The sequence below is a fragment of the Glycomyces tarimensis genome, from assembly GCF_054776215.1.
In genome coordinates this window covers 1-41,570 of sequence record NZ_BAAHCB010000029.1, presented here as the reverse complement: position 1 = coordinate 41,570, position 41,570 = coordinate 1, and the positions used below count along the sequence as shown (strand labels likewise).

At 69.9% G+C, this 41,570-nt stretch carries 34 protein-coding genes and 1 pseudogene; 21 read left to right on the top strand and 14 right to left on the bottom strand.

The genetic code is table 11. From position 1 onward, the window contains the following. Together ACYVK3_RS20120 and ACYVK3_RS20115 are read left to right on the top strand one after the other, a co-directional pair. Positions 1 to 1,084 (top strand): HNH endonuclease signature motif containing protein (locus ACYVK3_RS20120; RefSeq protein ID WP_460499132.1); only part of this gene is annotated, 1,084 nt, incomplete at its 5' end. Between the two features lie 17 nt (positions 1,085 to 1,101). Continuing rightward, positions 1,102 to 1,626, top strand: coding sequence for a VOC family protein (locus tag ACYVK3_RS20115; protein ID WP_460499131.1), 525 nt, complete (start codon positions 1,102 to 1,104; stop codon positions 1,624 to 1,626). Positions 1,627 to 1,640: 14 nt separating this feature from the next. On the opposite strand, the gene ACYVK3_RS20110 is transcribed toward ACYVK3_RS20115, so the two are convergent. Next, positions 1,641 to 2,048 carry a hypothetical protein gene (locus ACYVK3_RS20110; protein ID WP_460499130.1) on the bottom strand — a complete coding sequence of 136 codons (408 nt, stop codon included), beginning with the start codon at positions 2,046 to 2,048 and terminating at the stop codon, positions 1,641 to 1,643. Positions 2,049 to 2,308: 260 nt separating this feature from the next. Here ACYVK3_RS20110 and ACYVK3_RS20105 point away from each other — a divergent pair, with 260 nt between their 5' ends. Further along, positions 2,309 to 2,713 (top strand): hypothetical protein, encoded by a 405-nt coding sequence (locus tag ACYVK3_RS20105; RefSeq protein WP_460499129.1) that lies wholly within the window; start codon positions 2,309 to 2,311, stop codon positions 2,711 to 2,713. A 12-nt stretch (positions 2,714 to 2,725) separates the two neighbouring features. Here the strand turns inward: ACYVK3_RS20105 and ACYVK3_RS20100 are convergent, their stop codons facing one another. Genes ACYVK3_RS20100 through ACYVK3_RS20080 form a run of 5 tightly spaced genes read right to left on the bottom strand, consistent with a single transcriptional unit; the run spans position 2,726 to position 6,401 of the window. Then, positions 2,726 to 4,294: a polyamine aminopropyltransferase gene (locus ACYVK3_RS20100; RefSeq protein WP_460499128.1), complete on the bottom strand. Its 1,569-nt coding sequence runs from the start codon at positions 4,292 to 4,294 to the stop codon at positions 2,726 to 2,728. Positions 4,295 to 4,335: 41 nt separating this feature from the next. Then, entirely contained in the window at positions 4,336 to 4,761 is a 426-nt protein-coding gene (locus ACYVK3_RS20095) for a DUF350 domain-containing protein (protein ID WP_460499127.1), read from the bottom strand. A 35-nt stretch (positions 4,762 to 4,796) separates the two neighbouring features. Then, entirely contained in the window at positions 4,797 to 5,261 is a 465-nt protein-coding gene (locus tag ACYVK3_RS20090) for a DUF4247 domain-containing protein (RefSeq protein WP_460499126.1), read from the bottom strand. A 28-nt stretch (positions 5,262 to 5,289) separates the two neighbouring features. Further along, positions 5,290 to 5,790 carry a DUF2617 family protein gene (locus tag ACYVK3_RS20085; RefSeq protein WP_460499125.1) on the bottom strand — a complete coding sequence of 167 codons (501 nt, stop codon included), beginning with the start codon at positions 5,788 to 5,790 and terminating at the stop codon, positions 5,290 to 5,292. Next, positions 5,787 to 6,401 carry a DUF4178 domain-containing protein gene (locus tag ACYVK3_RS20080; RefSeq protein WP_460499124.1) on the bottom strand — a complete coding sequence of 205 codons (615 nt, stop codon included), beginning with the start codon at positions 6,399 to 6,401 and terminating at the stop codon, positions 5,787 to 5,789. Before ACYVK3_RS20080 ends, ACYVK3_RS20085 begins: the two co-directional genes overlap by 4 nt. Positions 6,402 to 6,724: 323 nt before the next feature. Between ACYVK3_RS20080 and ACYVK3_RS20075 the strand changes: the two genes are divergently transcribed. Together ACYVK3_RS20075 and ACYVK3_RS20070 are read left to right on the top strand one after the other, a co-directional pair. After that, the gene (locus ACYVK3_RS20075) at positions 6,725 to 11,707 is read left to right on the top strand and encodes an NAD-glutamate dehydrogenase (protein ID WP_460499123.1); all 4,983 of its coding nucleotides are present in this window, start codon (positions 6,725 to 6,727) and stop codon (positions 11,705 to 11,707) included. Positions 11,708 to 11,718: 11 nt separating this feature from the next. Continuing rightward, the gene (locus ACYVK3_RS20070) at positions 11,719 to 12,888 is read left to right on the top strand and encodes an ROK family protein (RefSeq protein WP_460499122.1); all 1,170 of its coding nucleotides are present in this window, start codon (positions 11,719 to 11,721) and stop codon (positions 12,886 to 12,888) included. A 4-nt stretch (positions 12,889 to 12,892) separates the two neighbouring features. On the opposite strand, the gene ACYVK3_RS20065 is transcribed toward ACYVK3_RS20070, so the two are convergent. Further along, the gene (locus ACYVK3_RS20065) at positions 12,893 to 13,885 is read right to left on the bottom strand and encodes an ABC-2 transporter permease (protein WP_460499121.1); all 993 of its coding nucleotides are present in this window, start codon (positions 13,883 to 13,885) and stop codon (positions 12,893 to 12,895) included. After that, a complete protein-coding gene (locus tag ACYVK3_RS20060) occupies positions 13,882 to 14,886 on the bottom strand; it encodes an ABC transporter ATP-binding protein (protein WP_460499120.1) in 1,005 nt (334 codons plus the stop codon). Before ACYVK3_RS20060 ends, ACYVK3_RS20065 begins: the two co-directional genes overlap by 4 nt. 128 nt (positions 14,887 to 15,014) lie before the next feature. Between ACYVK3_RS20060 and ACYVK3_RS20055 the strand changes: the two genes are divergently transcribed. From ACYVK3_RS20055 to ACYVK3_RS20045, 3 genes are all read left to right on the top strand, one after another. Next, entirely contained in the window at positions 15,015 to 15,806 is a 792-nt protein-coding gene (locus tag ACYVK3_RS20055) for an ABC transporter ATP-binding protein (RefSeq protein ID WP_460499119.1), read from the top strand. 60 nt (positions 15,807 to 15,866) lie between these two features. Continuing rightward, positions 15,867 to 17,246, top strand: coding sequence for an alpha/beta hydrolase (locus tag ACYVK3_RS20050; protein WP_460499118.1), 1,380 nt, complete (start codon positions 15,867 to 15,869; stop codon positions 17,244 to 17,246). A gap of 186 nt (positions 17,247 to 17,432) precedes the next feature. Beyond that, positions 17,433 to 18,173 carry a hypothetical protein gene (locus tag ACYVK3_RS20045; RefSeq protein WP_460499117.1) on the top strand — a complete coding sequence of 247 codons (741 nt, stop codon included), beginning with the start codon at positions 17,433 to 17,435 and terminating at the stop codon, positions 18,171 to 18,173. Positions 18,174 to 18,197: 24 nt separating this feature from the next. Here the strand turns inward: ACYVK3_RS20045 and lipB are convergent, their stop codons facing one another. Further along, positions 18,198 to 18,848 (bottom strand): lipoyl(octanoyl) transferase LipB, encoded by a 651-nt coding sequence (gene lipB, locus ACYVK3_RS20040; RefSeq protein ID WP_460499134.1) that lies wholly within the window; start codon positions 18,846 to 18,848, stop codon positions 18,198 to 18,200. Between the two features lie 349 nt (positions 18,849 to 19,197). On the opposite strand from lipB, the gene ACYVK3_RS20035 reads away from it, so the two are divergent. The 4 genes from ACYVK3_RS20035 to ACYVK3_RS20020 all read left to right on the top strand — a co-directional run bounded on the left by ACYVK3_RS20035 (position 19,198) and on the right by ACYVK3_RS20020 (position 24,288). Next, complete coding sequence (locus ACYVK3_RS20035; protein WP_460499116.1) at positions 19,198 to 20,187, top strand: TAXI family TRAP transporter solute-binding subunit; 990 nt, start codon at positions 19,198 to 19,200, stop codon at positions 20,185 to 20,187. Between the two features lie 141 nt (positions 20,188 to 20,328). Further along, positions 20,329 to 22,674: a TRAP transporter permease gene (locus tag ACYVK3_RS20030; protein WP_460499115.1), complete on the top strand. Its 2,346-nt coding sequence runs from the start codon at positions 20,329 to 20,331 to the stop codon at positions 22,672 to 22,674. A 136-nt stretch (positions 22,675 to 22,810) separates the two neighbouring features. Beyond that, positions 22,811 to 23,779 carry an ATP-binding protein gene (locus tag ACYVK3_RS20025; protein WP_460499114.1) on the top strand — a complete coding sequence of 323 codons (969 nt, stop codon included), beginning with the start codon at positions 22,811 to 22,813 and terminating at the stop codon, positions 23,777 to 23,779. Positions 23,780 to 23,877: 98 nt separating this feature from the next. Then, positions 23,878 to 24,288: an SCO5389 family protein gene (locus ACYVK3_RS20020; protein ID WP_460499113.1), complete on the top strand. Its 411-nt coding sequence runs from the start codon at positions 23,878 to 23,880 to the stop codon at positions 24,286 to 24,288. 100 nt (positions 24,289 to 24,388) lie between these two features. Here ACYVK3_RS20020 and ACYVK3_RS20015 read toward each other — a convergent pair whose 3' ends face one another. After that, positions 24,389 to 25,096, bottom strand: coding sequence for a TetR/AcrR family transcriptional regulator (locus ACYVK3_RS20015; RefSeq protein ID WP_460499112.1), 708 nt, complete (start codon positions 25,094 to 25,096; stop codon positions 24,389 to 24,391). Positions 25,097 to 25,220: 124 nt separating this feature from the next. Between ACYVK3_RS20015 and hisF the strand changes: the two genes are divergently transcribed. From hisF to ACYVK3_RS19990, 5 genes are all read left to right on the top strand, one after another. Beyond that, a complete protein-coding gene (gene hisF, locus ACYVK3_RS20010) occupies positions 25,221 to 25,982 on the top strand; it encodes an imidazole glycerol phosphate synthase subunit HisF (protein WP_460499111.1) in 762 nt (253 codons plus the stop codon). Between the two features lie 142 nt (positions 25,983 to 26,124). After that, a complete protein-coding gene (gene lanKC, locus ACYVK3_RS20005) occupies positions 26,125 to 28,719 on the top strand; it encodes a class III lanthionine synthetase LanKC (protein ID WP_460499110.1) in 2,595 nt (864 codons plus the stop codon). 27 nt (positions 28,720 to 28,746) lie between these two features. Continuing rightward, the gene (locus ACYVK3_RS20000; protein WP_460499109.1) at positions 28,747 to 28,893 is read left to right on the top strand and encodes a SapB/AmfS family lanthipeptide; all 147 of its coding nucleotides are present in this window, start codon (positions 28,747 to 28,749) and stop codon (positions 28,891 to 28,893) included. A 116-nt stretch (positions 28,894 to 29,009) separates the two neighbouring features. After that, the gene (locus ACYVK3_RS19995) at positions 29,010 to 30,683 is read left to right on the top strand and encodes an ATP-binding cassette domain-containing protein (protein WP_460499133.1); all 1,674 of its coding nucleotides are present in this window, start codon (positions 29,010 to 29,012) and stop codon (positions 30,681 to 30,683) included. Between the two features lie 51 nt (positions 30,684 to 30,734). Then, complete coding sequence (locus ACYVK3_RS19990; protein WP_460499108.1) at positions 30,735 to 32,468, top strand: ABC transporter ATP-binding protein; 1,734 nt, start codon at positions 30,735 to 30,737, stop codon at positions 32,466 to 32,468. Here ACYVK3_RS19990 and ACYVK3_RS19985 read toward each other — a convergent pair. Further along, positions 32,447 to 33,061: a response regulator transcription factor gene (locus tag ACYVK3_RS19985; protein WP_460499107.1), complete on the bottom strand. Its 615-nt coding sequence runs from the start codon at positions 33,059 to 33,061 to the stop codon at positions 32,447 to 32,449. The genes ACYVK3_RS19990 and ACYVK3_RS19985 overlap by 22 nt on opposite strands. Before the next feature lie 411 nt (positions 33,062 to 33,472). Between ACYVK3_RS19985 and ACYVK3_RS19980 the strand changes: the two genes are divergently transcribed. Both ACYVK3_RS19980 and ACYVK3_RS19975 read left to right on the top strand, forming a co-directional pair. After that, entirely contained in the window at positions 33,473 to 35,290 is a 1,818-nt protein-coding gene (locus ACYVK3_RS19980) for an ABC transporter ATP-binding protein (RefSeq protein ID WP_460499106.1), read from the top strand. Next, positions 35,287 to 37,068 carry an ABC transporter ATP-binding protein gene (locus tag ACYVK3_RS19975; RefSeq protein WP_460499105.1) on the top strand — a complete coding sequence of 594 codons (1,782 nt, stop codon included), beginning with the start codon at positions 35,287 to 35,289 and terminating at the stop codon, positions 37,066 to 37,068. Before ACYVK3_RS19980 ends, ACYVK3_RS19975 begins: the two co-directional genes overlap by 4 nt. Before the next feature lie 36 nt (positions 37,069 to 37,104). Here the strand turns inward: ACYVK3_RS19975 and ACYVK3_RS19970 are convergent, their stop codons facing one another. Beyond that, a complete protein-coding gene (locus ACYVK3_RS19970) occupies positions 37,105 to 38,046 on the bottom strand; it encodes an NADP-dependent oxidoreductase (protein WP_460499104.1) in 942 nt (313 codons plus the stop codon). A 107-nt stretch (positions 38,047 to 38,153) separates the two neighbouring features. On the opposite strand from ACYVK3_RS19970, the gene ACYVK3_RS19965 reads away from it, so the two are divergent. After that, entirely contained in the window at positions 38,154 to 39,137 is a 984-nt protein-coding gene (locus ACYVK3_RS19965) for a GlxA family transcriptional regulator (RefSeq protein ID WP_460499103.1), read from the top strand. Here ACYVK3_RS19965 and ACYVK3_RS19960 read toward each other — a convergent pair. Continuing rightward, positions 39,134 to 39,469, bottom strand: a complete 336-nt coding sequence (locus ACYVK3_RS19960; protein ID WP_460499102.1) for a hypothetical protein — start codon at positions 39,467 to 39,469, stop codon at positions 39,134 to 39,136. The genes ACYVK3_RS19965 and ACYVK3_RS19960 overlap by 4 nt on opposite strands. A gap of 206 nt (positions 39,470 to 39,675) precedes the next feature. On the opposite strand from ACYVK3_RS19960, the gene ACYVK3_RS19955 reads away from it, so the two are divergent. Further along, positions 39,676 to 40,605: an aldo/keto reductase gene (locus tag ACYVK3_RS19955; RefSeq protein ID WP_460499101.1), complete on the top strand. Its 930-nt coding sequence runs from the start codon at positions 39,676 to 39,678 to the stop codon at positions 40,603 to 40,605. A gap of 308 nt (positions 40,606 to 40,913) precedes the next feature. On the opposite strand, the pseudogene ACYVK3_RS19950 reads toward ACYVK3_RS19955, so the two are convergent. Further along, positions 40,914 to 41,570 (bottom strand): annotated as a pseudogene (locus ACYVK3_RS19950) (hypothetical protein); the annotation flags it as partial.

Below are 41,570 nucleotides of genomic sequence, written 5' to 3'. Positions count from 1 at the left end.
CGTCCAGTGGACCGAAGCCCACCACATCCGCCACTGGGCCAACGGCGGACCGACCGTGGCGGAGAACCTGGTCCTGTTGTGCCGGTTCCACCACGGCCGCATCCACACCCCCGGCTGGTCGATCACCAAGACCAGACCGGGTAAGGCGTTGATCGTCCACCATGAGGGGCACGAGGACACCGACCCCGACCTCAAGTGCGGGTGCTCGGACTGGCGCACCGATACCGACCTGGACGCCGACTTCGCCGACGACATCGCGAACGCCTTCCCCACCGGGCTGTATCCCGAGGAATGGTCGGAGACCCTGAAACCGGACCTCGAAGCGGCTGCCGAACAGGCCGACTTGGAGGACGCGCTGGCTGCCGCGAAGGCCGCCCGCGCCAAAGCACGAGCACGCTTCACCACCCCGGCACCCGACCCCGCGACCGAACCCGAACCGGCTTCAGCACCGGCACCCGAACCGGAACCGGAACCGGGATACGAGACTTCCACACCACTGACTGAACCGAGGCGGGCTTGCGACCTCGTCAGCGCCGCACCGGCACCTGACTACGGACCACCGCCGGTCTTAACCCGCCCGCTGCGGTATGCCGTGGCGGGGAAGGCACTTCATAAGCGGCCAGCTCGAAACCGGACACCCGGTTCGAGCCCTTTCCCATGCCCCACACCCCGAACCGCCCCACCAGCAACGCGAATACCCGCCGCGCAGCCAGCCCCAATCCGACCCGGCACGGCCCTACCGACCACCTCCGCGACGACCAGCCGACACCACCCCGCCCGCCACCGCTTTTGTCGCCGCTATAGCGCAGAACGACCATCACTCACGCCCGTTCCCGCCAACGACCCCGCTTCCATTGCCGGACTCAACAGGCACCCACGCAGAGCCACATCGGCGCTCACCCCAGCCAGCGACCCCGACCGTCCCGCCACCTCACCATCGCCGCCTCAGCGCAGAGTGAGCATTCACAAGCTTGTCCCCGCCAGCGCATGGGCGGCCATGGCCGGTCTCACCAGGCGGTGGCCGCCGAGTTTCGCTGCATTGTCGGTGGGTAGCCGTATCATCCGATGTGAAGAACTTCACTGACAGTGAGGAAGCGGCGCATGGAAGAACGGCTCCCCATCATCCCCGACGGCTATACGACGGTGACCCCGTGGATCATCGTCCGCGGCGCCGCCGACTTCCTTGAGTTCGTCAAGGACACCCTCGGCGGCGTCGAGACAGGCAGGGTGCCGAACGAGGACGGGACGATCGGCCACGCCGAGATCAAGATCGGCGACGCGGTCGTGATGGTCTTCGACTCGGCCGAGGGCTGGCCGAACACGCCCGCCTACCTCCGGCTGTACGTTGAGGACGCCCAGGCCACCTACGACCGCATGCTGGAGGCCGACTGCCAACCGGTCACCGAGCCGACGCTGCTGGCATGGGGCGACAAGGTCGGGCGGGTGGCGGACCCGTGGGGCAACATCTGGTGGATCCAGGAGCAGGTCGAGCAGGTGGATGAGGAAGAGACCATCCGCCGCTGGGAAGAAGCCTCGTACCGCGAGGCGATGGCCTACGTGCAGGACTCGCTGAAAGACGAGATGGCCCGGCGAGGCCAGAAGGTCGTGAAGACCGAGGGGACCTGAGAGGACTGCGAGCCTCAGCCTTGATTCGGCGCCGGCGGCTGCTGCGGCGAGGGCAGGTACCGCATCAGACGGCCCACGTCGTCGAGGTTCGCCGAGATCACGCTGAGCTTCTTCTGTCTCCCGTCGGGGAGCAGGCGCACGATGTCCTTGCCGTTGAGAACGATGCGCTCGCCCTTGACGGCGCCGAAAGTGCGGACGGTGTTGCCGAAGGGCCCGCGGACGTACAGCGAAGCTTGGCCGATGTCATAGGTCATGAACGGCTTCGCGAGGGCGGTGATGCCGGTGGCGAGTATGAGCGGTCCGATGATGATCCAGATCGGCAGTCCGCCGCGCAGCAGCACGATCAGGCCGGACGCGGTCATGAGCGAGCCCGCCACGATGTACAGCACGCTCAGATACGTCTTGAACCGGATGTCGATCACGCGGGGCTGAGACGGGGGATAGTCGGGGTGCAATGTTGCTCCAGGGACTTTCAGCGGGCAATGGTGCCAGTCATTTTAGGCGCAGTCGAGGACGACTTGGGGCATGGTGATCGGAGGCTCCATGCCCAGCCGGGACCGGTTCGGATCCTGCACTGTTTCGAGCGGCTCAGGAGCCTTGGACTCGAAGCTGCTGGCCGTAGTATTGAGCGAGAGTCGGAGGTACGCCCCGAAACTGTCGGATCGTTGGGAGCGTCGACACTGTGAAGCACCTTCATGAGAAGGCGGCCCGCCCCGTCGCCGCCGTGGTGGCGGTCTGCGGCGCCATATCTTGCGTGATCCTGTTCGTGAACGGCCGCCCCCAAGTCGAGAACCTCGATCCCGCCACGCTGCTCAACACACTCGTGGCGCTGGTCGCGGTCTTCGGAGTACTGGTTCCCGCCGTGATGGCCCTCGTACCGGCCACCACCCGACCGCGCTGGTGGGTAGCGGCCGGTTTCTTCCTGGCCTTGACCGCCAACGCCGTCACCTTGAGCGGCGTGGTCGCCGTGTTCGGCCAGATCCAGCTGTCCGTCGTCTCGGTGATCCTGTCGCTGGCCATGACCACCGTCGGAGTCGCAGCCCTCGCCGAGCAGCGGGCGGGAGCACCGTCGCGAAGCGCGCCTTAGACGACCGCTCGGTCAGTAGTGGCGCCATTCGGCCTGGACGTGGTCGAGGATGACCGGGTGCATGAGGGTCGACGGTTCCATGTCGATCCGGGCCCGGTCCGGCTCGAACACCTGGGCCGCCTCGAGCAGTTCGGGCGTCAGCGATTCGAAGTCGCCGGCCTCGGTGTCGAGCGAGAGCTCCGGGGCCTCGCCCGACGCCTGGACCGCGTGGAAGCCCCAGTCGCCGAACGAGGGCACCGAGACCTGGTACGGCGTCGTGTCGTACCCGGCCGCTTCGAGCGTCGCGGCGATTGTCCAGTAGGACTTCGGGGCGAAGTACGGCGAGCCGCCCTGCACGACCATGCGGCCCGTGCCGTTCAGGTGCGCGCCCGCGAGCGCGTAGAACTCCACCGAGTAGAGCTTCGCCGTCGCCGTGGCGTCGGGGTCCGGCATGTCCACCACGATCGCGTCGTACGTCGAGCGCTGCTCGCGCAGCCACGTGAAGGCGTCCTCGTGCACCACCGTCACCCTCGGGTCGCTCAGGGCGTCCCCGTTGAGCGCCACCAGCTCGTCGAACTCGCGAGCCAGCTTCGTGACCGCCTCGTCGAGGTCGACCAGCGTCACCGACTCCACGTCGGGGTACTGGAGGATCTCGCGGACCGCGAGCGCGTCCCCGCCTCCCAGGACGAGCACCTCGCCCCTGGGGCCGTTCATGACCGGGTGGACGAGCGCCTCGTGATAGCGATATTCATCCACTGAGGAGAATTGCAGGTCGCCGTTCAAGTACAGCCGCAGGTCCGTCTCGCCGAACGGCGAGAGCGACTCCGTCATGACGATCTGCTGGTACCGCGTGTCCTCGCTGTAGACGATCGGCGCCGCGTACAGCGCCTGCCGCGCGGCCACCTCGAATCTGTCGGTGTAGGCGAACGCGCCCACCAGCAGGAGCGCGATCGCGCCCGCCGCCAGAGCCAGCAGCTGCCGGCTCGCCTTCGAGAGGTCCCCGCGGAACAGCACGAAGATCAGGATCACGCCGGCCACCGCGTTCACCGCGCCGACGAGCAGCGCGCCCCGGATCTGGCCGAACATCGGCAGCAGCAGGAACGGGAACGCCAGGCCGCCGATCAGGCCGCCCAGGTAGTCCGCCGCGTTCAGGTCGGCCACCGCCGAGCCCGCCGCCTGCTTCCTGATGCGCTGCAGCAGCTCCATCAGCAGCGGGATCTCCGCGCCCACCAGCGCTCCGATGAGAAACGCGATCACGACCAGCGGGAGGTTGTACATCGACGTCCACGCGAACGCCCCGTACAGGATCAGGACGCTGAAGCCACCGAGCAGCGCCAGCGCCAGCTCGATCGCCGCGAAGGACAGTGCCGGGCGCCGCTGGAGCGGCTTCGCGCCCAGCGCGCCCAGCCCCATGGCGAACACCATGACGCTCAGCACGATCGAGGCCTGGGTCGCGGTATTGCCGACCAAGTACGCCCCGAGCGTGATGAGCGCCAGTTCGTAGACCAGACCGCACGCCGCCACCACGAACGCCGTCGCGAACAGAGCGGCCCGCGCCACCCGGACGCTTCGCGGTGCCGATGTACGGCTCGCGAGTTTCACCGAGGGTGACAGCGCTCGCTTCGGCGGGACGGCCGGTGGACTCAAGACAGTGCCATCGCGATGACACCGCCCAGCGCCAGGTGCATCGCCGAATTGACCCACACCGCGGGCTGCAGGTCGTCGGAGGCGACGATGTCGCCGAGCTTGCCGGGCGTCAGGGCGTCGAGCACGACGAACGCGGCGGCCATCGCCGCCAGGCCGATCACGCCGAACACCAGCGTCGAGACCACGCCCTCGACCAGGTTGCCCTCCGACGCCCAGATCGCGCCGACGACGATGAGCCCGACACCCAGGGTGTTGGACGACAGCAGCAGCGCCGCGTTCCGGTTGCGGTCGGTCCAGATGAGCGTTCCGAGTTTGCCGGGCGTGAGCCAGTCGACGATGAAGTAGCCGAGCACCATCAGGGCGATGCCGACGGCGCTGTAGGCGAGAGAGCCGGCGACGGCGTTGCCGAAGTCTTCGAACATGGAGGCTGCCTTTCAGTTACAAGTGGGCACGGGAATCATTTGCCGCTGCCGGGGCCGCCGCCCCGGAACGGGGATGGCGGCGATGACGACCATCCCCACAGCAGGAAGACGGACGAGTAGTGCTGGTAGCCGTCGCGGTACTTGAACAGCAGGATCTTCGAGCCGCCCCGGTAGGGCTCGACGGACACGATGTGGTCCTTGTACTGGAGGAAATAGGTGTCGCCGTTCCTGCGCTCGTCGCGCGCCTCGTCGGCGTCGTCGATGTCGTCGGCGACCGTGGAGGGCGGCAGGGACGAGGTGTAGGCCCGGCCGCCCGATTCGTCGAGGTTCGCGGCCCGCGTGTAGTTCCCCTGGATGTGGCCCGTGGGGTTGCTGAAGTCCAGGCTGGCGACGATCGCGCCGCCGCAGCACAGGACGACCACGATGCCGATCGCAAGCCAGTGCTTCCAGTTCAGGGCGCCGAGGGGGCTCGTGGGCGAGGCGTCGCCGTTGGTGCTCATGGGTCGTCCTTCTGGGTGGGGATCGCGTTCAGCCTACGGACGCGACCGTGCCGGTGGTGGTCACGATCTCGCCGTACTGCGGATAGGTGTGGACGGTGCGCCAGGTCAGCGGCGCGGCGCCGGTGACCTCCAGGGCCGTGACCGCGTCGGGACGGCTGCCGAACACCCCGACGAGGAGCTCCGGCTCCGCGCTGCGGGCCTGGAGCTCGCGCACGCGGGCGCGCAGCTCGGGGGTCTTGACGTGCTCGACCTCGCACGTGTAGCGGTGCCGCCAGGCGCCGACGCGCTGGCTGAAGCGGTCGGGCAGGTCGGGGGCGAGTTCGTCACGGTAGGCGAGGGTCTCCGCGATGAGTCCGTCCGGGGTGGCGACGACGGCCTGGTGGCTGGCGCCGAGCAGCCGCAGCGACAGCCGCAGCGGCCCGGCGTCGCGGTCGAGCTGGTCGAGGACGGGCATGGAAGGGGCGTCGGGGCGAAAGGTGAGCGAGCCTGCCGAGACGTCGACGTAGGGGACTTCGAGTTCGGAAATCACGATTCATTCTGGTGGTAGATGGTGATCTGGTTCCGGTCCAGGGTAAGGCCCTTCGCCAACTCCCACCTGGCGCCGTCGCCGAAGGCCTCGAACGACAGCTTCTGGCCGTCGGGGCCGGCGTAGTCGTGGTAGCGGACCGTCCCGGTGGGCGCGAGGCCGGTGGTGGCCTCGCTGACGTAGCGGGCGGTGCCCTTCTCGTCGGAGCGGTAGGAGACGCCCTCGTGGCTCAGCTCCTTGGGGCCGGGCTGGAGGTCGGCGTCGGTGACCTCTTCCCACAGGACCAGCTCGAGGTCGGGGTCGGCCTCGACCGACAGCCAGCGCTTGACGCCGGTGCCGGTGTCCAGGAAATGCTCGGTCCAGGAGTAGTCGCCCTCGCTCAGGCGCAGGCTCCCGCGGACGGCGAGGGTCTTGCCGTAGGCCTCGACGAGGTCGCCGGCCTTGACGCGGCGCGGGTCGCCGCGCAGGACGTCGGTGTCGGCGTCGGCGAACGGGTCGGACGGCGGCGGGGGAGCGGCGGCCTCCTCGTTCCGCTTGGCGTTTCGCCGCCAGAGCCACCAGGCCAGCGCCGCGAGAGCGGCGAGCACGAGGACGAGCACGACGACCGAGTCCATGGGGTCACCTCAAGGTTTGGGGGACTGATTTGGGATCACTCTACATTCGCACCGGTAACTTCGCTGTCAACGAAAGGCGCCCGGCCGGTAACGACGCGGAGCGTACGCTGGGCCCGCTGCCCGACGACCGTCCGCTTCGGAGTGCTGACGGGTCGCTGAGCTGCGAAGGCGCCGATCGAAGTGGTGCGGCGAAGCATCCGGCGCGGGAATGGTTAGACATAGCACTTCGCGGCGGGCCGCTGGCGAGCACGCCGCCGTGCGATCCTATTTTGGAGCCGGCTCACAACGATGTGAGCCAAGTCGATTCGAGCTGGAGACAAGACGTGTTGGCGTTCATCGGTGACGAAGAGTTCCGCGAGACACTGCCCGACAGGGAGGAGCTCCTCGCCGAAGCGGCCGGCCTCGCCGGCGACGACGCATCACTGGCGAGCCTGGTCGAGCTGTACTGGAGCCTGGTGGCCGACGACGACCTGGTCGGCCGGAGCGCACAGCAGTTGTTCGACACCACCGCGCACCACCGCAGCCTCGCCCAGACCCGCCGCCCCGGCGAGGTGCGCCTGGAGATCGACTGCCCCGCCGACCCCGACGCCCCCGACGCCGCCTCCAACACCCGCATCGACATCGTCTGCGCGGACATGCCGTTCCTCGTGGACTCCCTCTCGGGCCTGTTCAACAAGCACGGCATCGACATCACCGTGTTCGTCCACCCGATCGTCCCCGTCCGGCGCGATGCCGAAGGCGAACTGCTCGCCGCCCCCGGCGAGGACGGCGAGCCCGAAAGCTGGATGCACGTCGAGCTCGAGCGCGTGGCCGACCGCGAGCTGCTCTCGCTGCTCGAATCGGAGATCCTCGCGGTCCTCGACGAGGTCTCCGCCTGCGTCGCCGACTGGAGGGCCATGCGCGGCAAGGCCCTCGACATCGCCGCTGAGCTCGAAGGCGATGAAGGCAAGCGGCTCCCGGTGCCGGCCAAGGACGTCGAGGACACGATCGAGCTGCTGCGCTGGCTCGCCGACGACAAGTTCACGTTCCTCGGCTTCCGGCAGTACAAGCTCACCGGCTCCGGCGAGGAGCGCGCGCTCACACCGATCGAGGAGACCGGTCTGGGCCTGCTCAAGAGGGCGCCGGTCGTCCCCAGGCCCCTGTCGAGCTTCAACGCCGACGCCCGCGAGCAGATCTCCACCAAGCGGCTGCTGGTCATCACCAAGTCCAACGCCCGCTCGACGGTCCACCGGACCTCGTTCATGGACTACGTCGGCGTCAAGACCTTCGACGCGAACGGCGAGCCCGACGGCGAGCTGCGCTTCCTCGGCCTGTTCACCTCCGCGGCCTACCTGTCGTCGGTCACCCGACTTCCGGTGGTGCGCCGCAAGGTCGAGGAGGTCATCGAGCGCTCCGGCGTCACCCTGTCCTCGCACTCCGGCAAGGACCTCGTGACGGCTCTGGAGACCTACCCGCGCGACGAGCTGTTCCAGGCCCGCACCGAGGACCTGTTCCGCACCGCGATGGGCGTGCTGCGACTGGCCGGGCGCCGCCGCCTGCGCCTGTTCCTGCGCCGCGACGTCTACGGCCGCTTCTACTCCTGCCTGGTGTATCTGCCGCGCGACCGGTTCAACACCCACAATCGGATCAAGATCCAGCAGATCCTCTACCGCCGGCTCGGCGGCATCGGCGTCGACTACGACACGCGCGTCACCGAATCGGTGCTGGCGCGCCTGCACTTCGTCATCCGCATCGACCCGTACGCCGACGTCGATCCCGTCGACGTCGAGTCGATCCAGGCCGAACTCGCCGACGCGACCCGCTCCTGGGACGCCGACCTGGCGCTCCAGCTCGACCACCACGTCGGCGAGGGCCAGGCCAGGAGCCTGTACCGGGCCTACTCCGAGGCCTACCCGGCCGCCTACAAGGCCGAGCACTCCCCGCTGGACGCCGCCAAGGACATCGCCAAGCTCGAGATGCTCCACGAGCCCGGGGACATGGAGCTCCAGCTGTTCCGCCGCGGAGGCGACGACGCCGACGTCCACTTCAAGGTCTACTCCTTCGAAGACCCCGTCGGCCTGTCGCAGGCGCTGCCGGTGCTGCGCCACCTCGGCGCCACGGTCGCCGAGGAGCGGCCCTACCACATCGACCGCTCCGACGGGACGATCTTCCTGCACGACTTCGGGCTCGAGCTGCCCGGCCGGGCCGCCGAATCGGTGCCGCAGCTGCGCGTCCGCTTCGAGAACGCCTTCCGCGCGGCCTGGACCGGCGAGGCCGAGTCCGACCGGTTCAACGAGCTCGTCATCGGTGCCGGCCTCACCTGGCGGCAGGTCGTGGTCCTGCGGGCGCTCGCGAAGTACATGCGCCAGTGCGGATTCGTGTTCTCCCAGGCCTTCATCGCGGCCACGCTGTGCGACAACCCGGTGATCTCCGCGGGTCTGGTGAAGCTGTTCGAGGCCCGGTTCGACCCGCGCGTCGGCGACGACCGCGAGACCGCCGTCGAACGTATCGACGCGACCCTCGCCGAGGAGCTCGCCAGCGTCCCCAGCCTCGACGCCGACCGCATCCTGCGGGCCTTCCTCACCCTGATCCGCTCGACCCTGCGCACCTCGTACTTCCAGCGCGCCTCCTCGGGGCGCCCGAAGAAGCACGTGTCGTTCAAGTTCGACGCCCGCCAGATCGACTTCCTGCCCAAGCCGCGCCCGATGTTCGAGGTGTTCGTATATTCCCCGGACTTCGAGGGCGTCCACATGCGGTACGGCAAGGTCGCCCGCGGCGGCCTGCGCTGGTCCGACCGCCGCGAGGACTTCCGCACCGAGATCCTCGGCCTCGTGAAGGCCCAGGAGGTCAAGAACACCGTCATCACGCCCGTCGGCGCCAAGGGCGGCTTCGTGCTCAAGCGCGGCCCCTTCCCGGACCGCGCCGCCCTCCAGGCCGAAGGCGTCGCCCGCTACCGCGAGTTCATCTCGGCGCTGCTGGACATCACCGACAACCGCGACGCCGACAACACGGTCGTCCCGCCGCCGGACGTGGTCCGCCACGACGGCGACGACCCGTACCTCGTCGTGGCCGCCGACAAGGGCACCGCGACGTTCTCCGACATCGCCAACGAGGTCGCCGCCTCCTACGGCTTCTGGCTCGGCGACGCGTTCGCCTCGGGCGGCTCGGTCGGCTACGACCACAAGAAGATGGGCATCACCGCGCGCGGCGCCTGGGAGTCCGTCAAGCGGCATTTCCGAGGGCTCGCCCGAGGAGGCGATGAGCCCGGCCGAGGGCTTGCCCGAGGAGGCGATGAGCCCGGCCGAGGGCTTGCCGGAGGAGAAGGCGAGCACGGCCGAGGGCTCGCCGGAGGAGAAGGCGAGCACGGCCGAGGGACCGGCGTCGACACGCAGACGCAGGACTTCACCGTCGTCGGCATCGGCGACATGTCCGGTGACGTGTTCGGCAACGGCATGCTCCTGTCCGAGCACATCAAGCTCGTGGCCGCCTTCAACCACCTGCACATCTTCGTCGATCCGAACCCGGACCCGGCCGCGTCCTTCCACGAGCGCCGCCGCCTGTTCGGACTGCCGCGCTCGACGTGGGCCGACTACGACCCGTCCGTCATCTCCGCCGGTGGCGGCGTGTGGGAACGCACGGTCAAGTCCATCCCCGTCTCGCCCGAGATCCGCGAAGCGCTCGGCCTCGACCCCGACGTGAAGGACATGACCCCGCCCGAACTCATCAAGGCCATGCTCCGAGCTCCCGTGGACCTGCTGTGGAACGGCGGCATCGGCACGTACGTCAAGGCCGAGTCCGAGTCCGACGCCGCCGCGGGCGACAAGGCCAACGACGCCGTCCGGGTCAACGGCGCCGAGCTGCGATGCAAGGTCGTCGGCGAGGGCGGCAACCTGGGCTTCACCCAGCTCGGTCGCATCGAATACGCCCAGCGCGGCGGCCCGGGCGGAGCCGGCGGGCGCATCAACACCGACTTCATCGACAACTCCGCCGGCGTCGACACCTCCGATCACGAGGTCAACATCAAGATCCTGCTGCGTTCGGCGGCGCTGACCTCCCGGATCCAACCGGAGCGGCGCGACAAGCTGTTCATGGACATGGCCGACGCCGTCGCCGACATGGTCCTGGCCGACAACTACAACCAGAACATCGCCCTCACCAACGCCTCGCACCTGGCCGCGCGGCTCTTCCCGGTCCACATCAGGCTCATGAAGCATCTGGAGCAGCACGCCGCGCTCGACCGCGAGATCGAAGGCCTGCCCAGCGACAAGCAGCTCAAGGAGCGCATCGCCGGCGGCCAGGGACTGACCGGCCCCGAACTGTCGGTGCTGCTGTCGTACACGAAGATCTGGGCCAAGCGGGTCGTGCTCGACTCCGAGCTGCCGGACGAGCCGTGGACCCTGCCGGTCCTCCACGACTACTTCCCGCCGCCGCTGCGCCGCGACTACGCCGACCTCATGACCGAGCACCCGCTGCGCCGCGAGATCGTCACCACCGCCGTGGTCGGCGAGGCCGTCAACCGCGGCGGCACGACGTTCCTGTTCCGCATCTCCGACGAGACCGGCGCCGACGTCGTCGACGTCGTCCGCGCCTACGTCATCATCCGCGACGCCTTCGGCCTGCCCGACCTGTGGCGCCGCATCGAAGCGCTCGACAACCAGGTACCGCAGGCCGCGCAGATCTCCGCGATGCTGGTGATCCGCCGTCTGCTCGACCGGGGTGTGCGCTGGCTCGTCCAGCACCGCCGCGGCCGGCTCGACGTGGCCGCCGAGATCGACCGGCTCCGGCCCGGCCTGGCCGTCCTCCAACCGAAGCTGCCCGAGCTGCTGACCGAGTCCGAGGCGGTCGGCTTCGAGCGGTTCTGCACCCAGCTGGCCGAGCAGGGCGTACCCGCATCGCTCGCGGTCGACGTCTCCGCGCCGATCTTCGGCTTCGGCCTGGTCGACGTCGTCGAGTGCGCCCGCGTCATGGGCACCAACCTGGTCGAGACCGCCCAGGTCTACTACGGGATCGCCGCGCAGCTGCACACCGACGAGATCCTCAACCAGATCTCGGCGCTGCCCAGGCGCAACCGCTGGCAGACGCTGGCGCGCTCGGCGCTGCGCTACGACCTGTACGGCGCGATGGCGGCCCTGACGACGAGCGCCCTGACCGCCAAGCCCGGCGCGCTGCCGTCCGAGGCGGTCGATCTGTGGGCCGAGCGCCACGCCGCCGAGATCGAGCGGATCCACCTCGCCGTCGACGAAGCCGAGCGCTCCGACGAGAAGCTCGCCGTCCTGTCGGTCGCACTGCGTCAGATCCGGAGCCTGGTCGAGACCGAACTGGACTAGGCTCATATGTCATGCCGAAGAGCCACACCCCCGGGGTGCCCAAACTGCTGCGGGTCCTCAACGACCAGGCGGCGCTGAAACTGCTGCTCGACGACGGTCCCCAGACCCGCGCCCAGCTGGCCGAGCGGACGTCGATGTCGAAGGTGACCGCCTCGCAGATGATGGAGCGCCTCCAGGGCCGCGGTCTGGTGGAGGTCGTCGGTTCGAAGTCCGGCGGCAGGGGCCCGAACGCGTCGCTGTACGCGGCGGTGCCCTCGTTCGCCTACGTCGTGGGCGTCGAGGTCGGCCCCGTGACGACCACGGGCGCGTGCGCGGACTTCACCGGCACGATCGTCGGTCGCGCCGAGATCGACATCGAGGGCTCGACCGATCCGGTGTCGGTGGTGCGCCGTGTCGTCACCGACTCGGTGGCCGACGCGGGCGTCGAGATGTCCAAGGTCGACCGCGTCGTCCTCGGCACCCCGGGCGTCATCGACCCGGCAAGCGGCGAGATCGGCTTCTCCTGGAACCTGCCGGCCTGGCATCGCGGGCTGCGGACGGCCCTGAACGAGGAGCTGGCCCCCGAGGTCGTCATCGAGAACGATGTCAACCTCGCCACCATCGCCGAGCAGCGCTCCGGCGGGGCCGGCGGCGCCTCCGACTTCGTGTACGCCTGGTACGGCGGGGGGCTGGGTCTCGGCGTCATCCTCGGCGGCGAGCTGTACCGGGGCGCCAGCGGCGCGGCCGGCGAGATCGGCTTCCTGCCCGTGCCCGGCGGCGAGCTGCCCACCGGCGGCGTCGTGACGCGACTGTCGAAGGGCTCCTACCAGCGTGTCATCGGCGGCGACGCCGTCCTCGGGATCGGCGCGAAGCACGGCTTCGCCGACGGCGAGCCCGAGGACGTCGTCACCGCGGCCGTGCGGGCCGGTGAGGAGGGGGCGGCCTGCCTCGACGAGATCGCGCGCGGCATCGCCCTGGGCATCGTCGCGGTCTGCGTGCTGTTCGACCCGACCGTGGTGGTGCTCGGCGGGCCGGTCGGGTACGCGGGCGGGCTGGAACTGGCGGGCCGCGTCGCGGCCCACACCACCCAGCTCGCGCCCGTCAACCCGAGCGTCGTGTCCGGCGCGGTCCCCGACGAACCGGTGATGCGCGGCGCGATCCTGCACGCGCTCGACGCGGTCCGCGCCGGACTGTTCGACTGACCTGCTAGGTCACGTCGCGCTTGGCGAACGACAGCGTGGCCAGCACCGTGAACACCAGGACGATCCCGCCGAGCAGCAGCCCGGCGTCGGTCGCCGTGATCGTCATCTGCTCCTCGACCGCGCCCGACCAGTCGTAGAGCGTGATCCGCCCGTCGATCCACGCGGCGACCCAGGTGTACAGCGAGAATCGGTCGGGGAACTTGACGTCGAGCGCGAAGCCGGTCATCTGTACCAGCAGGTCGCCGATGATGAGGTATCCGGCGATGACGCCGCCCGCGATCGCGGTGTGCCGCCCGAGCATCGCCAGCGCCGAGCCGAGCAGGGTCATGCCGAGGGCGAGCACGCCGGTGCGGCCGAGCGTTTCGAACGTGTCGCCCCACCACGCGCCGTTCAGCGTTCCGACCTCGCCGCGGACGGACGCGGTCAGGTACAGCAGTCCGAATCCGAGCACCAGCACGGTGAGGAGGCCGGCGACGCAGACGGTGAGCGCGGCGGCGAGCTTGGCGGCCCACACTTTCATGCGGTTCGGGTGCCACACCAGCAGGTTCGCCATGCCGCCGCTGGACCATTCGGCGCCGACCGCGGAGGCCGCCAGGAGCATCGTCAGCAGGCCGGTGACGATGCCGACGCCGACGAGCAGCAGGACGCCCTCGTCGTGGAACTTGAAGGTGTAGAAGTAGAGGTACTCCTCGGGCTCGGCGTCGGCCACGAAGAACTCCGCGCACAGCTGTTCGTGCGACAGATCCTGGTAGTACGGGTCCTCGGCCACCCAGGGGAACTCGGGGTGGTTCTCGAAGTAGTCCTCGTCGGCGATGCACTCGTCATACCGGCCGGCCTCCTTCTGCGCTTGGGCGAGCTCGGCGTCGCTCGGCCCGGTGCTGGAGTTGAACCACATGACGCCGGTCAACAGCAGTAGTCCGGCGAACGTGCAGATCCCGAAGATGAGCGTCATGCGGCGGCGGGCGATGCGGTGAAGTTCGGCTTGGAACAGGTTCATGACTGCTCGACTCCTGCGACGGTCTCGACGGCGGGGGCCGGCTGTCCGACCTGGACGGCCTGACCGGCTTGGGGGGCGGTTCCGGTGAGCTCGAGGAACACCGACTCCAGGTTCTTGGTCTCGCTCGTGAGCTCGGAGAGGTAGAGCCCGGCGTCGGCGAGCGTCTTGGTGACCCACGCGGCCTCGGGCGCGCCGGTCACCAGGAGCCGGTCGGTCTCGGCCTCGACCGTGACGCCGCCTCCGGCGGTCGCGAGCGCCTCGACGGCCTCGCGCAACTGCCCGGTGTCGGCGAAGCGGACGCTCAGCTGCGATCCCGAGTGCCCGGCGATGATGTCGGCGACCTTGCCGTCGACGATGCGCCGTCCCCTGGAGACGATCGTCATCGAGTCGCACAGCAGCTGCACTTCGGACAGCAGGTGGGAGGAGACGACGACGGTGACGCCCTGGTCGTGGGCCAGCCACTGGAGCAGGGACCGCATGTGGTGGATGCCGGCCGGGTCGAGTCCGTTGGCCGGCTCGTCGAGGACGAGCAGTTCGGGCTGCTTGAGCAGCGCCTGACCGACCGCCAGACGCTGGCGCATGCCCAGCGAGTATCCCTTGACCGACTGCTTTGCCTGGTCGCGCAGGCCGACCTGCTCGAGGACCTCGTCGACGCGGGTGGAGGGGATGCCGGCGCTCTCGGCGAGCACTTGCAGCGTGAGGCGGCCCGAGAAGTGCTTGAAGAACTGGGGGGACTCCACGACCGCGCCGATGCGGGAGACGACGTGGGGCAGGTGGGCGGGCACCGGCTCCCCGAAGATCCGCATGGTGCCGCCGTCGGTGCCGATGAGCCCGAGGAGCGCGCGGAGCGTGGTGGTCTTGCCCGAGCCGTTGGGCCCCAGGAAACCGTGGACCTGTCCGGCGGCGACCTCCATGTCGAGGCCGTCCAATGCGTTGTGGGGCTGGCGCAAGAGCTTGCGATAGGTCTTGCGCAGCCCCGAGATTTCGATGACTGGCGGCATGGGCTCACTTTCCTTGGCGGCTTTGGCCTGATCGGAGGAACATGGGAACTATACCGGGTATAGTGTCGCGTCACCGGCCGGCCCGGCCGCACCGAGCCGTACCGGCGCGCCCGTGGTTTCATTGACCCGTGGCTCAGTCTGAACGCGTCCTCGACCTGTCCGGCGTCACCGTCCGTCGCGGCGACAACCAGCTCCTCGACGGCATCGACTGGCAAGTCGACGCCGACCAGCGCTGGGTCGTCCTCGGCCCCAACGGCGCGGGAAAGACGACGCTGCTCAACCTAGCGGCCGCCCGCAACCACCCGACCTCCGGCACCATCGACATCCTCGGGCAGCGCCTCGGCCGCGTCGACGTGTTCGAGCTGCGGCCTCTCATCGGCCTGACGACCACCCAGATCGCCGAGTCGATCCCCGGCGACGAGACCGCCCTCGACGTCGTCCGCACCGCCGCGTGGGGCCGCGTCGGCCGCTGGCGCGAGGACTACGACGAGCTCGACGACGACCGCGCCATGTCGCTGCTGCGCTGGCTCGGCATCGCGCCGCTCGCCGGGCGACGGTTCGGCACCCTCTCCGAAGGCGAGCGCAAGCGCGTCCAGATCGCCCGCGCCCTCATGACCGATCCGGAGCTGCTGCTCTTGGACGAGCCCGCCGCCGGACTCGACCTCGGCGCCCGCGAGGCCCTGGTCGCGACCCTCTCCGGGCTCGCCGAGGACGCGGACGCGCCCGCCATGGTCCTCGTGACCCACCACGTCGAAGAGATCCCGCCCGGCTTCACGCACGCGCTCATCCTCTCGGCCGGCGGCGTCGTCGCCGCCGGACCCCTCGGCGAAGCGCTCACTTCCGCATCGCTCTCCAAGGCCTTCGGTCTGCCGCTGACGTTGACCGCCAACGGCAGCCGATACACCGCTATCGCCGCTTAGCCGCCTGTGCGGACCGCGAGCGACTCGCACGAGGCGCGGACCTCGGATACGCTGTTGCCCGTGAGATTTCGGTGGTGGCGCGCATCAGGCCTGCTCGTGGCCGCGTCGGTCGCAATCGTCTATGTGGCCGGCATCACTCGACTCGGCGAGGCCGAGGCGGAACCCGTCCAAGCGGTGCCGGTGCTCGCCGGCGACGTCGACGAACAGCTCCTCGCCCTCCAGGCGGACACCCCCGTCGAAGGCGAGGACCCCGACACGGCACTCGCCGCGGCCCTGGACGACTCGGAGCTGGCGGCCGAACTCATCGCCGCCGAGCCCGAGGCGGCCGACGGCGAACTGGCCGGGGCGCTGGCGACCCTCCAGGACGCCTCCGGCGACCTCGACCCGGTCGACGTAGGGGCGTTCTTCGACGACCTCGGCGAGGAGAACACCGCCTGGCTGTCGGTCATGTACCCCTCCGTCATCGCCTACCTGCCGGGGGCGCCGTTCGACGCGCGCATCGCCGCGAACAGGATCGTCGTCGAGGCCTCCACTGAGGCCTCCACCGAGTTCCACTCCCCGGAGCGGCCGTGGACCGAGGCCTCCGAGCGCCCGCCCCGCGACGAGCTCGCCGAGCTCGTCGACTCCGACCGCGAGTTCATCTCGCTCGACCCGTACAACAACGCCGGCGGCGGCTCGTGGATCGAAGTCCTCGGCGACTTGGAGACGGCCTCCCAGGTCACGGTGCTCGTCCCCGGCGGCTCGGCCGAGCTGTCCAGCGCGAACTTCAACCTCTACTACAACCGTGCCAAGACCTTCGTCGACGCCGCCGAGGGCGAACTCGCGGTCGTGGTGTGGGCCGGCGCGTCGTGGCCGTCGGGCTGGATCGAGGAGTCGTGGGCGTCCTGGTCGCAGGTCGCCGCCGAGAACCTCGCCTCGTTCACCTTCGACCTGCGCGCCCAGATCGACGCGGGCACGCCGATCACGCTCGCCGGTCATTCCTACGGCGGCGCCGTCATCGGCCTGGCCGAGACCTACGACATCGACGCCGACCGCGTCCTGCACATCGCCTCGGCAGGCATGGGCTACGACGTCTACAGCCCGGAAGACCTGAGCGAGCCGTGCCGGACGCGCTACTCGATCACCGCGCCGGGCGACCCGATCTCCTACGTCCAGGGGATGCCGTACGTGCCGCTGCTCGGGCACGGCGCCGATCCCGACGACTTCCCCGGCACGCTCAACCTCGCCGCCGGGAGCCTGCCCGACGGCCCCGCCGCGGTCGACGACTACGGGGTCAGCCTGGAGGAGCGTGGCATCGCGGGCAAGGCCGTCGAAGGCGTCCACTCGCATTCGGAGATCTTCTACCCCGGGTCGGACGCGTGGGACAACATCCTCGCGGTGCTGCTCGGGCAGGAGCCGGAACTGGCCGAAGAACAGCCCAGCGCCGTCGCCGACTGCTGAGGAGGCACCGGGCGATGAACCCCGCGGGCAGTGGGGCCGCGGCCCGGATCGCAGTACCGGCGAACGCGCCGCTCGGCACCCCCGAGCGCTCCCTTTCACGATTTCCGTTGAGCCCCATATGAGCAGGACCCTATAGAATGGACCGGCCCATCTGCGCCTCGGTGAAGCGACCTGGAAGGAAGCCCATTGCCACTCCCGATCCGCTGGACCGCCGCCCTCGCGCCACTGCTCCTGCTGACCGCATGCGCCTACGACGCGCCCGAGCGCGTGCCCGTCCCCTCGGAGACCGAGACCGCCGCGCCGACACCGCAGGAGAGCACACCGCCGGACATCGACTTCTCCGCGTTCAACCAGGGCGAGATCCCCGCCGAGCGACCCGAAGGCGACCTCAGCGCCCTGCCGGCCGCGCCCGATGAGTCGGCATCGCTGAGCGACCGGCTCGCCTGGGAGGCGCTCCGGGAGGTCACCGAGTTCGCCGACCGCGTCGACCCGGACGCGAGCGCCTCCTGTCCCGAGATCAGCGGCGAGGCCGGCGAGTCGGTCACCTGCACGGTTGAGTTCTACGGCAAGCAGTACGGCTATGACGTCTTCGTCTACGACAGCGTCGGAACCGGCATCACCGACGGGCAGAACGAGTCCGGATACGTCACGTACAAGGCCGAACTGACCAGCGCGCCGGTCTTCAGGGACCGCATCGAGTCGCTCTTTCGCTTCCAGTACGAGACCGACTACGCGATCTGCGACATGGACGATCACGTCCGGGTGCCGTTCACCGAACTGAACACTGAACCCTCGCCGATCAGGGGCGTTCACCTGCTCACCGGCTTCGAGTGCCGCGTGCTCGACGCCGAGACCGGCGAAGTCACGGCGATCGAGCTCGTCCTGCGCGACACGGGCTCGCCGGACTTCCCGCAAGACTCCTACTGAGCGCGGGTCGGTCGAAGCGGTCCGCTAGTCGCGCTCGAGCAGCATCGGCAGGTGCCGCTCGACCACCGGCGTCACTTCTTCGACGGTGACCTCGCGGCCGAGCTCGGCCGACAGGCTCGTGACGTCCGCGTCCGTGATCGCGCACGGCGCGATCCGGTCCCATGCGGTCATGTCCGGGTTGCAGTTCAGGGCGAAGCCGTGCATGGTCGTCGCCCACCGCACGCGCACGCCGATCGCGCAGATCTTGCGCTCGGGGCCCTTGTCGTCGGCCGGCAGCCACACGCCGGTGCGGTCGCGCAGCCGTCCCCTCGCGGAGGCCACGCCGAACTCGTGGCAGACCGCCGAGATCATGTCCTCGACCCGCCGCACGTAGGCGACGACGTCGACCTTCTTGCGCAGTTTCATGATCGGGTAGCCGACGAGCTGCCCGGGTCCGTGCCAGGTGATCTGACCGCCACGGTCGACGGTGACGACGGGGGTGCCGTCCTGCGGCAGCGTCCACGGCTCGGTGCGCTTCCCGGCGGTGTACACGCTCGGGTGCTGGAGCAGCAGCACGGTGTCGCCGATCGCATCGTCGATGCGGCGCTGCTGGAGCGTCTTCTGGTAGTCCCAGGCCTGCTGGTACTCGACCACTCCCGGCTTCTCGACGGCGATCGATCCGGTCTCCACTGGCACCCGCGGGCTGTCCATCGGCACGGTCATGGATGCAAACCTAATCCGCTCGGCGACGGTGGACAACGTCTGCCGCGCCACTCACCCGCGCCGCCGTACAAGCCGCCCGTGTCCGGCGAAAGTCGGCGCGATTGCGAACATAACGGTTCGGATACTATGTGGCGTCATGACGGCGCGTAGGGGTGTCTGTGTGGTTGGGGCACCGTAGAGTGCTTTCATCCCCCTAGGTTTGCACACGGTGGAGCCGGCCAGCCGTACATCTGAACAGCGGTGGCGCCTGCGAGCCGTGACCTTTGCACCCGCCCGTGCCCGCTGTGCTGCGGCGCATACATTTCTATGAACGGAGAACGAGATGCTGAGGAAAGCTTCGCGCTTGATCGCACCGATCGCGGTTGGCGCATTGCTGGCCACAGCCGGCTGCAACGTCGGCTCCGAGGACACTTCAGGCGACAATGGTGACATCGGCGCCCTGGAGACCATGACCATGGGCACCGGCTCGGTGGGCGGCACCTACTACCCGCTCGGCGGCGCCATCGCCCAGATGTGGAACAACAGCATCGACGACCTCACCGTCTCCACGATCGCCACCGGTGCCTCCGTCGAGAACCTGACGCTGATGGACTCGGGGGACATCCAGCTCGCGATGGCCGTCAACGGCACCGCCACCCAGGCCGCCAACGGCACGGGTCCGTTCGAGGACACCGGCGCGCTCGAGGACGTCACGTTCCTCGGCAATATCTACCCCGAGGTCATGCAGATCGTCGCGACCGCCGACTCCGGCATCGAGACCGTCGCCGACCTGGACGGCAAGCGGGTCGCGATCGGCCCCGACGGCTCGGGCACCCAGATCCTCACGCAGACGATCCTCGACGCCGCCGGCGTCACCCCGTCCGAGACCTTCGCCGACGGCTTCGGCGACGCTGCCGCCAAGCTGCGCGACGGCCAGGTCGACGCGGCGTTCGGCATCCTCGCGGTGCCCGACTCCTCGCTGTCCGAGGTCGCGCAGAACGCCGACGTCACCATGGTGTCGATCCCCGACGACATCCGCGAGACGCTCAAGTCGGACGACCCGACCCTGAGCGACAAGGAGATCCCCGGCGGCACCTACGAGGGCATCGACAACGACGCCGTCACCGTGACCGCCTGGGCGAGCCTGTACGGCCCGGCCGGCCTCGACGAGGACCAGGTCTACGAGCTCGTCAAGGCGATGTACGAGAACACCGGCGACATCGACAACGCGGTCGCCGACCAGATCGCGATCGAGACCGCCCTCGACGGCCTGGTCGACATCGACGTCCACCCGGGCGCCCAGCGCTACTACGACGAAGTGGGTGCCGAGTAACAGCGAATCCCGTCATGGGATTCTGAGACCGTTCAGCGGCGAGTCGGCCACACGCCGGCTCGCCGCTCCTGCCGTACCGCCCACCCCTGTCGTCACCCGAGAACCCCGAAGGTCGACTTCCCGAAAGGCACGAGAACAAGCATGAGCGACGAATCCCGCGGCAAGGCGACGACCGTCGCCTACGACGCCGACGAGGCGGCCGCTGACATCAGGGGGATGCTCGAGGCGGAGCCCGTCACGGTCGTCGGTCCGCTCCGAACCGAGCTCCACCCGTTCTGGAAGTGGCTGGTCTGGGCCCTCGGCGTGGGCATGAGCTGCTTCCACCTCTACACCGCCTGGCGGGGCACCCTTCCCACCATCGAGCAGGGCGCGGTGCACCTCGGCTTCGGGCTGGCGCTCATCTTCCTGGTCTACAAGTCCAACCGCAACGCCGAGAAGGAACGGCGGCGCGGCCTGTACTGGACCATCGGCGGCCTCGCGGCCATCGCGTTCCTCTACGCCGCGGCGGGCACCGGTCTCATGATCCTGCTGCCGAGCGCCGCGGTCCTGGTCCTCGTCCAGATCACCCGGTACGTCCGGATGAACATCGGCGGCATGCCGATCGCGGACGCGCTCCTGGCCGGCCTCGGCGTCTGGGCCTCCCTGTGGGTCTACTCCAACTCCTCGGAGTTCTCCGGATTCATCATCGCGGGCTTCTCGGCGACGGCGTACGTCGCCGCGACCGTCGGGACGCTCCTGGTCCTGGTCGCCGCCGCCCGCGCGGTCGGCGTGGCGCTGACCATCGTGTGCACCGCGATGATCGCCTACGCCCTGTTCGGCCGCAACATGCCCGACTTCCTCTTCCACAGCGGCAAGGACCCCGACCAGATCCTCGACTACAGCTTCCTGGGCTCGGAGGGCATCTTCGGCATCCCGCTCCAGGTCTCGTCGACGTTCGTGTTCCTGTACATGGTGTTCGCCGCGCTCCTCCAGCGCACCGGCATGGAGCGGTTCTTCACGAACCTCGCGCTCGGCATCGCCGGCGGCCGGGTCGGCGGCACCGCCAAGGTCGCCGTCATCACCTCGGTCTTCTCGGGCACGATCACCGGCTCCTCGGTGGCCAACACGGTCTCCAACGGCGCCTTCACGATCCCGATGATGAAGAAGGCCGGCTACAACAGGGAGTTCTCCGGGGCGGTCGAGTCCGCCTCGTCCACCGGCGGCCAGATCATGCCCCCGGTCATGGGCTCGGCGGCGTTCATCATGCTGGCGATGGTCGGCAACGGCATCAGGTACTCCGACATCATCCTGGCCGCGCTCATCCCGGCGCTGCTGTTCTTCGTCGCCCAGTACATCGTCGTCCACTTCGTCTCCAGGCGCGCCGGGATTCTCGGCCTTCCCAAGGGCCAGCTGCCCCGGCTCGTCCCGCTGCTGATCTCCAAGGGCTACCTGCTGATCCCGCTGGTCTTCATCTTCGTGATCCTGTCGATCGGGTACACCCCGATGCGCGCGGCGTTCATCGCGATCCTGGCCACCGTGGGCCTCAACATCGTCGTGCAGCTCGTCTGGATCGCCTTCAAGGGCATCGCGGGCTGGAAGGCGATGCCCGACAAGCTCACCCCGATGGCGCTGCTCGACGGGCTCTCGGACGCCGCGAGGATGTCCCTGCCGATCGTCGCGGCCACCGCTGCCGCCGGCCTGATCTCGGGCACCATCAACACCACGGCGCTCGGCCTGAAGATCGGCGACGGCCTGATCGACCTGGGCAACACGCTCTCGCGGTTCCTGCCGTTCGACAACTCGCAGCTCTACCTGGTCATGTTCTTCACCATGATCGCCTGCCTCATCCTGGGCATGGGTCTGCCGACCACCGCGAACTACGTGGTCATGGCCGTCGTCGCGGTCCCGGCGCTGCTGCCGCTCATCGAGGTGCGCTACGCCGACATGGGCCTGGAGGCGTTCCAGCTGGCACTGATCGTCCACCTGTTCGTGTTCTACTTCGGCGTGATGGCCGACATCACCCCACCGGTGTGCCTGGCGGCGTTCGCCGCCGCGGGCATCTCCGGCGGCAGCCCGGTCAAGACCGGCGTCCAGTCCATGCGCATCGCGATCTCGGGGTTCATCGTCCCGTTCGCCTTCGTGCTGTCGCCGGGGCTGCTGCTGTTCGGCGAGTCGTGGTACTCGGTGGTGCTGAGCGTGGCCACCGCGCTCCTCGGCGTCGCGATGCTCGGCGTCGCCATGGCCGGGTACATGAGCACCGTCCTCAACTGGATCGAGCGCACCGGGCTGTTCGTGGCCGCGGTGCTGCTGCTCAACGGCACCTACACGACCGACGTCATCGGCCTGGCCCTCATCGCGGTCATCGCCGTCCTCCAGTACCGGCGCAGCAGGCGCGACGACGGCTCGGTCCCTCTGGGGAGCGTGCCGGGCCCCGATCCCGCCCCCGCGCAGCAGCAGTCGGACGCCAAGAAGCCCGACGGTGAGAAGGCGATGCCCTCGGCCGAGTAGCCGAGCACGCCAACGATCGAGCCCGCCGAGAGACGCTCTCGGCGGGCTCTTCTGTATGAGACCCAGTCGCATTGCGCGTCTGTTAGCCTCTTCTTGATATCAACAATCGTTTTCAACAAGTGGGGGACCTTCCGCAATGAAACTCGCCTTCGTCGGTAAGGGCGGTTCGGGCAAGACCACCATGGCGTCGCTGTTCGCGCGGCGCGCCGCCTCGCTCGGCCACGCCGTGATGGCCGTCGACGCCGACATCAACCAGCACCTCGCCGCCGCGCTCGGCCTCGATCCCGAGGCCGCCGCGATGGGGCCGGTGCTGGGAGAGCGCCTCGGCGACATCAAGGAGTACCTGCGCGGGAGCAACCCGCTCATCCCGTCGGCGGACCTGATGCTCAAGACCACACCGCCCGGTCCGGGCTCGCGGCTGCTCACCGTGGCCGAGTCCGGCCCGCTCTTCGACGAGCTCTTCACCGAGGCCGACGGCATCCGCTTCGCCGCGACCGGCGGTTTCGCAGGCGACGACCTCGGCGTCGCCTGCTACCACTCGAAGGTCGGCGCGGTCGAGCTCATGCTCAACCACATGATCGACGGGACGGACGAGTTCGTCATCGTCGACATGGTCGCGGGCGCGGAGGCCTTCGCCTCGGGCATGTTCACCCGCTTCGACCACACCTTCCTGGTGTGCGAGCCGACCCTGCGCAGCGTCGGCGTCTACAAGCAGTACGTCGGCTACGCCGAGGACTACGACGTGGACATCGCCGTCATCGGCAACAAGATCGACGACGAGGAGGACGTGGACTTCCTGCGCGAGCACGTCGGCGAGGCGCTCATCGGCTGGTGTTCGCGTTCGCGCTACGTCAAGGCCGCCGAGCGCGGCTCGGTCGGCCCCATCGAGGAGCTCGAGGATGCCAACCTGGCCGTCCTCGACGCCGCCCGGGAGCGGGCCGTCGCCGCCGGCAAGGACTGGCCGAAGTTCACCCGCCAGGCCCACGAGTTCCACCGCAAGGCCGCCGCGGCCTGGGGCAACGAGCGCGCCGGGGTGGACCTCGCCGAGCAGATCGTCCCGGACTTCGTGCTGGGGGAGCACCTCCTGAACGCCCAGCCTGTCTAGACGGGCTGCATCTGAAACCTGAATACGTCGATTACCCGACAGCGGAGCGTGACGATTCCGCGCACAATGAACCGGATTCGAATCGAGAGGAGAACTGCATGTCCCTTGATGTCTCAGAGGACCTGCTCAACAAAGCCGAGGCCGGTGAGGTCAGCGACGCGGAATTCATCGACTGCGTGAAGCACTCGCTGCCCTTCGCCTGGGAGCTCGTCAGCAACGTGGTGGCGGATCTGAAGAACGGCGTGGCGGCGTCGACCGGCTCCACCCGGTTCGCCGACAACACCACGCCGCCGCCGGACGAGCGGGCGAGAGGCCAGCTGCTGCGCGCGCTGGCCTCGGACTCGATGCGCGGCGCGCTGGAGCGCCACTTCGGGGTGAAGCTGGCCTTCCAGAACTGCCACCGCGTGGCCGCGTTCCCGCCTTCGGAGGTCGACTCCGACACGTACCGCAAGTTCATCTCCCCACGTGGACAGCTGCTCAACCAGTCGCCCGAGCTGCGCGACTGCTAGCGGCGTCAGACGCCGGTGGGGCCGGGGTGGGCAATGACCTCGGCTCCATCGGCCCCCGCCACCCGCCTCATTCCGGGCGCCATGCTCACCGTCGGCCGCACTATTCGGGCTTGCGGGTGATGAGGAAGTCCCGCACCAGCTCCTCGCCCTGCTTCACCAAGGGGCGCAACATCTTCAAGCGCGAGAGGGCCACCACCCTCGCCACCAGCGGCGCGGTCCGGCGCGCCAGCTCGCGCGACTTCTCCTGGCCTTCGGAGCCGTCGTAGACCCAGTACAGGACCACCACCATCTGGTGCAGCCACAGCATCTCCGGGAGGATGTCGGCCATGTCCTTCGGCACCCGGGTCTTCGACCCCTCCAGCACCTCTCGGTAGAGCGCGATGTCCCGGTCCCGGCTCTCCGAGGACTCCTCGGAGAACGGGCTCAGCGGGCTGTTGGGGTCGGCGGCGTTGCGGAAGAACTGCCCGGCGAAGTCGTGGTACGGCCCGGCGATATCCAGCCAGGCCAGCAGGGCCGCCTCGATGCGTTCGGCGAGCGTCTCCTTGCCCTCCAGCGCCTGCGGCGCCAGCTCGGCGTGGCGCATGGTGGCCTGCTCGTAGAAGCCCTGGATCAGGTGCTCCTTGGACTTGAAGTAGTAGTAGGCGTTGCCCACCGACACCCCCGCCTCGGCGGCGATCGCCCGCATCGTGGTGCCGTCGTAGCCGCGTTCGGCGAACATGTCGAGCGCGACGTCGATGATGCGTTGACGCGTCCGCTCGCCCTTCGTCGTCGCGCGAGCGGAGCCGTCGCTGGAAGCCTCTTTGCTCACGCAAGCGATCCTACTTCGGGCCTAGCGTGTCATCGCCCCAGTGATGAGCGGCCCGGCCGACCGTCCTCCGGGACACCGGCGGAGCGACACCTGGAATCGGCGGCCCGGTCGTTAGGGTTGTGGCATGACTGTTGCCGTGCGTGTGATCCCCTGCCTGGACGTCGACGCCGGACGCGTCGTCAAGGGCGTCAACTTCGAGAACCTGCGTGACGCGGGCGACCCCGTCGAGCTCGCCGCCGCCTACGACGCGGCCGGCGCCGACGAGCTCACCTTCCTCGACGTCACCGCCTCCTCCGACGGGCGCGCCACCATGTACGAGGTGGTCGCCCGCACCGCCGAGCAGGTCTTCATCCCCCTCACCGTCGGCGGCGGCGTCCGCACCGCCGACGATGTCGACCGACTGCTGCGAGCCGGGGCCGACAAGGTCGGCGTCAACACCGCGGCCATCGCTCGCCCGGAGGTCATCTCCGAGATCGCCGACCGCTTCGGCAATCAGGTCCTCGTGCTGTCCGCCGACGTCGCCTCCGGTGCCGGAACCGACTCCGGCTGGGAGGTCACCACCCACGGCGGGCGCAAGCGCACCGGCATCGACGCCGTCGAGTGGTGCCACCGCGCCGCCGAACTCGGCGCCGGCGAGATCCTGCTCAACTCCATCGACGCCGACGGCACCAAGGCCGGCTTCGACCTGCCGCTCATCGCCGCCGTCCGCGCGGTCGTCGGCATCCCCGTCATCGCCTCCGGCGGCGCCGGTAAGGCCGCCGACTTCCCGCCCGCCGTCGAAGCCGGCGCCGACGCCGTGCTCGCCGCCTCGATCTTCCACTTCGGTGACGTGTCGATCGGCGAGGTCAAAGGCGAACTCGCCGAGGCCGGCCACCCCGTGCGGTAGCGTCGTGCGTTAGCGCTCCCATGTGGCGTTCACCGCATCGGTGTGGGTTTTTCACACCGGAATGGTGACGAACCGGTCTATCTCGGCTCTTCGAATCCGGCCAGGATGAGTACCAGCAATCCTGGACCGAGAGGGAGCCGAAATGGGCGATCGCTACGAGACCTACAGCATGGCCGACCCGACCTTCTACGACGCCATGCACTCCGAGCGATCCGCGGGCGCGCCCTTCGACGTCGCCTCCCGGCCGCTTCCGGCCGGCTGGGAGCGCTCCGAACAGGACGACTGGCTGACCATCCGCTCCGGGGCGCCGCTCCCCGAGCAGGGCTGGAAGATCCACGCCTCCGCCGCGCCCGAGAGCGCCGACAAGGTCCTCGAGACCACGTGGGATTACTGCCTCGCCGCGGGCGTCCAGTTCAAGTTCCTCCGCTCGCCCGCCGCCCTGACCGCCCGGCTCTCCAAGTACGCCCCGCGCAGCTCGGCCGGCAAACTCATCACGATCTACCCCGCCGACGACGCCGAGTGCGAACGCATCCTGAACGAGCTCGGCGCGCTCCTCGAAGGCGTGAGCGGTCCCTACATCCTCTCCGACCTGCGCTGGGGGAGCGGACCGCTCCACGTCCGCTACGGCGCCTTCGCCAACCGCTACACCGTCGACGGCAACGGCCAGGTCGTTCCCGCCTTCACCGGGCCCGACGGCGAGCTCATCCCCGACCGCCGGGACCCCGTCTTCCGGGTGCCCGAATGGGTCGACCTCCCCGAGTTCCTCACACCGCACCTCAAGGCCCGCAACGCCGTCACGGTCACCGATCTGCCCTACGAGATCGACCGCGTCCTGCACTTCTCCAACGGCGGCGGCATCTACCTCGCCCGGGACACGCGCACCGGCGACCGCGTCGTCCTCAAGGAGGGCCGCCCCCACGCCGGCCTGGACGCCTGGGGCCACGACGCCGTCCGCAGAGTCGAGCACGAGCACGACATCCTCACCCGGCTCGACGGCATCGACGGCGTCCCCCGCGCCCGCGACCTGTTCTGGCTCGGCGAACACCGCTTCCTCGCCATGGAGCACATCGAAGGCGAGGTCCTCAGCAAGGCCGTCGTCAGCCGCTACCCCCTCGTCGACCCCACCGCCGGCGAGGTCGACTACGCCGCCTTCACCGACTGGGCCACCGACGCGCACGCACAGATCGCGCGCACCCTCGAAGCGATCCACGACCGCGGCATCGCCTACGGCGACCTCCACCTGTTCAACGTCATCGAACGGCCCGACGGGCGCATGTGCCTGCTCGACTTCGAAGTCGCCGGCGACGCCGACACCACCCGCCGCGCCGGCCTGGGCAACCAGGGCTTCGCCGCCCCGCGCTCGATGACCGGCGCCGCCGCCGACCGCTACTCCCTCGCCTGCCTCAAGCTGGCCCTGTTCCTGCCGATGACCAACCTCCTCGGCCTGCACCGCGTCAAGGCCCGCCACTTCGCCGAGATCATCGCCGAGCACTTCCCCGTCCCCGACGGCTACCTCGACGACGCCGTCGACCTCATCGCACCGCCCGAGACCATCGCCGAGCCGTCCCCGGTCATCGAGCCCGACCCCACCGTCTGGCCCGAACTTCGGGACGACTTGGCCCGCGCCATCGTCGCCAGCGCCACCCCCGAGCGCGACGACCGGCTCTTCCCCGGCGACGTCCAGCAGTTCGCCGCGGGAGGACTCGGCCTCGCCTGGGGCGCTGCGGGCGTCCTCTACGCGCTGGCCGCCACCGGCGCCGGACGCTGGGAGTCCTTCGAACGCTGGCTGATCGACCGCGCCACCAATCCCGCGCCCGGCACCCGCATGGGCCTGTACGACGGCCTGCACGGCGCGGCCTTCGCACTCGACTTCCTCGACCACCGCCAGGCGGCGATGGACGTCATGGACGTGTTCCTCGCCGAGGACTGGCACTCGCTCGGCTCCGACCTGGCCGGCGGGCTCTCCGGAGCCGGACTCAACCTGCTGGGCCTGGCCCGCTCGACCGACGAGGTCGAGCTGTACGCCGCCGGTCTGCGATGCGCCGAACTCGTCGCCGAACGCCTCCCGACCGAACCGGTCGGCGACGTCAGCGGCGGCGAGCGACCCTTCGCGGGGCTGATGCGCGGCGGCGCCGGCCGGGCGCTGCTGCTCATGCGCGCCTACGACGAGACCGCCGACGACTCGTTCCTCGACGCGGCCGAGCTCGCGCTCGGGCAGGACCTGCGCCGCTGCGTCGTGCGCGACAACGGCTCCATGGAGGTCAACGAGGGCTGGCGCACCATGCCCTACCTCGAGACCGGCAGCGTCGGCATCGGCATCGCGCTCGAGGCCTACCTGCGGCGGCGCCCGAGCGAGCCGTTCACGAAGGCCGCCGAGCAGATCGAGCGGGCCGCCCACTCGCCGATGTACATCCTGCCGGGCCTGTTCACCGGGCGCGCCGGCATCCTGCTCTACCTCGCGGGCCGCACGCCCGAGCCGCTGTCGAACCCGCTCGTGCGCCACCAGCTCCGGGCGCTGTCGTGGCACACGCTGCCCTACGGGGGCGGCATGGCCTTCCCCGGGACGGGTCTGCTGCGCCTCTCGATGGACCTGGCCACCGGCGGTGCGGGCGTCCTGCTCGCGCTCGGATCGGTGCTGCACCCCGAACCGATCGGACTGCCGCTGATGCCGCAGTCCTGGTCCCTTGCCCCGCAATCTCCGGCGCCGACGGCGCCGGTGGACGAAACAACCCGTTGATCGAACAAAGAAAGGAAGGAGAGCGACATGGCACTTCTCGACCTCCAAGGTATGGAGAGCAAAGACGAAATGTCCGCCGCCGGAAGCAGCGCCAGCGGGCACAGCTGCCCCAGCAACCTGAGCGCGACGCTGTGCGAGGGCACCAGCGGCCTGAGCGTCCTGCTCTGCCACTAGTCCGCGTCCAAGCGGTCATCGGCAACCAGTTGTCGACGATGCAGTGAATCCGCCGGGGTCCGGTCGCCATGCGCGCCCGGGCCCCGGCCCCGCGAACGGAGGGGCCCTTGTCCTCAGTGAGCAGCGCGCCGGACGCGATGTCGTTCGGCGCGGTCGTCACCCGAGCCCGGCGCTGGCTGCCGCTGATCGCGGGCGCCTCGCTCCTCGGCTCGCTCGCGACGCTCGCCCTGCCGCTGGCGCTCGCCGGCGCGGTCGACGCCCTCGTCGCGGGCAGGGACGCCACCGGGCCGATGGCCTTGGCCGCCGCGCTCATCGGCGTCGGCGTCGCCTGCGAACTGGTCGACGCCTTCGCCGGCACGGCCTGCACCGCGGGCGTCTCGGCCTGGCTGCGCCGCCGCCTCACCCGGCACGTCCTCGCGCTCGGTCCGCACCGCCTGCGCCGGTTCGAGACCGGCGATCTGACGGCGCGCGTGTCGGCGAACTGCGCCGACGCCGCACAGGCCGGACCGGCGGCGGTCGCCACGGTGACCGCGCTGCTGCCTTCGGCCGGGAGCCTGGTCATGCTCGCCTATCTCGACTGGTGGCCCGCCGTGGCGTTCGTCGCCGGCCTGGCGCTGGTCGCGGTCGTCCTGCGCCTGTTCACCGTGCGGACGACCGCGGCGGTGGCCTCCTATCAGCGGCTTCAGGGCGGCATCGCCGCCCGCCTGTCCGAGGCGATCGAGGGCCGCCGCACCATCGCCGCCGCGGGCTCGGCCGACCGCGAACGGGCCAGGGTGCTGGCCGACCTGCCGCGCCTCGCCGCCTGCGGTGCCGAGACCTGGCGGGTCCTCGCGGCCGCGGGGGCCCAGTCCGCGCTCGTCGGGCCGCTCGCGACCGTGGGCGTGCTGCTCGCGGCCGGCGCGGCGCTCGCCGCAGGCCGCCTCAGCGCCGGCGAGATGCTCGCCTGCGCCCAGTACGCGATGACCGGTGCCGGAGTCGGCGCCCTAACGGGGGTCTTCGCGACCTTGGCGCGCGCCCGCGCCGGTGTTCGCCGGGTGGCCGAGGTGACCGACGTCCCGGCCGTCCGCTACGGCGACCGGGAACTGCCCGAAGGCGGCGGACGACTGGAGTTCCGCTCGGTGTCGGCCCGCGAAGGCGAGGCGACGCTGCTCGACGGCGTGGACCTGGTGATCCCCGGCGGAACCGTCGCCGCCGTGGTCGGCGCGTCGGGGGCCGGGAAAACGGTGCTGGCCCACCTCGCCGCCCGGCTCCGCGATCCCGATGGAGGCGAGGTCGTCCTCGACGGCGTCCCCTTGCGGGCCCTGAGCCATGACGCGTTGCGCGCCTCGATCGGCTACGCCTCGCAGCGGCCGATCCTGGTCGGCGACACGATCGCCGACACGATCGGACCCGGCCGCGGCGAGGCCGAACTCGAGGCGGCGGCCCGCGCGAACGACGCCGACGGCTTCATCCGCCGCCTGCCGGTCGGCTACGGGACGCCGCTCGAGGACGCCCCGATGTCCGGCGGCGAGGCGCAGCGCCTCGGACTGGCCCGCGCGTGGCACGCCGAGCGGCTCCTGGTGCTCGACGATGCGACCTCCAATCTCGACACGGTCACCGAGATGCGGATCGTCGACGCGCTCACCGCCTCGGACGAGACGCGACCGCGCACGCGCATCGTGGTCACGCACCGCGCCGCCACCGCCGCCCGAGCCGACCTCGTCGTCTGGCTCGAGGCCGGCCGCGTCCGGGCGCTCGCCTCCCACGCCGAACTCCTATTCCACCCCGACTACCGGGAGGCTTTCCGGTGAAGCGTGAACGGCGCGATACGGCTTTGACCCCGACTGCCGGGAGGCCTTGCGGTGAAGCGTGAACTGCGATACGGGGCGGGTGGTCTGCGGGCCCGTCCGCTGGCGGCGATGCTCGCCTGGTCGGTCCCGCAGGCGTTGCCGGCGGCCGTCTCCGGGGCTGTCGTCGCCCGCGCCGTCGATGACGGCTTCCTGGCCGGCCGGCCCTGGACCGGCGCGGCGTGGCTGGCGTCCCTGCTGGCCGCGGCCGTCGTCGGCGCGGTCGGCAGCCGCATGGTCTACGCGCGCACCGGAGACCTCGTCGAACCGTTCCGCGACACGCTGGTGCGGCGGACGGTGGGCTCGGCGCTGCGCGATGCCGTAAAGGGCCGCCCCGACGAAGGCGCGGTCGCGCGGCTGACGCGGCAGGTCGAGATCGTCCGCGACTCCTACGCCGGCCTCATCGTCGCCGTCCGCGGCTTCGCCGTCACGTCCGTGGGCGTCGCGGGCGGGCTGCTCTCGCTGTCCCCGCGGGTGGCGGCGGTGGCCCTGCCGCCGTTCTTCCTCGGGCTGGTGGCCTTCGTGGCCACTCTCGGCATCTCGGCCGAGCGCCACCGGCGAGCGGTCGCCGCCGACGAGCGCCTGGCCGGCCGGGCCGCGGCCGTGATCGGCGGCGCCGCCGACCTGGCCGCCTGCCGCAACGAGCCGCACGGCGAGGCGATGGCGGAACCGGCGATCGTCGAGCAGGCCCGCGCGGAGCGCTCGCTGGCCGCCGCCGCGGTCATCCGGGCCACGTGCTTCGCCGTCGGAGGGTGGCTGCCGCTGGTCGCGATCCTGGCCGCCGGGCCCTGGCTCATCGCCTCGGGCCTGAGCGCCGGGGCACTCACCGGCGCGCTTCTGTACGTCCTGTTCGGACTCCAGCCGGCGCTCAACGGCTTCATCTCCGGTGTCGGCGGCAGCGGCCTGCGCTTCGTCGTCACACTCGGGCGCATCCTCGACGCCACCGAAGCCGAACCGCCCTCGGCCTCGAACCCCGCCTCGAGCCGTCCGGCACCGGAACCGGCACCGGACCTCGAAGTCAAGGGATTGACCTTCGCCTACGGCCCGCACGCCGAACCGGTCGTCAAGGGCCTCGACCTGACCGTGCCCTCCGGGGACCACCTCGCGATCGTCGGGCCCAGCGGCATCGGCAAGTCGACCCTGGCCGGCCTGCTGTGCGGCCTGCTCCGCCCCGGCGCCGGCAAGGTCCTCGTCGGCGGCGCACCGGTCGACACCGCGACGCCGGAGGCGCTGGCGCGCCTGCGCGTCCTGATCCCGCAGGAGGCCTACGTCTTCGCCGGCACCGTCGCCGACAACCTCACCTATCTCGATCCCGGCGCCGCGCCCGACCGCGTCGCCGCGGCCGTCGAGGCGATCGGCGCCGGACCGCTCGTGGGGCGACTCGGCGGCCTGAACGCACCGGTCGAGCCGGAACGGCTGTCGATGGGGGAGCGGCAGCAGCTCGCGCTCGCGCGCGCCTATCTGTCGCCCGCGCCGATCTGCGTGCTGGACGAGGCCACCTGCCACCTCGACCCCGCCGCGGAGGAGACCGCCGAGGCCGCGTTCGCCGAACGGGGCGGCACCCTCATCGTCATCGCCCACCGAGGCAGCTCGGCGCTGCGGGCCCGCCGCGTCCTCGTCCTCGACGGGCGGGAAGCGGCGCTCGGCGACCACGAATCGCTCCTGGCCTCCTCGCCGCTGTACCGCGAACTGCTCGCACGCTGGAGGGGTGCTCCGGCCGAGCCCGCTCAGATCCACCCCTGCTCCTGAGCAATGCGGATCGCGTCGATGCGGGTGCGCGCGCACGTCTTGCCGATCGCACTGGACAGGTAGTTTCGGACCGTGCCCACGCTCAGGTGCAGGGTTCCGGCGATCTCTCTGGTCGAGGCTCCCGTGACCACCATGCCGAGCACCTCACGCTCGCGTGTGGAGAGCGGGTTGTCCTTGGCGCGCAATGTAGCCAATGCCACGTCCGATCCGATGACCGCGCCGCCGCGGGCCAGGAGCCGGATCGCATCGGTGAGCTGCTCGCACGTCGCATCGGTCGTGATGAAACCCACACGCGGTGCCATTCGGGCCAGATCCGGCGGGATCACGAAGGGTTCCTTCCCGCACATCATCACCAGCACATTCGTCTCCGGAAGGCCCTCGCACACGGCGAGGCAGTCCGCCGCGACAGTCTCGGCCGAGTCCTCTGCGGCGTCGAGCACCACGACATCGGGCTCGAGCCGCTTACCGGCCGTTATCAAGTCGTCGGAACGGCCGAGTCGCCTTACCAGGGCGATCCCGGCCTCGAACGACAAAGCCCGCGCCAGCGCGGTTCCCAACAGGCACGGATCATGCCTGAGCAGCACTCGAATCATCGACGCTCACCTTTACATTTCCCGGCGGGGTGGGACCGGGGGCAGTCACCGAGGTTCGCCCTGCGAATACGCCTCAATATATCGGTATCCCATGTGGATGCAAGTGCGCAAATGCCTTGTGTCGGGATCGTGACAACGGAGTGTCGGAAGCGGCACTAGCTTGGGGCGGGATCGTGACAACGCGCTGTTGGAAAGCCATTTGCTTGGGGCGAGCTCGTGACAACGGGGTGTGGGAAACGCAGCATCCAACGGTCGGAAACCCGGAGCGAGCCGCGTTGCCGATGTGACCAGAGCGATCGGACCGTGCGCGAAAGGCGGTTGGCAATCGTTGTCGAGCGAGGCATGATTGCAGGCGGCCCCTTGCCTGCCGCACGGCAAGGATCCGCCCGACACCACCTCCGGAGAGCCCAAATGACAGACGTCGCCGCCGATTCCCCGGCTGAAACCACCATCCTCCGGCGGGGATTGCGCAACATCGGCGACATGATCCGGATCGAGCCGGGGCGGTTCGCCATCGGCGTGGTCGGGGCCATGGTCAACACCGCCGCCGTCCTGTTCGTCTCGGCAGTCGTCGGCTGGGTCGTCGCCCAGGTCGCGGTCCCCGCCTATGAGAACGGCGAAGTCGCCCTCGGATCGGTCGCGCTCGGCGTCGCCGCCCTGCTCGGCACCTCCGCCATCCGCTTCTCCAGCATGTGCGCCCGCCGGATCGGCGCCGGCGCCATGATGTTCCGCGTCCAGGCCCACTGGCGCCGCCGGATCACCCGCCGCTACCTCGCGCTCCCCGTCTCCTGGCACCAGAAGCACCCCACCGGGCAGCTCCTGTCCAACGCCAACGCCGACGTCGAGGCCGCCACCCGCCCCCTCGCGCCGCTCCCGTTCGCCTGCGGCACCCTGTTCATGCTCGCCGTCTCCATGGCCGTGTTCTTCGTGATCGACTGGGCCATCGCCCTGGTCGCGATCGGCATGTTCCCGACGCTGTTCGCGCTCAACGCCGTCTTCGCCTCCAAGATGGCCCCCCGCGCCAAGCGCGCCCAAGAGCTGCGCGCCGAGGTCTCCGCGGTCGGCCACGAATCCTTCGACGGCGCGCTCGTCGTCAAGGCCATGGGCCGCGAGACCGCCGAGACCGAGCGCTTCAGCACCTCGGCCACCGACCTGCGCGACGCCATGATCGGCGTCGGGCGCCTGCGTGCGGCGTTCGAACCGGCCATCGCCGGGCTCCCCGAGATCGGCACCCTCCTCGCCCTCCTCGTCGGCCTCGCCCGCTACCAGCAGGGTGCCCTCGACCTCGAACAGCTCGTCACCGTCTCGTTCATGTTCTCCGTGCTCGCCTTCCCCATCCGGGCCATCGGCTGGGTGCTCGGCGATCTCCCCACCTCCGTCGTCGGCCGCCGCCGCGTCGACGGCGTCCTCGCCGCCACCGGCGACATGACCTACGGCGACAAGAAACTGCCGACCACCGACGGCCCCGCCGAGCTCGCATTCGACTCGGTCGCCTACTCCTACCCCGACGGCGGCGAAGCCATCAGCGACGTCAGCTTCGCCGTCCCCGCCGGGAAGACCGTCGCCCTCGTCGGCGCGACCGGCTCAGGCAAGTCCACACTGGCCCACCTCGCCGCCCGCCTCATCGACCCCACCAGAGGCACCGTCCGCCTCGACGGCGTCGACGTGCGCGAACTCACCCATCCCACGCTCGCCTCCACCACCGCGCTCGTCCAGCAGATCCCGTTCGTCTTCGACGACACCGTCCGCGCCAACCTCGACCTCGACCGCGACGGCATCGACGACACCCGAGTCTGGGAGGCCCTGGCCGCGGCCGGCGCCGACAAGTTCGTCGGCGACCTCCCCGCCGGCCTCGACACCGAACTCGGCGAGCGCGGCACCACCCTCTCCGGCGGCCAGCGCCAGCGCCTCACCCTCGCCCGCGCCCTCGCCGGCTCCCCGCGGCTGCTCATCCTCGACGACGCCACCAGCGCCGTCGACCCCAAAGTCGAGTCCCAGATCCTCTCGGGCCTCAAGGACTCCTCCGAGGTCGCCAGCGTCCTCGTCGTCGCCTACCGGCGCGCCACCATCGCCCTCGCCGACGAGGTCGTCTTCCTCGACGGCGGCCGCATCACCGCCCGCGGCACCCACGCCGAGCTGCTGGCGAACCACCAGCCGTACGCCGACCTCGTCACCGCCTACGAGCAGGCCGAAGCCGAACGCGAATTCGACGAGGAGATCACCGCATGAGCGTTGCACCCACCACCACGGAACCCGGCCCGTTCCAGACCCTCAAGCGCGGACTCCAGCTCTCGCCCGAACTGCGCCGCGGTCTCGCCTTCACCATCGTGCTCGCCGGCATCACGGCACTCGGCCGCCTCGTCGTGCCCATCGCCGCGCAGCAGGTCCTCGACAACGGCCTCTTCGGCGACGGCGGCCCCGACCTCGACTACGTCCTCATCGTCACCGCCATCGGCATCGCCGTGCTGGTCATCACCACGGCCGCGAACTACCTGATGAACCGGCGCCTGTTCATCGTCTCCGAGACCGCGCTGGCCAACCTGCGCCGGCGCACCTTCCGCCACATCCACGACCTGTCGATGCTCCACCAGCAGTCCGAGCGGCGCGGCGCGCTCACCGCGCGCGTCACCACCGACATCGACCAGGTCAGTCAGTTCCTCCAGCAGGGCGGCATGGTGCTGGTGACCTCCACGGCCCAGATCCTCGTCGCCACCGTCGTCATGGTCGTCTACTCCTGGCAGCTCGCGCTCGCCGTGTGGATCGTGTTCATCCCGGTCACCTGGCTCATCAAATGGCTCCAGACGCACCTGGCCTCGGCCTACACCAACGTGCGCCGCAGCGTCGCGAAGCTGCTCTCGGCCGTCTCCGAGTCCGTCGTCGGCGCCGGCGTGGTGCGCGCCTACGGCGTCGGCGCGCGCACGAGCGCGCGACTCGACGCGTCCATCGAGGAGCACCGCAAGGACCAGACCAAGGCGATCATGCGCTCGGCGTTCTCCTTCGGGGCCGGAGAACTCGTCTACTTCGGCGTCAACGCCATCGTGGTCGTCCTCGGGGCGTTCCTGGTGGCCGGCGGTTCCATGTCCGTCGGCGAGCTGGCCGCGTTCCTGTTCCTCGTCGTGCTGTTCACACAGCCGGTCGTGATCGGCACCGAGACGCTCAACGAGGCCCAGAACGCGGTCTCGGGCTGGCGGCGCGTGCTCGACATCATCGACACCGAGCCGGACGTGGCCGACCCCGTCGACGGCGTCGAGCTGCCCGAAGGCCCCCTGGGCGTCCGCTTCGAAGGCGTCCGCTTCGCCTACCCGGGCGGCGAGGACGTCCTGCACGGCATCGACGTCGAGATCCGCCCGCACAGCAAGGTCGCCGTCGTCGGCGAGACCGGCTCGGGCAAGACCACGTTCGCGAAGCTCTTGACGCGCCTGATGGACCCGACCGGCGGCCGGGTCCTCCTCGGCGGCGCGCCGCTGCAGAACATCAGGTTCGCGTCCCTGCGCAAGCGGGTCACGATGGTGCCGCAGGAGGGCTTCCTGTTCAACGGCACGCTCGCGTACAACATCCGCTTCGCCAAGCCGGACATCAGCGACGCCGAGATCTACGTGGCCTTCTCCGAACTGGGCCTGACCGACTGGCTCGAGGCGCTTCCCGACGGCCTCGAGACCGAGCTGGGCGAGAGCGGCGCGAACCTGAGCGTCGGCGAGCGGCAGCTGGTCTCGCTCGTGCGCGCCTACGTGGCCGACCCCGACCTGCTGGTCCTCGACGAGGCGACCAGCGCGGTCGACCCGGCGACGGAACTGCGCCTGTCGGCCGCGCTGGACGCCGTCACCCGGGGCCGGACGACGGTGATCATCGCGCACCGGCTCTCGACCGCCGAGACCTCCGACGAGGTTCTCGTCTTCGACGACGGCAAGCTGGTCCAGCACGGCCCCCACGCCCAGCTCGCCGCGCAGGCCGACTCCGTTTACGCCGGCCTGCACGGCTCATGGATCGAGCAGACCCGCTCCGTCTAGGTCTCGGAAGTGCTCCAGCCGGAGGATGACGGCGGCTCAGTCCACGGTCAGGACGATCTTCCCGATCGTGCGCCCCGACTCCAGCGCCTCGTGCGCGGCCGCGGCTTCTTCGAGCGGGAAGGTCTTGGACACGGTGGGGGAGAGCGAGCCCTCCTCGACCAGGCGGGACAGCTCGCGCATGCCCGACCAGTCCGGTTCGACGATCATGAACCCGGACGCGATGCGGTCCCGGTGCGCCTCGGGGAGCTCGGCGGGATTGACGATCGTCACCAGCTTGCCGCCGTCGCGCAGCACCGCCGCCGAGCGGGCGACGTAGTCCTCCCCGCCGATCGCGTCGAGGACGACGTCGATCCCGTTGAGCGCCTCGGCGAAGTCGGTGGTCGTGTAATCGAAGGGACGGTCGGCGCCGATCGAGCGCAGGAACTCGTGCTTGGCCGCGGAGGCGGTCGCGATCACGAACGCCCCGTGGGCCTTGGCGATCTGGACCGCCAGGTGCCCGACCCCGCCCGCCGCGGCGTGGACGAGCACCTGCTGCCCTGCCCGGATCCCGGCCGTGTCGACCAGCGCCTGCTGCGCCGTCAGCCCGGCCAGCGGCAGCGCGGCGGCCTCGACGTGGCTCAGCCGCGACGGCTTGAAGTCGAAGGACCGGCTGGGAGCGGCCACGTACTCGCTGTAGCCGCCGCCGGGACTCGGGAACGGCAGCATGCCGTAGACCTCGTCGCCGGGTTCGAAGATCCGCACCCCTATGCCGACGGCCTCGACGGTGCCGGAGACGTCCCAGCCGAGCGTGTACGGCGGCCGGGCCCCGTCGTAGCTGCCGTCTTCGCGGACCTTGAAGTCGGCGGGGTTGGCGCCGGCGGCGTGCACCTTGACGAGGATCTCGCCGAGCGCGGGCTCGGGACGGGGGACCTCGGCGATCTTGAGGACTTCGGGCCGGCCGAGTCGGTCTTGGACAATGGCGCGCATGGTCGTGGTCATGGGTCTGATTCCATTCTGTCGCTTGGGCTTCAGTGATTCCCCCAGTCTCGCCGTCGGCGAGGCCCCCGCCCAGTGGCCTGGAGGCCACGATGTGAAAGAATCGGGCCATGTATCGACCCCACCGCGTGGCCGTACTGGCCCTGGACGGCGCCTTCGCCTTCGAACTCGGCGTCCCCGACAAGATCTTCGACTCGGCGCGGCACGACGACATGAGCCCGCGATACGAGGTCCGAGTGTGCTCACTCGACGGACGGCCGGTCCGGACCTCGTCGGGCTTCGCGATCCAAGTCGAGCACGGCCCGGAGCTGATGGCGGAGGCTGACACGGTGATCGTCTCGACGGTACGGCAGGACGGCCCGATCTGCACCGTCGGCGATCTGCCCGACGGGATCGCGGAGGCGTTCGCCCGGGTCCGGGACGAGGCGCGGATCGTGTCCTTCTGCAGCTCGGCGTTCGCGCTGGCCGAACTGGGCCTGCTGGACGGCAAGCGGGCGACGACGCACTGGATGCTGACCGAGGAACTGGAGCGGCGATTCCCGAACGTCAAGGTCGACCCCGACGTCCTGTTCGTCGACGAAGGGCGAATCCTGACCTCGGCGGGCGCCGGTGCGGCGGTGGACCTGTGCCTGCACATCGTGCGGCGGGACTGGGGCAGCGAGGTCGCGAACGCGGTGGCGCGTCAGTGCGTGTTCCCGCCGTGGCGCGAAGGGGGCCAGGCGCAGTTCATCGATCGCCCGGTGCCCAGGGAGCCCGGCGTGAGCACGGCCGAGACGCGGTCCTGGGCACTGGCGCGCCTGGAACGTCCACTGTCGATCGATGAGATGGCGAGCCACGCGAGGATGAGCCGGCGCTCCTTCACCAGGAAGTTCCGCGAAGAGGTGGGGACGAGCCCCGGCCAATGGCTGAGCCGCCAAAGGATCGACCACGCCAGACGGCTCCTGGAGTCGAGCGACCTCACCGTGGACCAGATCGCCGCCAGGACCGGCTTCGGGACGGCGGTCTCGCTGCGTCAGCACATGCGGGCGACGATCGGCGTGTCGCCCTCCTCCTACCGCAAGACGTTCCGCCGCGACCAGATGGAACCGGCCTAGTCGCCCTCGGGAGCGCGACCGAATCCGGCGAGCACGCGGTGCCGGAGGCCGCGGAGCCGCTCGCGGGCGAAATAGGCCGTGCCCAAGATGAGGACGACGAAGGGGATCGCGATCGGCAGGACGGTCGTGAATCCGATGATCACGAAGAGCGCCTCGACCCCGATCAGGGAGGCCGCGCCCATGAACCCGAGGACGGAGGCCGTCTGGAGGCGCAGCATGAACAGCGTGACCGAGCGCCGGACCGACGCGAGGACGGACATCGGCCGGTCACTCGCCTCCGGAACGCCGTCGTCGGCCGACGGAGTCTCCTCAGCGGTTGGGGGAGTGGGCATGCTTGCGAACGTATCAAAGTCATCGGTCCGGGTGCGGATCTCGCGATGTGATCCCGGCGCGACCTGAGAGCAACCCCACACGGCTACCCTGGGTACCGCACGCGTCGAGGAACACCAGCCTCCTCCGGCACACGGGACACCGATCCCGCACGGGCCGCTGCTGCCTCGACGAGAACGCCTTCGAATCGAACGGATGAGTGTCGGCAATGACAGAACACGGCAACGCAGCGACCACCGATCGCCGAGAGCTCGGCCGCACCGGCATCGAGGTCACCTCCCTGTGCATCGGCACGAGTCCGCTCGGCCACGAGGACGTGGACGAGGAGCGCGCGATCGTCACCGTCGAGACGGTTCTCGACAGCCCGATCAACTTCCTCGACACCTCGAACGGCTACGGACTCGCCGAACGGCGCGTCGGCGAGGCGATCCGGCGCCGCGGCGGCCTGCCCGAGGGCTTCATCCTCCAGACGAAGGTCGACCCCGACCCCACCACCGGGGACTACTCGGGTGAGCGCGTCCGAGCCTCCGTCGAAGAGAGCCTCGAACGACTCGGCGTCGACCACTTTCCGATCCTGGCCCTGCACGACCCCGAATTCATGTCGCAGGACGGATTCGCCCCCGGCGGGGCGCTCGAAGCGCTCGTGGAGCTGCGCGAGAGCGGCGTCGCCGACCACCTGGCGGTCGCATCGGGCTCGCTCGAGGTGACCGAGCGCTACCTGGAGACCGGCGAGTTCGCCGTGGTCCTCAACCACAACCGCTACACCCTGCTCAACCGCTCCGCCGAGGCGCTCTACACGAAAGCCCGCGAAAATGGCCTCGGCGTCTTGAACGCCGCGCCCTACGGCGGCGGCATGCTGGTCAAGGGTCCTGAGGCGCAGCCGAAGTACGCCTACCGTGTGCGCGACGACGCCTTCCGGGAGAGCGCGGTGGCGATGGCGGCCGCGTGTGAGCGGGTCGGAATCCCACTGGCCGCGGCGGCGCTTCAGTTCTCCGTGCGCTCGCCACTGGTCGACTCGACCGTTGTGGGAGTCACGCGCCCCGAGCGCATGCAGGAGTCGCTGGATCTGCTCTCCTACGACATCCCGGAATCGCTGTGGGAAGAACTCGACGCGTTCGCCCCGAGAGCCTCGTTCTGACCGGCCGAGGCTCGTAGCGGGATAGTTGAGTGGCGGGATAGCGGGATAGCGGGATCCCCACGAGACGTCAACCGGGTGGCGGTGTCGCTCGAGAAGTGGCATACGGAGCCTGGAATGGCCGCCGGTGCGCTGGCGAGAACAGTGTGGTGGACGGTTGTGCTGCACTGAGGCGGCGATGGTGAGGTGGCGGGACGGTCGGGGTCGCTGGCTGGGGTGGGCGCCGATGTGGCTCGGCGTGGGTGCCTGTTGAGACCGGCAATGGTCACCGGTGCGTTGGCGGGGTCGGTGTTGTGGCTGGCCCGGCTGCGCTATGGCGGCGACAAAAACGGTGACAGGTGGGCTGGTGTTGGTTGGTCGGCGCGGAGGCGGGCGGTGGGCTCGTGCCGGGTCGGATTGAGTTCTGCCGTGAGGCGGGTACGGGGTGGCTGATGGTCCGGTTCGGGGCCTGGGCATGGAGAAGGGCTCGAACCGGGTGTCCGGTTTCGAGCTGGTGACCTATGAGGTGCCTTCCCCGCCACGGCATCCCGTAGCGGGCGGGTTAAGGACGGCGGTGGTCCGTAGTCGGGTGTCGGTGCGGCGCTGACGAGGTCGCGAGTCCGCCTCGGTTCAGTCAGTGGTGTGGAAGTCTCGTATTCCCGCCTCTGGCCCTGCCCCGGTTCGGGTGGTGAAGCCGGTTCGGGTGCGGTCGCGTGTTGGGGTGTCGGTGTTGTGAAGCGTGCTCGTGCTTTGGCGCGGGCGGCCTTCGCGGCAGCCAGCGCGTCCTCCAAGTCGGCCTGTTCGGCAGCCGCTTCGAGGTCCGGTTTCAGGGTCTCCGACCATTCTTCGGGGTACAGGCCGGTGGGGAAGGCGTTCGCGATGTCGTCGGCGAAGTCGGCGTCCAGGTCGGTATCGGTGCGCCAGTCCGAGCACCCGCATGTGAGGTCGGGGTCGGTGTCCTCGTGCCCCTCATGGTGGACGATCAACGC

Excerpts from the sequence above, each read along its gene's own strand:
- ACYVK3_RS20115 (WP_460499131.1), top strand. The coding sequence starts at position 1,102 with ATGGAAGAACGGCTCCCCATCATCCCCGACGGCTATACGACGGTGACC.
- ACYVK3_RS20095 (WP_460499127.1), bottom strand. The coding sequence starts at position 4,761 with ATGTTCGAAGACTTCGGCAACGCCGTCGCCGGCTCTCTCGCCTACAGC.
- ACYVK3_RS20090 (WP_460499126.1), bottom strand. The coding sequence starts at position 5,261 with ATGAGCACCAACGGCGACGCCTCGCCCACGAGCCCCCTCGGCGCCCTG.
- ACYVK3_RS20080 (WP_460499124.1), bottom strand. The coding sequence starts at position 6,401 with ATGGACTCGGTCGTCGTGCTCGTCCTCGTGCTCGCCGCTCTCGCGGCG.
- ACYVK3_RS20070 (WP_460499122.1), top strand. The coding sequence starts at position 11,719 with ATGCCGAAGAGCCACACCCCCGGGGTGCCCAAACTGCTGCGGGTCCTC.
- ACYVK3_RS20065 (WP_460499121.1), bottom strand. The coding sequence starts at position 13,885 with ATGAACCTGTTCCAAGCCGAACTTCACCGCATCGCCCGCCGCCGCATG.
- ACYVK3_RS20060 (WP_460499120.1), bottom strand. The coding sequence starts at position 14,886 with ATGCCGCCAGTCATCGAAATCTCGGGGCTGCGCAAGACCTATCGCAAG.
- ACYVK3_RS20035 (WP_460499116.1), top strand. The coding sequence starts at position 19,198 with ATGCTGAGGAAAGCTTCGCGCTTGATCGCACCGATCGCGGTTGGCGCA.
- ACYVK3_RS20030 (WP_460499115.1), top strand. The coding sequence starts at position 20,329 with ATGAGCGACGAATCCCGCGGCAAGGCGACGACCGTCGCCTACGACGCC.
- ACYVK3_RS20025 (WP_460499114.1), top strand. The coding sequence starts at position 22,811 with ATGAAACTCGCCTTCGTCGGTAAGGGCGGTTCGGGCAAGACCACCATG.
- ACYVK3_RS20020 (WP_460499113.1), top strand. The coding sequence starts at position 23,878 with ATGTCCCTTGATGTCTCAGAGGACCTGCTCAACAAAGCCGAGGCCGGT.
- hisF (WP_460499111.1), top strand. The coding sequence starts at position 25,221 with ATGACTGTTGCCGTGCGTGTGATCCCCTGCCTGGACGTCGACGCCGGA.
- lanKC (WP_460499110.1), top strand. The coding sequence starts at position 26,125 with ATGGGCGATCGCTACGAGACCTACAGCATGGCCGACCCGACCTTCTAC.
- ACYVK3_RS20000 (WP_460499109.1), top strand. The coding sequence starts at position 28,747 with ATGGCACTTCTCGACCTCCAAGGTATGGAGAGCAAAGACGAAATGTCC.
- ACYVK3_RS19985 (WP_460499107.1), bottom strand. The coding sequence starts at position 33,061 with ATGATTCGAGTGCTGCTCAGGCATGATCCGTGCCTGTTGGGAACCGCG.
- ACYVK3_RS19980 (WP_460499106.1), top strand. The coding sequence starts at position 33,473 with ATGACAGACGTCGCCGCCGATTCCCCGGCTGAAACCACCATCCTCCGG.
- ACYVK3_RS19975 (WP_460499105.1), top strand. The coding sequence starts at position 35,287 with ATGAGCGTTGCACCCACCACCACGGAACCCGGCCCGTTCCAGACCCTC.
- ACYVK3_RS19970 (WP_460499104.1), bottom strand. The coding sequence starts at position 38,046 with ATGACCACGACCATGCGCGCCATTGTCCAAGACCGACTCGGCCGGCCC.
- ACYVK3_RS19965 (WP_460499103.1), top strand. The coding sequence starts at position 38,154 with ATGTATCGACCCCACCGCGTGGCCGTACTGGCCCTGGACGGCGCCTTC.
- ACYVK3_RS19960 (WP_460499102.1), bottom strand. The coding sequence starts at position 39,469 with ATGCCCACTCCCCCAACCGCTGAGGAGACTCCGTCGGCCGACGACGGC.
- ACYVK3_RS19955 (WP_460499101.1), top strand. The coding sequence starts at position 39,676 with ATGACAGAACACGGCAACGCAGCGACCACCGATCGCCGAGAGCTCGGC.